Source organism: Mycobacterium sp. Soil_C_30, assembly GCF_057656995.1.
The window spans coordinates 113,972-171,642 of record NZ_JBDGJH010000014.1 but is presented as its reverse complement, the minus strand read 5'-3'; the positions used below and the strand labels follow the sequence as shown (position 1 = coordinate 171,642).

General features: G+C 66.7%; 51 protein-coding genes and 1 pseudogene (2 of these 52 running past the window's edge). 12 read left to right on the top strand and 40 right to left on the bottom strand.

Annotated elements, in window-relative coordinates; genetic code table 11:
• On the bottom strand, positions 1–121 hold the start of the coding sequence (locus AC3A6P_RS23980; protein WP_487694365.1) for a flavin-containing monooxygenase. The gene continues 1,481 nt to the left of window position 1, outside the view; the window shows 121 of its 1,602 coding nt (coding positions 1–121); its start codon is at positions 119–121; its stop codon lies off the left edge, out of view.
• Positions 118–561: a nuclear transport factor 2 family protein gene (locus tag AC3A6P_RS23975; protein ID WP_487694364.1), complete on the bottom strand. Its 444-nt coding sequence runs from the start codon at positions 559–561 to the stop codon at positions 118–120. The genes AC3A6P_RS23980 and AC3A6P_RS23975 overlap by 4 nt, the downstream gene beginning before the upstream one ends.
• A gap of 89 nt (positions 562–650) precedes the next feature.
• On the opposite strand from AC3A6P_RS23975, the gene AC3A6P_RS23970 reads away from it, so the two are divergent.
• Together AC3A6P_RS23970 and AC3A6P_RS23965 are read left to right on the top strand one after the other, a co-directional pair.
• Entirely contained in the window at positions 651–1,649 is a 999-nt protein-coding gene (locus tag AC3A6P_RS23970) for an aromatic ring-hydroxylating oxygenase subunit alpha (RefSeq protein ID WP_487694390.1), read from the top strand.
• Positions 1,646–2,242, top strand: a pseudogene (locus AC3A6P_RS23965) (cysteine hydrolase family protein). Before AC3A6P_RS23970 ends, AC3A6P_RS23965 begins: the two are co-directional and overlap by 4 nt.
• Here AC3A6P_RS23965 and malQ read toward each other — a convergent pair.
• The 3 genes from malQ to AC3A6P_RS23950 form a co-directional block, all read right to left on the bottom strand.
• On the bottom strand, positions 2,189–4,219 hold the full coding sequence (malQ, locus tag AC3A6P_RS23960) for a 4-alpha-glucanotransferase (RefSeq protein WP_487694363.1): 2,031 nt from the start codon (positions 4,217–4,219) through the stop codon (positions 2,189–2,191). The pseudogene AC3A6P_RS23965 and the gene malQ sit on opposite strands and share 54 nt — an antisense overlap.
• A gap of 93 nt (positions 4,220–4,312) precedes the next feature.
• Entirely contained in the window at positions 4,313–5,518 is a 1,206-nt protein-coding gene (locus AC3A6P_RS23955; RefSeq protein ID WP_487694361.1) for a cytochrome P450, read from the bottom strand.
• Positions 5,515–6,996, bottom strand: coding sequence for an aldehyde dehydrogenase family protein (locus tag AC3A6P_RS23950; RefSeq protein ID WP_487694360.1), 1,482 nt, complete (start codon positions 6,994–6,996; stop codon positions 5,515–5,517). Before AC3A6P_RS23950 ends, AC3A6P_RS23955 begins: the two co-directional genes overlap by 4 nt.
• A 316-nt stretch (positions 6,997–7,312) precedes the next feature.
• On the opposite strand from AC3A6P_RS23950, the gene AC3A6P_RS23945 reads away from it, so the two are divergent.
• Positions 7,313–9,952: a DUF8189 domain-containing protein gene (locus AC3A6P_RS23945; protein WP_487694359.1), complete on the top strand. Its 2,640-nt coding sequence runs from the start codon at positions 7,313–7,315 to the stop codon at positions 9,950–9,952.
• Positions 9,953–10,015: 63 nt separating this feature from the next.
• Here the strand turns inward: AC3A6P_RS23945 and AC3A6P_RS23940 are convergent, their stop codons facing one another.
• The 14 genes from AC3A6P_RS23940 to AC3A6P_RS23875 all read right to left on the bottom strand — a co-directional run bounded on the left by AC3A6P_RS23940 (position 10,016) and on the right by AC3A6P_RS23875 (position 25,856).
• Positions 10,016–12,220 carry a molybdopterin-containing oxidoreductase family protein gene (locus AC3A6P_RS23940; protein WP_487694358.1) on the bottom strand — a complete coding sequence of 735 codons (2,205 nt, stop codon included), beginning with the start codon at positions 12,218–12,220 and terminating at the stop codon, positions 10,016–10,018.
• A 73-nt stretch (positions 12,221–12,293) separates the two neighbouring features.
• Positions 12,294–13,463, bottom strand: a complete 1,170-nt coding sequence (locus tag AC3A6P_RS23935; RefSeq protein ID WP_487694357.1) for a dihydrodipicolinate synthase family protein — start codon at positions 13,461–13,463, stop codon at positions 12,294–12,296.
• On the bottom strand, positions 13,463–14,185 hold the full coding sequence (locus AC3A6P_RS23930) for an SDR family NAD(P)-dependent oxidoreductase (RefSeq protein WP_487694356.1): 723 nt from the start codon (positions 14,183–14,185) through the stop codon (positions 13,463–13,465). The genes AC3A6P_RS23935 and AC3A6P_RS23930 overlap by 1 nt, the downstream gene beginning before the upstream one ends.
• Positions 14,182–14,925: an enoyl-CoA hydratase/isomerase family protein gene (locus tag AC3A6P_RS23925; RefSeq protein ID WP_487694355.1), complete on the bottom strand. Its 744-nt coding sequence runs from the start codon at positions 14,923–14,925 to the stop codon at positions 14,182–14,184. Before AC3A6P_RS23925 ends, AC3A6P_RS23930 begins: the two co-directional genes overlap by 4 nt.
• On the bottom strand, positions 14,922–16,364 hold the full coding sequence (locus AC3A6P_RS23920; RefSeq protein WP_487694354.1) for an aldehyde dehydrogenase family protein: 1,443 nt from the start codon (positions 16,362–16,364) through the stop codon (positions 14,922–14,924). Before AC3A6P_RS23920 ends, AC3A6P_RS23925 begins: the two co-directional genes overlap by 4 nt.
• Before the next feature lie 14 nt (positions 16,365–16,378).
• Entirely contained in the window at positions 16,379–17,533 is a 1,155-nt protein-coding gene (locus AC3A6P_RS23915; protein ID WP_487694352.1) for an acyl-CoA dehydrogenase family protein, read from the bottom strand.
• Positions 17,530–18,663, bottom strand: coding sequence for a Zn-dependent alcohol dehydrogenase (locus AC3A6P_RS23910; RefSeq protein WP_487694351.1), 1,134 nt, complete (start codon positions 18,661–18,663; stop codon positions 17,530–17,532). Before AC3A6P_RS23910 ends, AC3A6P_RS23915 begins: the two co-directional genes overlap by 4 nt.
• Before the next feature lies 1 nt (position 18,664).
• Positions 18,665–20,239: an acyl CoA:acetate/3-ketoacid CoA transferase gene (locus tag AC3A6P_RS23905; protein WP_487694350.1), complete on the bottom strand. Its 1,575-nt coding sequence runs from the start codon at positions 20,237–20,239 to the stop codon at positions 18,665–18,667.
• On the bottom strand, positions 20,236–20,946 hold the full coding sequence (locus AC3A6P_RS23900) for an SDR family NAD(P)-dependent oxidoreductase (RefSeq protein ID WP_487694349.1): 711 nt from the start codon (positions 20,944–20,946) through the stop codon (positions 20,236–20,238). Before AC3A6P_RS23900 ends, AC3A6P_RS23905 begins: the two co-directional genes overlap by 4 nt.
• On the bottom strand, positions 20,939–22,471 hold the full coding sequence (locus AC3A6P_RS23895) for a sugar ABC transporter ATP-binding protein (protein ID WP_487694348.1): 1,533 nt from the start codon (positions 22,469–22,471) through the stop codon (positions 20,939–20,941). The genes AC3A6P_RS23900 and AC3A6P_RS23895 overlap by 8 nt, the downstream gene beginning before the upstream one ends.
• A complete protein-coding gene (locus AC3A6P_RS23890) occupies positions 22,468–23,499 on the bottom strand; it encodes an ABC transporter permease (RefSeq protein WP_487694347.1) in 1,032 nt (343 codons plus the stop codon). The genes AC3A6P_RS23895 and AC3A6P_RS23890 overlap by 4 nt, the downstream gene beginning before the upstream one ends.
• 13 nt (positions 23,500–23,512) lie before the next feature.
• Entirely contained in the window at positions 23,513–24,631 is a 1,119-nt protein-coding gene (locus AC3A6P_RS23885) for a substrate-binding domain-containing protein (protein ID WP_487694346.1), read from the bottom strand.
• Entirely contained in the window at positions 24,628–25,062 is a 435-nt protein-coding gene (locus AC3A6P_RS23880) for a MaoC/PaaZ C-terminal domain-containing protein (protein ID WP_487694345.1), read from the bottom strand. The genes AC3A6P_RS23885 and AC3A6P_RS23880 overlap by 4 nt, the downstream gene beginning before the upstream one ends.
• Positions 25,059–25,856: an IclR family transcriptional regulator gene (locus AC3A6P_RS23875; protein ID WP_487694344.1), complete on the bottom strand. Its 798-nt coding sequence runs from the start codon at positions 25,854–25,856 to the stop codon at positions 25,059–25,061. The genes AC3A6P_RS23880 and AC3A6P_RS23875 overlap by 4 nt, the downstream gene beginning before the upstream one ends.
• A 134-nt stretch (positions 25,857–25,990) precedes the next feature.
• On the opposite strand from AC3A6P_RS23875, the gene AC3A6P_RS23870 reads away from it, so the two are divergent.
• Positions 25,991–27,136, top strand: coding sequence for a thiolase family protein (locus AC3A6P_RS23870; protein ID WP_487694343.1), 1,146 nt, complete (start codon positions 25,991–25,993; stop codon positions 27,134–27,136).
• 79 nt (positions 27,137–27,215) lie between these two features.
• Here the strand turns inward: AC3A6P_RS23870 and AC3A6P_RS23865 are convergent, their stop codons facing one another.
• Positions 27,216–28,592, bottom strand: coding sequence for an HNH endonuclease signature motif containing protein (locus AC3A6P_RS23865; RefSeq protein ID WP_487694342.1), 1,377 nt, complete (start codon positions 28,590–28,592; stop codon positions 27,216–27,218).
• A gap of 166 nt (positions 28,593–28,758) precedes the next feature.
• On the opposite strand from AC3A6P_RS23865, the gene AC3A6P_RS23860 reads away from it, so the two are divergent.
• The gene (locus AC3A6P_RS23860) at positions 28,759–29,340 is read left to right on the top strand and encodes a TetR/AcrR family transcriptional regulator (protein ID WP_487694341.1); all 582 of its coding nucleotides are present in this window, start codon (positions 28,759–28,761) and stop codon (positions 29,338–29,340) included.
• A 15-nt stretch (positions 29,341–29,355) separates the two neighbouring features.
• Positions 29,356–29,916 (top strand): DUF308 domain-containing protein, encoded by a 561-nt coding sequence (locus tag AC3A6P_RS23855; RefSeq protein WP_487694340.1) that lies wholly within the window; start codon positions 29,356–29,358, stop codon positions 29,914–29,916.
• Here the strand turns inward: AC3A6P_RS23855 and AC3A6P_RS23850 are convergent.
• From AC3A6P_RS23850 to AC3A6P_RS23820, 7 genes are all read right to left on the bottom strand, one after another.
• Positions 29,882–31,066, bottom strand: coding sequence for an acyl-CoA dehydrogenase family protein (locus AC3A6P_RS23850; protein WP_487694339.1), 1,185 nt, complete (start codon positions 31,064–31,066; stop codon positions 29,882–29,884). The two genes, AC3A6P_RS23855 and AC3A6P_RS23850, sit on opposite strands and share 35 nt — an antisense overlap.
• A 1-nt stretch (position 31,067) precedes the next feature.
• Positions 31,068–32,108, bottom strand: coding sequence for an acyl-CoA dehydrogenase family protein (locus AC3A6P_RS23845; protein ID WP_487694338.1), 1,041 nt, complete (start codon positions 32,106–32,108; stop codon positions 31,068–31,070).
• Positions 32,108–32,938 (bottom strand): amidohydrolase family protein, encoded by an 831-nt coding sequence (locus tag AC3A6P_RS23840; RefSeq protein ID WP_487694336.1) that lies wholly within the window; start codon positions 32,936–32,938, stop codon positions 32,108–32,110. Before AC3A6P_RS23840 ends, AC3A6P_RS23845 begins: the two co-directional genes overlap by 1 nt.
• On the bottom strand, positions 32,935–34,536 hold the full coding sequence (locus AC3A6P_RS23835) for an acyl-CoA synthetase (protein ID WP_487694335.1): 1,602 nt from the start codon (positions 34,534–34,536) through the stop codon (positions 32,935–32,937). The genes AC3A6P_RS23840 and AC3A6P_RS23835 overlap by 4 nt, the downstream gene beginning before the upstream one ends.
• Positions 34,533–35,759, bottom strand: coding sequence for an amidohydrolase family protein (locus AC3A6P_RS23830; RefSeq protein WP_487694333.1), 1,227 nt, complete (start codon positions 35,757–35,759; stop codon positions 34,533–34,535). The genes AC3A6P_RS23835 and AC3A6P_RS23830 overlap by 4 nt, the downstream gene beginning before the upstream one ends.
• A complete protein-coding gene (locus tag AC3A6P_RS23825; RefSeq protein WP_487694389.1) occupies positions 35,756–36,616 on the bottom strand; it encodes an enoyl-CoA hydratase in 861 nt (286 codons plus the stop codon). The genes AC3A6P_RS23830 and AC3A6P_RS23825 overlap by 4 nt, the downstream gene beginning before the upstream one ends.
• A gap of 117 nt (positions 36,617–36,733) precedes the next feature.
• On the bottom strand, positions 36,734–37,531 hold the full coding sequence (locus AC3A6P_RS23820) for an SDR family NAD(P)-dependent oxidoreductase (protein WP_487694331.1): 798 nt from the start codon (positions 37,529–37,531) through the stop codon (positions 36,734–36,736).
• Between the two features lie 187 nt (positions 37,532–37,718).
• On the opposite strand from AC3A6P_RS23820, the gene AC3A6P_RS23815 reads away from it, so the two are divergent.
• Positions 37,719–38,468: a TetR/AcrR family transcriptional regulator gene (locus AC3A6P_RS23815; RefSeq protein WP_487694329.1), complete on the top strand. Its 750-nt coding sequence runs from the start codon at positions 37,719–37,721 to the stop codon at positions 38,466–38,468.
• 6 nt (positions 38,469–38,474) lie between these two features.
• Here AC3A6P_RS23815 and AC3A6P_RS23810 read toward each other — a convergent pair whose 3' ends face one another.
• A complete protein-coding gene (locus AC3A6P_RS23810) occupies positions 38,475–39,350 on the bottom strand; it encodes an enoyl-CoA hydratase/isomerase family protein (protein WP_487694328.1) in 876 nt (291 codons plus the stop codon).
• Between the two features lie 107 nt (positions 39,351–39,457).
• On the opposite strand from AC3A6P_RS23810, the gene AC3A6P_RS23805 reads away from it, so the two are divergent.
• From AC3A6P_RS23805 to AC3A6P_RS23790, 4 genes are read left to right on the top strand one after another with little or no spacing between them, the layout of a single operon-like run.
• Positions 39,458–40,267 (top strand): enoyl-CoA hydratase/isomerase family protein, encoded by an 810-nt coding sequence (locus AC3A6P_RS23805; RefSeq protein ID WP_487694327.1) that lies wholly within the window; start codon positions 39,458–39,460, stop codon positions 40,265–40,267.
• A gap of 10 nt (positions 40,268–40,277) precedes the next feature.
• Positions 40,278–41,084, top strand: a complete 807-nt coding sequence (locus tag AC3A6P_RS23800; protein WP_487694325.1) for an enoyl-CoA hydratase/isomerase family protein — start codon at positions 40,278–40,280, stop codon at positions 41,082–41,084.
• Positions 41,081–41,878, top strand: coding sequence for an enoyl-CoA hydratase/isomerase family protein (locus AC3A6P_RS23795; RefSeq protein ID WP_487694324.1), 798 nt, complete (start codon positions 41,081–41,083; stop codon positions 41,876–41,878). Before AC3A6P_RS23800 ends, AC3A6P_RS23795 begins: the two co-directional genes overlap by 4 nt.
• A complete protein-coding gene (locus tag AC3A6P_RS23790) occupies positions 41,878–43,320 on the top strand; it encodes a class I adenylate-forming enzyme family protein (protein ID WP_487694323.1) in 1,443 nt (480 codons plus the stop codon). The genes AC3A6P_RS23795 and AC3A6P_RS23790 overlap by 1 nt, the downstream gene beginning before the upstream one ends.
• Before the next feature lie 196 nt (positions 43,321–43,516).
• Here the strand turns inward: AC3A6P_RS23790 and AC3A6P_RS23785 are convergent, their stop codons facing one another.
• The 6 genes from AC3A6P_RS23785 to AC3A6P_RS23760 form a co-directional block, all read right to left on the bottom strand.
• Complete coding sequence (locus AC3A6P_RS23785; RefSeq protein WP_487694387.1) at positions 43,517–44,698, bottom strand: CaiB/BaiF CoA transferase family protein; 1,182 nt, start codon at positions 44,696–44,698, stop codon at positions 43,517–43,519.
• Positions 44,699–44,768: 70 nt separating this feature from the next.
• Positions 44,769–46,472 (bottom strand): alpha/beta hydrolase, encoded by a 1,704-nt coding sequence (locus tag AC3A6P_RS23780; protein WP_487694322.1) that lies wholly within the window; start codon positions 46,470–46,472, stop codon positions 44,769–44,771.
• A gap of 82 nt (positions 46,473–46,554) precedes the next feature.
• Complete coding sequence (locus AC3A6P_RS23775) at positions 46,555–47,748, bottom strand: acyl-CoA dehydrogenase family protein (RefSeq protein ID WP_487694321.1); 1,194 nt, start codon at positions 47,746–47,748, stop codon at positions 46,555–46,557.
• On the bottom strand, positions 47,745–48,959 hold the full coding sequence (locus AC3A6P_RS23770) for an acetyl-CoA C-acetyltransferase (protein WP_487694386.1): 1,215 nt from the start codon (positions 48,957–48,959) through the stop codon (positions 47,745–47,747). The genes AC3A6P_RS23775 and AC3A6P_RS23770 overlap by 4 nt, the downstream gene beginning before the upstream one ends.
• Before the next feature lie 126 nt (positions 48,960–49,085).
• On the bottom strand, positions 49,086–49,823 hold the full coding sequence (gene fabG, locus AC3A6P_RS23765) for a 3-oxoacyl-ACP reductase FabG (protein WP_487694320.1): 738 nt from the start codon (positions 49,821–49,823) through the stop codon (positions 49,086–49,088).
• Between the two features lie 4 nt (positions 49,824–49,827).
• On the bottom strand, positions 49,828–51,003 hold the full coding sequence (locus tag AC3A6P_RS23760) for an acyl-CoA dehydrogenase family protein (protein WP_487694318.1): 1,176 nt from the start codon (positions 51,001–51,003) through the stop codon (positions 49,828–49,830).
• Between the two features lie 205 nt (positions 51,004–51,208).
• On the opposite strand from AC3A6P_RS23760, the gene AC3A6P_RS23755 reads away from it, so the two are divergent.
• Positions 51,209–52,030, top strand: a complete 822-nt coding sequence (locus AC3A6P_RS23755; protein ID WP_487694317.1) for a mycofactocin-coupled SDR family oxidoreductase — start codon at positions 51,209–51,211, stop codon at positions 52,028–52,030.
• 31 nt (positions 52,031–52,061) lie between these two features.
• Here the strand turns inward: AC3A6P_RS23755 and AC3A6P_RS23750 are convergent, their stop codons facing one another.
• From AC3A6P_RS23750 to AC3A6P_RS23725, 6 genes are all read right to left on the bottom strand, one after another.
• Entirely contained in the window at positions 52,062–52,898 is an 837-nt protein-coding gene (locus tag AC3A6P_RS23750) for a class I SAM-dependent methyltransferase (protein WP_487694315.1), read from the bottom strand.
• Positions 52,899–52,907: 9 nt separating this feature from the next.
• Positions 52,908–53,840, bottom strand: a complete 933-nt coding sequence (locus tag AC3A6P_RS23745) for an alpha/beta hydrolase (RefSeq protein ID WP_487694313.1) — start codon at positions 53,838–53,840, stop codon at positions 52,908–52,910.
• Positions 53,837–54,475 carry a TetR/AcrR family transcriptional regulator gene (locus AC3A6P_RS23740; protein WP_487694312.1) on the bottom strand — a complete coding sequence of 213 codons (639 nt, stop codon included), beginning with the start codon at positions 54,473–54,475 and terminating at the stop codon, positions 53,837–53,839. The genes AC3A6P_RS23745 and AC3A6P_RS23740 overlap by 4 nt, the downstream gene beginning before the upstream one ends.
• Entirely contained in the window at positions 54,472–55,806 is a 1,335-nt protein-coding gene (locus AC3A6P_RS23735; protein ID WP_487694311.1) for a flavin-containing monooxygenase, read from the bottom strand. The genes AC3A6P_RS23740 and AC3A6P_RS23735 overlap by 4 nt, the downstream gene beginning before the upstream one ends.
• Before the next feature lie 76 nt (positions 55,807–55,882).
• Positions 55,883–56,950, bottom strand: coding sequence for a phosphotransferase family protein (locus AC3A6P_RS23730; RefSeq protein ID WP_487694310.1), 1,068 nt, complete (start codon positions 56,948–56,950; stop codon positions 55,883–55,885).
• Positions 56,947–57,671, bottom strand: partial view of an SDR family NAD(P)-dependent oxidoreductase gene (locus AC3A6P_RS23725; RefSeq protein ID WP_487694309.1) — the 3' portion only. Its footprint extends 112 nt past the window's final position; 725 of the gene's 837 nt are visible here — the last part of the coding sequence; the start codon falls outside the window, past its right edge; it ends in the stop codon at positions 56,947–56,949. The genes AC3A6P_RS23730 and AC3A6P_RS23725 overlap by 4 nt, the downstream gene beginning before the upstream one ends.

Below are 57,671 nucleotides of genomic sequence, written 5' to 3'. Positions count from 1 at the left end.
TGCCACCGACACCTTCGGCGGCTTCGACGGCGATGACGCGCAGACCCGCCTCACGCAGTAGGTGCAGTGCGTACAGGCCGGAGAACCCTGCCCCGATCACCAGGACATCGAGTTCGGTCACGTGGGCCCCGTGAATCGGAGCAACGTCCGGGTCAGGTGCAGACTCGTGATCAACCAGGTGTCGGAGCGCTTTTCGTAGGTTTCGTGATAGTGGCCGGCGCCGTGCAGTTGGCTGCCGTTGCCGAAAACCAGCAGGTCCTCCATCGCCCAGATGCCGGTGGCGGTGGTCGGCGAGGTCAGCGCGAGCTCCGGGGTGTGGCAATGGTGCACGGTGGCGGCATCTTTGACGCCACCCCACACGACGGGCTCGAACTGCTCGAGCCCTGTCAGTGGCGGCATGGTCTGTGGGTCCTGTCCGCCGGTCGACACGGCAAGGTCGAGACGCACCACCACATCGGGGGCGAACAACGCCCGCCAGGCCTCGACGTCCTTGGTGTCCAGGTATCGGCAGTACCGGGCTTTGAGCACCCGCAACGCCTCCAACTCGTCTGGTGTTCTCACCCGGGAACCTCCAACCCCGCGTTACTGTCGAAACAGTTACTGTAATGTATTCCGTTGCCATCGGATCGCGGTTCGAGGAGGTCGGGGCGGTGAAGGTGCCATTCACCTGGAAGGTCACCGGGTGGTTCATGATCGGCTGGTCACCGGAGTTCCCGTCCGGCCAGACCCGGCCGCTGAAGTACTTCGGCGAAGACCTGGTCGCCTACCGCGACGAATCTGGAGAGTTGCATGTGATGGGGGCGCACTGCAAACACCTCGGCGCCCACCTGGGCCACGGCGGCACCGTGGTCGACGATTGTGTGGAGTGCCCCTTCCATGGCTGGCGCTGGGGCCCCGACGGCACCAATCGCCACATCCCGTACCAACCGGACCGGCCCAACCGGGGCCTGCATCTTCGGGTGTATCCCGTTGTAGAGCAACATGATTGCGTCTTCCTCTGGCATCAGCCCGACGGCAGGCCACCACAGTGGGAACTACCTGACATCTTCCTGAAGTTTCCGCAGTTCGAGACCGACCCCGACAAGTACTACCGGCCGTATCCTGAGTTTTCCCGGCTCGCGCAGAACGAGCCCGTCCACCCCCAGATCGTCGCCGAGAACGGCCCGGACAGTGCGCATTTCCGCTATGTGCACGGGGCGACCGTCACACCGGTCTGCCTGGACTGGTCAGTGGTGGACGAGGAGTGGCGGTTCCTGACTGGCTGGCCGGATGTGCGCAGCGACGACCCCGACCAGATGGCGCTGCGCATCCACAGTCATTTCTCCGGACTGGGCTTCGCGATGAGCGCGTTCGAGGGGTCGTCGAACCACCGGTTGATCTTCGCCTGCACACCGGTCGACGACCAGGTGTCCAACCTCTTTTACTCGATCTGGTGGCCACGGCAGGGCGGCGACCAGTCCGACGTCCCACCCGAGGAGGTTCGCGCCCGAGTGGAGAAGCAGTACCTGGTGACAGTGTGGGACGACCTGGACATCTGGCGCTACCAGAAGTACATCGAGCACCCGTCGCTGTCGAAGACAGACGCCAAACCGTATATGGCACTCCGGCAATGGGCCACCCAGTTCTACGAGGTTGCGGCGGTCACATGAATGTCGACCCCTCGTGCACCGCCGTCGTCACCCAGGAGTTGCAGGGTGCCGTCGTCGGCCGGGAGGCCGGCCTGCCCGCGCTCGCGGACGAGGCCCGCCGCCGCGCCCTGCCCAATATCGAACGCCTGTTACCCGTGGCGCGGCGGGCCGGCGCTCAAGTGGTCCACTGCCTGGTGCAGCGGCGACCTGATGGCAAAGGATCCAACACCAACGCCAAGCTGTTCGCCGTCGGGCGGCGTGGTGTTGCGATCACCCCGGGCACCTCGGGTGCGGCACTGCTCCCCCAATTTGGCCCGGAGACAGACGATCTGGTGTTACACCGGTGGCACGGCCTGGGGCCGATGGGCGGCACCGACCTGGACGCGATCCTGCGTAACCTCGGCGTGCGCACCATCGTGCCGGTGGGAGTATCACTGAACGTCGCGATCCCCAACCTGGTGATGGACGCGGTGAACGCCGCCTATCGTGTGGTGCTGCCGCGTGATGCCGTGGCCGGCGTGCCCGCCGACTAAGGCGAGGCCGTCATCGACAACACGCTGTCACTGCTGGCCGAGATCACCACCACCGCCGCCCTGGTCGCTGCCTGGCAGTGACGCCCGGAACGCGGCGATGACTTCGGCCACCCGGGAGTCGGCACGCAACTGCTCCAGCGTCTGCGGCAACGGGATCCGCCAGTTCGGATACTCATCGACGGTCCCCGGGAGGTTGGGCTGGCGCGGCTCGCCGATGACATCGTAGGGCGAGATCAGTTTCAGCCTGCTGGGCGTGGCCGCCAGGAACCGGTGCATCGCGGTGATGATCGCCGGATCGTCCGCTTCCGCCGTCAACAGGCCCTCGTCCTGCAGCAGCTGTACCCACTCGGCGCGCTCCTTGTCGGCGTTGGCCTGTTCGGCCGGTACATCGTCGAGCAGGCCCAGATCGGCACGCACCCGCACATGCCCACCCTGGAGAAACCCTGCGGCCGTGGGCAAGTCATGCGTGGACAGGCTGGCGGCAGCTCGCTCCGGCCATTTGGCCGACGCCAGCAGCGGCTCGCCGGGCACGGACTGGTCACGGGTGAACCAGGACACCGCGCAGCCGAGCATCCCGTTGTCGGCAAGCGCCGCGGTGACCTCCGGCTCGACGGTGCCCAGATCCTCCCCCACCACCGTGGCTTCGGCCCGGTGCGCTTCCAGCGCCAGGACCGCCAACATGGTGTCGGCGTCGTAGTACACGTAGGTGCCGCGCTCGGGGCCGTCGCCCGGGGGGACCCACCACAGCCGCCACAGTCCGGCGACATGATCGATCCGCAGGCCATCGGCATGTGCCAGCACGGCGCGCAACATGTCCCGCAGCGCGGCATACCCGGTGGTGGCCAGGCGGTCCGGGCGCCATGGCGGCAACCCCCAGTCCTGTCCTCGAGGGGTGAAGTTGTCCGGCGGCGCCCCGATGCTCACACCGGTGGCCAGCACGTCGGCCAGCGCCCACGCGTCGGCGCCGTCGGCATCCACGCCCACCGCGAGGTCGTGCAACACCCCCAGCGCCATGCCGGCATCGCGCGCGCTCTTGCGTACAGCCAGGAGCTGTTCGGCGCACTGCCGCTGCACCCACGCGTGGAATCCGACCCGGGGTGCCAGCTCACGGCGGGCGGCGGCCACGGCCGCCCCCGACACGTCACGCAGTTCCTCGGGCCAGCGACTCCACCGCCCACCGTGCCGCTCGGCCAGAGCGCAGTAGGTGGCCCAGTCCCGCAGGCCCGCCGAGGCGTTCGAGTCCGCGAGCACCGCGGGGCGGCCTTCTGCCCGCCACAGCAGTTCCAGCGCAGCGCGTTTGGCCGCCCACACCAGGTCGTGTTGGATGCGGTGGGTGCTCGCCGACACGCGCAGGGCGTCGACTTCCGCGCGGGTGTCCGGATCCGCACGACGGTAGGCGTCCAGGTCTTCGATACGCAGCGCCAGCGGATTGGCGAAGCGCCGGCTGGACGGGGTGTACGGGGACGGCTGCACGGGGTGGGTCGGTCCGGGCGCGTGCAGCGGGTTGAGCAGCACCGCGCCTGCGCCGTGCTCGGCAGCGGTCCAGTTGACGAATTCACGAAGATCACCGAGGTCACCGTGACCCCAGGAGCGCGCCGACCGCAACGCGTAGAGCTGCAGCATCCAGCCCCATGTCGGCGGCGAGGCCGGCACCTTCGGTGGGGCGACCACCAGGGTGGCCTCCTGGTCGTCGTGGGTCTGCAGGCGATACCAGCCCAGTGGGAGGTCCGCGGGTATCTCGTCGAGCACCTCGAGTTCGGTGCCGTCCTCATGGATCAGGACCCGCGCTCCCGGCACCCGCCTCGGTCGCCCGTCCGCCCGCACCGCGATCGTGGGAGGCACTGCGCCGACGCTCTTGCGCTGCGCCACCTCGGCAAGCTCACGGCGGCGGTCGCTGTCGGTGCCCGCCTCCACGTCCAGCAAACCGAGCACCCGGATCACGACGTCGGCGTCGACGTCCACCGGCTCCCGCCGCTCGTTCTGATAGGACGTGGCCACCCCGTGCGCGGCGGCAAGCCGGCGAAGATCGTCCGGGGCCGGTGTGGGTGCGGCTGTCACCGTGACCGCACAGCAGGAACGGTGGGCATACGTCGGTGCGAAGGAGCGAACACCTCGCTTCTATACCCGGGTGACACCGTCTCACACGGGTTGTCAGCGCAGCACGCGCACCGGCACGTTGCTCCAGCCGGCCACGTTCTGCATGTTCACCCTCCGGCAGCCCGCCCAGTCCACCTCGTAGCGCGGCATGAAGTCCAGCAACTTGTCCAGTGCGATGGCACTTTCCATCCGTGCCAGCGCTGCGCCCAGGCAACTGTGGATGCCGTAGCCCAGCCCGAGATTCTGCGCCTGGGTGCGGTCCCGGTCGATATCGAAGCGATCGGGATCGGTCCACGCCTCGGGATCGCGGTTGGCCGAACCGCCCACCAGGAACACCGGCTTGCCCGCCGGAATCGTCACACCGTGCAGTGTGGCCTCCCGCAGCGAGCAGCGCACGTTGTACTGCGCGGGGGCCTCGTAGCGCAACAGTTCCTCGACGGCCAGCGGGATCTTGGTGCGGTCGTCGCGCAGTTTCTGCCACTGGTCGGGGAACTGCGCGAACACCACCGCGGCATTGCCCAGCAGTTTGGTCACCGTCTCGGCGCCCGCCCCACCGAGCAGCGTCGCGAACTCGGTGATCTCGACATTGCTCAACGGCTCCATCTCACCGTTGTCCCGTTCGATCTCGGCGGTGATCAGCTTGCTCAGCAGATCGTCGCCGAGTTCACCCCGACGCTGTTTCGTCAGTTTGTAGTAATAGACGGCCATCTCGACGGCGGACTGCAGGCCTGCCTCGGACATCTCCACCTGTCCGGAGTCGCGGTGCAGCAGGTCGTCGATCCACAGCCGGATCCGCTGACTGTCCCCGTCGGGCACGCCTTGCATGGTGGTGATCACCTCGACCGGGAACAGCGCCGAGAAGTCCTGAACCACGTCGAATCCGTCCGGGTCGACGGCCGCGAGGTACTTGTCGATCAGCGCGGCCACCATCGGCCGTTGCGCCTGGATGGCGCGCGGGGTGAACACCTTGTTCAGCAGGCTGCGCATGTGCCGATGACGGGGCGGGTCCATCGCGATGATCGAACCATGCTCTGTCACATGACCTTTGCGCACCTGCGCCAGGTCAACGCCGCGGGCCGACGAGTAGGTGCTGAAGTCTTTGAAGGCGGCAGCGACATCCCGGTGCCGGGTCAGGGCGTAGAAGTCGTACTGCCGGCTGTAATAGACCGGCGCCTCGGCGCGCATCCGGCGGTACGTCTCGTAGGGTCCGTTGAAGAAGTCCTCCGAGAACGGATCGAACACCACTGTCGAGACTGTCATCGCCGCCCTTTCAGGCGGCGGTGGGTCCTCGCCCGCGCCAGCCGCAGCGTCATATCGGCATACAGTTTCACCGGCCTGCCGAACGGTGGCGCGGCGTGGGCCGTGAGGCTGAAGGGCAGATCCGATCCCACCACCGAGCGGTGATGACTGAACGCGTCGAAGCCCGCCTTGCCGTGGTAGGCCCCCATGCCGCTGCGTCCGACACCACCGAACGGCGCCGCCGACGGGATCATCTGCGCGGCAAAGTCATTGCGCGCTACACCGCCGCTTCGCGAGTTCTGGACGAACCGGCGGAACTCCTGGCCGTCGGGTCCGAACCAGTAGGCCACCAGCGGCGAGGGCCGGTCGTTGACGTACTCGATCACCTCGGTCAGCGCGGAGTAGGTCTTCACCTCCAGTACCGGGCCGAAGATCTCCTCCTCGGCGATGCGCATCGACGGGTCGACACCCCGAACCAGGGTGGGTGCGATCTTGCGGCCGGCCCGGTCCGGCAGCAGTTCACCGTCGGGTTCCACGGCGTCGACGGTGGCGCCTTGGGCGCGCGCGTCGTCGAGGAGGCCGAGCACCCGGTCGTAGTTGGCGTCGTCGACGCTCGAGCAGTAGTCGGTATTGGTCACGACCGTCGGGAACATCGCCGCCCACGTCTGCTTCACCACGTCGACGAACACCTCGGCCCGGTCGGCGGGGACGAACACGTAATCCGGGCAGACGCAGACCTGTCCGCCGTTGACCATCCGGGCCGCCGCGATGCGTGCCGCCGCCGTCGCAACATCGGCGTCGGGCGCCACCACCACCGGGTTCTTGCCGCCCAGCTCCAGGGTGACGGGCACCAGGTTCTGTGCGGCAGCCCGCTGGACCAGTGCACCGATGGACGGGGAACCGGTGAAGAAGAGGTGGTCGAACGCGGTCGTGGCGAAGGCCGCTGCCACCTCACGTCCGCCGGTGGTGACGTGCAGCTCCGCCGGGTCGAAGTACGTCGGCGCCAGCTCACTCATCAGCCGCCCGGTATGCCCGGTGATCTCCGACATCTTGATCATCACCCGGTTTCCGGCCGCGAACGCCGCCGCGGCGGGCAGCACCACGAGGTTCAGCGGGAAGTTCCACGGCCCGATGATGCCCACCACGCCCAGCGGAGTGGGTTCGACGTCCGCGCGCAGCCCGGCCAGACGCGCGGCACGCAGCAGCTTCTGTGGCCGCATCCACTGCGCCACATGTGATCTGGTGTATTCGATCACCGGGATCATTCCCACCACTTCGGTGAACAACGACGCCGCGCGCGAGCGGGTGCCGAAGTCGGTGGCCATGGCATCGGCGAAGGCGTCGGTGTTGTCCAGGACTAGCGCCAGCAGACGGTCGATGCGGTGGCGCCGGGTGGCGGCCTCGGGTGGGCCGTCGGTGAGGAAAGCCCGCCGCTGCAACTCGAGGACCCGCCGCAGCGCGGCGCCAGGATCGACCAGGGTGGCCTCCCCGACACTCATGGCCGACTCCCCAAGTTCACACGGCAACTCCACAGCCATACTGTAACGCTAACAGTAGCGTGGACGGCAGCGTTGGCCAAACGCGGCGTGGTCAGCAGGCCCACCTCGAGATCGAGTAGGGAACTACGCGAGTCGACGCGCTCCTGGATCGGGACACTCGGTGTGTCACGACCGCCGGCGTGATCAGGCGCAAGAGATTTCGCGGTGTTCAGCCGCGTCAGCGATGAGTGTCAGTGGCTGCGGCGCAGCAACGAAAGCGCACTCGCGCCTTGCGCGTGAACAACCAGAACACCGAATCGCCAAGGAGGCGATTGCCATGACGAAGCGCGACAGCACGCCAGATTCCGAAGCTCCCGCATCGGAGATGCCGTTGCCCGGTTCGTTCGACAGCCATGTAGATACAGGCGACATGCCCACTCCGTCCATGATGGACGCGACGCAGGACGATGACATGCCCCGGCCCGGCCGCGGGCAGCGGTCGATGAAAACGACCGGTGAGCCCGGTGATTCCGCCGTCCCGTCCATGGCGCCTCCGACGACCATGGCGGGCAACGGGCAAAGACCCGGGCAGCCCCGATTCGGTCCGCCAGGTGGCACGGCCGCCGCGCACCCGTCCTATCGGCCAGGTGTCATCGAGGTGCAATTCCGGGAAGGAGTGAGTCCGCAGATCGGTCCCGCCGACGCCGAGACCCCCTCGATCCGGAGCGCTGACGAGGGCCGGCTCGACGAGATGAACCAGATCCTGCGCCGGCACGGTCTCCTGCAGGCCGAACCGACGTTCTTGACTTCGCCCGATGAAGCGTCGGCGGCACAGGCCGTGGCACGGCAACAGGGTATCGACGCACCCCATCTCGGCCATTTCATGACGTTGCACTTCCCGGACCACACGGACACCCGTGCGATCGCCGCCCAGCTCGCCGCCTTGCCCGAGGTGGAGCGGGCAGTGCCGGTACCCGTCGCTCTGCCCCCGACGGTCACCGCCGAGACGTCCATGACGGGAGCGCTGACCGCACCGCCGGTCGCCACTCCGTTGACCGAACCCTTGATCGGCAACAGCGGTCAGGTGGTCGTCGATCCCAACACCGGTCTGGAGAATCAGTGGTATCTGTTCCGGTGTGGCGTGAACAATGCCTGGGCACGATCCACCGCCAAGGACGTCGTGGTTGCCGACATCGACTGGGGTTACCGCACATCCCATCAGGACCTAGCAGGCAAGGTGGAACGCACCTACAACGCATTCGACGGCACCACCGATGTCACACACGGCCCCAGCATCTTTCACGGAACAGGTGTGCTCGGGCACACCGGCGCCGCGGTGAATGACGCCGGCATGGCGGGGGTGGGTTTCGAGGCTCCGCTGTGGGCCATCCAATCCGACTCCGGCACGGGCGCCAGCCTCGGAGGCGAACCGTGGGCACGGGGTATCGACTGGGTACGCACCACCGACAGCGGAGGTCGCCGCAAGGTCGTCATACTCGAAGTCCAGACCGGAGCATTCGGGAACTACGAACAGGTTCCCTCGGTCAACGCGGCAATCAGGACCGCCATCGCTGCCGGCGTCGTGGTCTGTGTCGCGGCAGGAAACGGCGACCGCGACGCGGGCGTGGACGACTCCGGAAACGCGATCCCGGAGACGGGCTCGATTCTGGTGGGTGCGACCGCCTATCACGACACCGAGAACAAACGCGCGTGGTTCAGCAACTACGGCCCGCGGATCGTCGTCGCCGCACCCGGCGACGGTGATCATGATCTGACCTGCGACTCTGCTTCAGATCAGGCTTATTCCAACAGTTTCGGCGGTACCTCGGGCGCAACTCCCAAGGTGGCCGGTGTGGCAGCGTTGATGCTGGCGGCCAACCCCGGTCTGAGTCCCGCCGAAATCCGGCGGATCCTGAATGTCACCGGGACACCGCTCACCGAGGATCCCGGTAAACCGGTCGGCACATTTCTCGACGCCGGCGCGGCGGTGCGGCAGGCGGCTGCCGGAGCGGTCAGCCGGCTGGAAGTATTTGCCCGCGGCGCGGACAAAGCGCTGTGGCACAGGTGGCAGACCGCGCCGAACAACGGCTGGTCCGGCTGGGAATCCCTCGGCGGCTGGATCGACCGACTCGCCGTGGGCCGCAACGGGGACGGCAGAATCGAAGCGTTCGCCCGCGGCGCCGACAGTGCCGTCTGGCACACCTGGCAGACCTCCCCAGGCGGAAGCTGGTCCGGCTGGGAATCCCTCGGCGGCTGGATCGACCTGATCGACATCGGCCACAACGCCGACGGCCGGCTCGAGATCTTCGCGCGTGGAGCGGACAAAGCACTCTGGCACAACTGGCAGACCACCGCAGGCGGCTGGTCGGGGTGGCAATCCCTCGGCGGCTGGATCGACCGACTCACCGTGGAACGCAATGAGGACGGCCGGCTGGAAGTCTTCGCCCGCGGCGCCGACGGTGCCGTCTGGCACAACTGGCAGACCTCCCCAGGCGGAAGCTGGTCCGGCTGGCAGTCCCTCGGGGGCTGGATCGACCTGATCGACATCGGCCACAACGCCGACGGCCGGCTCGAAATCTTCGCGCGTGGAGCGGACAAAGCACTCTGGCACAACTGGCAGACCACCGCAGGCGGCTGGTCGGGGTGGCAATCCCTCGGCGGCTGGATCGACCGACTCGCCGTGGGCCGCAACGAGGACGGCCGAATCGAAGCGTTCGCCCGCGGCGCCGACGGCGCCGTCTGGCACACCTGGCAAGCCTCCGCAAACGGAAGCTGGTCCGGCTGGCAATCCCGCGGTGGCTGGATCGATCAGCTGAAGGTCAGCCAGAACAACGACGGACGGATCGAGGTGTTCGGCCGCGGTGCCGACGGCGCGGTATGGCACACCTGGCAGACCGCGCCCAACAACGGCTGGTCCGGTTGGGCATCCCTGGGGGGCTGGATCGACTTGATGGACATCGGACAGAACGCGCTCTGAGATGTGTTGCGGCACGTAGGGGCAGGGCGTCCAGGCCCCTACGTTGCCGCGCTACCGTGGTGCTTACAGCCGCGTTTCACAATCAACGGGGTGCACCCGCACCGGCACACCGGTCAGCCACGCCATGCCCGCCAGCGCCTCGACGTCTTCGGGCTCCGTCGACATCAGTGCATTGACATTCGCGCCACCGGCGCGGTTGGCGACTTTCCATCCGCCGGTGCCGTCGTGCCCCCAGCCGTGCGGCACGGCGATGACGCCCGGCACAATGTCTTTCGTCAGACCCACCGCCACAGTGATCTTTCCCCACGGCGAACTGATCTGGATCTTGTCACCGTCGGCAATCGCGAGTTCGGCGGCGTCGTCGACATGCATCAACGCCCGGTGGCCCCGGTCACCACGCATCAGCAGCGGTGAGTTGTGCATCCAGGAGTTCTCCGAGCGCGGCTCGCGCATCCCGATGAGCCGTAGTGGGTACTGCGCCGGCTCTTTCCGACGACGCAGCTTCTCGATCTCGCCGGCGATACCGTCGTGGGCCAACCTGACCCGCCCACCCTGGTATGGCACTGTCTTCGGCAGGATTTTCTCGCGCAAGTGCGGTTCGATGATCACCCCGTGTGGGCGGTCGGCCGCCAGCTTGGAGAAGTTCAACCCGCCGCGGCGCAGGCCGAACCGGTCGCCGCCGTCGGCCAGCCGGATCACGGCGTCCATGAGGAGCCGGGGACCGAACTCGATCCCCATGAGGCTCAGCACCTTTCGCATCACGGCCACCACGGCGAAGCCCGGGGTCTGTCGTGCCATCCGCCGCATCAGGCCGTCGACGATCTGCCATTCGGGTTTCGCCTGACCCGCCGGAGCCACCACCGCCTCGCCGGCTTGCCGGAACGGGGTCAGCTGCTGCCCTTGAGCCAGGACGGGAAAGTCGTCACGCTCGTACATGGTGGTGGTCGGCAGCACGTAGTCGCAGAGCGACGTGGTCTCGGTGAGATAGAAGTCCAACCCCACCATCAGATCCAACTGCGCGGCCGCCGAAACCAGCTCGGCACCGTTGGGCACCGACAGCACCGGATTACCCGCACTGACGAAGAGGGCTTTGATCTGACCCGGGCCCGGTGTGGCGATCTCCTTGGCCATCATGGTGGCCGGTTCTGAACCGAACACCTGAGGAAAGCCGCCCACCCGTGAGCGATTTCGTCGGTAGGCCCGTTGCATGGCGGGGGCCAGCAGCTTCAGAGCCAGCCGCTGGCCGGGAATCCCCAGCGAGCCGAACATGGCACCACCGGCCCGGTCGAGATTCCCCGAAACCAGATTGACCGCATCCAGCAGATACGACGTCAACGTGCCGCTGCGGCCGGTGCTGGTGCCGAAGCGGCCGTACACGCTGGCACCGGCCGAGCGGGCCAGATCCCGCGCCAGACCACGAACGGTGTCGGGGTCGATGCCGGTCACCTCGGCGGTGACCTCCGGGGTGAACGGCAGGCAGTGCGCGCGAAGCCAGTCGACGCCGGTGGCTTGGCGCTGGATGGCGTCGATGTCGGCGAGGCCTTCGTCGAACATGACGTGGAGCAAGGCGAGCAGGAGAAACGCGTCACTGTCGGGCCGGATGCCCAGCCAATCGAACTGTGCGGCGGTCTCGGTCCTGCGCGGATCGATGACGACGACGCGGCCGCCGCGCTTCACGATGTCGTGCAACCGGTCCTTGATGCGCGGGGCGGTGATCATGCTGCCGTGGGAAACCACGGGGTTCGCGCCGACCACGACGCACAGTTCAGCGCGAGTCAGGTCGGGAACCGGAATGGCGGCGGGCGAGCCGTACAGCAGTTGGCTGGCCAGGATTCGATTGCTGACGTCCTGCGACGATGCCGTGAAATAGTGCGACCGCCGGCCCAGGCCCTTGGTGAACAGGCCGGACCACATCGCGTGACCGAAGCTGAACGCGCCGGGGTTGCCCATGTACCAGCCGACGGCACCCGAACCGTGCTGTCGCACAATCGTGGTGAGCCGCGCGGCGATGTCGTCGAGCGCCTGGTCCCAGCTGACTTCCTCGAACTGCCCATCGGGCCGCCGGCGCAGTGGAACGGTGATTCGATCGGGGTCGTTGTTGATCTCGGTGAATGCGATGCCCTTCTGGCAGGCGAATCCCCGGGAGAGCGGATGATCCTTGTCCGGCCGAAGGGCGGTCAGCCGACCGTCTTCGACGGTGGCGATCATCCCGCACAGCGGTTCGCAGATCCGGCAGAAGGTCGGCCGGTGCTCGACGAGGGGTGCCATGGGGCTGAGGATACGACGCGCGCGTCAGCCGAACTGCACTTTTGGACACACCCGTCCTCAGATCTCGCCGCGATCAGAAGCGGGACCCGACACCCTGCACGGCGAAGTAGGCCGACGCCCGCTGCGCGGCCAGACCCGGATCGGTGAACAGCCCCAGCCCGCCGGCCACCCGCACGAGTTCGGCAAGGTGCAGCAGATTGCGGCCGGTCTCGAAGCCCTTCAGCATCCGGAAATGATGCTGGCCGCCGTCGAGATACGTCAGCCACGCCACGCCCACCTTGTAGTACTGGGTGGGGGCGCTGAACACCAAGCGGCTCAGCGGCAGCGTCGGCTCCAGGATGTCCCGGAAACCGGCGGTGTCACCGGCGTCCAGACGCGCGAAGGCCGCCGAGGCGAACCGCGGCACAGCCGCGAAGGCACCGAGCAGGGCCTCGCTGTGCCGGGTGCCGTCACCGGCGATCAGGTCCACGTAGTTGAAGTCGTCGCCGGTGAACACCCGTGCGGGCGCCGGAATGAGCTCGCGCAGCAGGGTTTCCAGCGCCGCATCCAGTAGCGAGACCTTGATCCCGCGCACCTTGTCGACGTGGGCGCCGATGATGTCGACGACGCATCCCATGGCGGCTTTGGGTTCGTCGTGCCCCCAGTAGCCCGCCAGCGCGGGGTCGAACATCGCACCGAGCCAGTGCAAGATCACCGGCCGGGTGACCTGCGCCAGCACCTCGCCGTAGACCTTGGCGTAGTCCTCGGGGCTCTGCGCCGCCCGGGCCAGGTGCCTGCTGGCCATCATCACCACGGAGCCGCCGGCACTTTCGATATCGGCGATCTGCTCCAGGTAGGCATCACGAATCTGACCGAGATCGGCTGTCGGACTGTCGATCTGATCGGTGGCGATACCCACCACCACGTCCCCGCCGCGCTCGTCGGCATCGGCGAGGGTCCGCAGGGCCAGCTCGCGGGCCCCGGCCCAGTCCAGGCCCATCCCGCGTTGGGCGGTATCCATGGACTCCGCGACGCCCAGGCCGAGCGACCACAGGCGCCGGCGCAGCTCCAGCGTGGCATCCCAGTCGATCTGTTCGACACCGGGAACCGCATCGCAGGCCCGCAGCGGGTCGGCGACCACATGCGCGGCGGCGTACACGGCGCGGCTGGTGGGTGGAGCCGAGGACGTGATCAGCGCCGCCGGTGCGGCCAGCTCCACCTGGGTGAGTTTGCCGTCGGAGTCCGGCAGAACCAGATGTGTCATCAGCGGGCGTCCAATCCGCCGTCGGCGAGCACGGTCTGGCCGGTGATGAAGCTGGCACCGTCGCCGGCCAGGAAGCACAGCAGCGCGGCGATCTCCTCGGGCTGGGCTGCGCGGCCCAACAGATTGGTGGCCACCTCTTTGCGCACCTCCTCCGACCAGGATTCGGACATATCCGTCAGCACGAAGCCGGGGGCCACCGCATTGACGGTGATGGACGGAGCCAGCGCCTTGGCGAAGGACACCGTGACGTTCTCCAGGGCGGCCTTGGCCGCCGAATACCCCGTCACCTCCGGGCTGGCCAGGTTGTCCCGGCCGCGGATCGAGGACACCGTGACGATCCGGCCACCGCCGTTGGCCAGCATGGACGGGGCCACCGCCCTGATGAAGTTCACCGGGCCCAGGACATTCGACCGGTACTCGTCGATCCAGTCGTCGGTGGAGCCGGACAGCGCGTCGGTGGCCAGCACACTGCCCAGCGTGCAGATCAGTGCGTCGATACGGCCGTGTGTCCCCAGCGCGGCATCCACCAATTCCTGCACGGCGGCGGCATCCTGGCCGTCGCAGTGGTAGGCGGTCGCATCGAGTTCGGCCGAAAGCTCTTTCAGCGCAGCAGAATCGCTGCGCCCGTGCAGGATCACCCGAGATCCTCGGGCGGCCTCCTGGCGGGCGGCGGCGGCTCCGATACCGCGGGATGAGCCGGCGATGAGCACGGTTCTGGTCACGAGTTCCTCCTGGAGTTGGTCTCACCGGAGGCGGCGAGATAGCCACCGGCGAGGGAATCGATGAGGGTGGCGGCGTCCGCGGGCGCACTGGACGCCAGGACCCGCTTGAGAATCGACTGTGCACCCGGGGTGGTGTCCAACAGGCTCTGAATCAGGGTTTCCGCCGCGGTACGCACGTCGGCGTCCACGATGTCCACGATGCCCAGCCGGAACGCCTCGGCCGCGCTGATGGGCACGCCGGTGAGCGCCAGCCGCCGGGCCGCGGCAAGCCCCGCGATCTCGCTGATCTTGCCCAGCCCGGACCACCCCGGTGTGGTGCCCAGCGTGGCCTCCGGCAGCGCCAGCACCGCGGACTCGGCGGCCACCCGGAAGTCGCAGTGCATCGCCAGCTCGAGTCCCCCACCGAAGGCACTGCCCGCCAGCACCGCGACGGTGGTCTGTGGTAGTTCGGCCAACGCCCGGAACACCTGCTGGCCCAGCCGGGTCCACCGGCCACGCACCAGTTCGGCTGACATGTCGGCGAATTCGACGGTATCCGCGCCGGCGCAGAACACCGGGCCTTCACCGACCAGCAGCACCACCCGGGCATCTGAGGCAGCAACCTCCTCGAGCCGGGCCCGCAGTTCGGTGATCAGATGGGTGCTCAGTGCGTTGCGCTTGCGCGGCCGGTCCAGCACGATGCTCGCGACCCGGCCCGAAACCTCCAGCCGGACCGTGCCCTTCTCGAACCCATCGGTCACAGTGCATTCCGCTGCAGGCTTGTCCACCGACGCTCGGTCAGCAGGTCGATGTTGGCGCGGCCACCGAGGTCGTCACCGAGGCCCGACGCGGCGGTCCCACCGAACGGCACCTGCGATTCGTGCATGGCGGTGCCGTCGTTGACGTGCACCATGCCCGAACGCACCTGATCGGCCACACTCCACGCCTTGTCGAGGTCGCGGCTGAACACGGACGTGGACAGGCCGAACCGGGTGCCGTTGACGATCTTGAGCGCCTCATCCACCGAGTCGACGACGGTGACCGGCGCGATGGGCGCGAACACCTCCTCGTCGTGCAGCACCATTCCGGGGCGCACCTGGTCGACGACCGTGGGACGCAGGAACACTCCCTCGGCGGTACCACCTTCCACCACCCGGGCACCGAGTTCGACGCTGCTGGTCACCATCGCCAGCGCCTTCTCCACTTGACGCTCCGACACCATGGGTCCCAGATCGACCTCGGACGTGTACGGGTCGCCGACAGTCAGTTTCGCGGCTTCGGCCGACAGCGCCGCGATGTAATCAACAGCCACATCGGCCAGCACGATGTGGCGGCCCGTGGCGATACACACCTGGCCCTGGTGACCGAACGACGAGCCGGCGCCGCACCGCGCGGCGAGTTCCACATCGGCATCGGCGAGCACGATGCTGGCGTTGTTGCCGCCGAGTTCCAGCGCCACCCGCTTGAGCAGGGGTGCGGCGGCGACGTTGATGCGACGGCCGGTCTCTTCCGAGCCGGTGAAGTGGATCATGTCGACCTGCTGGTGATTGACCAACCCGGCGCCGGCAGGACCGCCGGTGAGCACCTGCACCACACCGGCCGGCACCCCGGCTTCGGCGAGCACTTCGGCCAGCATCAGTCCGCCGGTGAACGGCGTCTCCGGTGCGGGTTTGAGCACCACCGCGTTACCCAGCGCGATGGCCGGCGCCAGCACCCGCATCGCGATGTGCACCGGCGCGTTCCAGGCGGTGATCAGTCCGACGACGCCGACGGGGCGGCGCTCGATGATGTTGACACGGCCGCGCTGCCCGGACGGGATGATCTCCCCCAGCGGGGTGGTGGCCAGTTCAGCGGCCTGGAAGAACTCGATGACGCTGGCGCCGATCTCACCCTCGGCCTTGGGACCTACGGCCCCGCCCTCGCGGATCAGGATGTCCTTGAACCGGGCCGTTTCCCGCTCCAGGATCGCGCCGCCGCGGCGCAGGATGGCCGCTCGCTCGGTGGCCGGGGTGGCCGCCCATTCCCGCTGCGCGGCAACAGCACCGGCGACCGCACGCTGGACGTCCGACTCGGTGGCGGTGACGGACTCGCCGATCACCGCCCCGGTGGCCTTGTCGGTGACCGGGAGGACGTCACCGTCGGAGCCGACGAACTCGCCGTCGATGAACACGGAACGTTGCAGGGCTGCGTTGACAGTCATGTCTTCCTTCAGTTTCAGGACCAGTCGGCGCGCGCCGCGGCCCGGCCGAGCATCAGGGCGTGGATCTCACTGGTGCCGTCGATGATCTGGGTGATCTTCGCGTCCCGCATCAATCGTTGCACCGGATAGTGCAGATGAACGCCGTAGCCGCCATGCAGTTGCACCGCCTCGACGGTGTTGCGCATCGCGGCGTCGGTGGCGAACATCTTGGCGGCGGAGATCAAATGGGAGTCGCCGCCACCGCCGGCGGCGTAACTGGCGACGCCTTCGCGCAACAGCCCGCGGGCGGCAAGATAGTCGGCGTGCATCCGGCCGAGCTTCTCCTGCACGATCTGCAGGTCGGCCAGCGACTTGCCGAACGCCTGCCGGTCGCGGACATAGGCCGCACTCTCGCGCAGCGCGGCCCGCATGAAACCCACCCCGTAACACCCGGCGTCGAGCCGGGCCAGGTTCAGGCCTTCCAGCATGCCGCGGAAACCGTCCACCTGCAGCCGCCAGGCCGACGGGATCCGGCAGTTGTCGAAATGCACGTTCGCCATGGGCATTCCGCGGAACCCCGACATGGGTTCGTCTTTGCCGACAGTCACCCCGTCGGCGTCCAGCGGTACCACGAACGCCGCCGTGGGGGCGTCCCGGTCGGCCGAGTTCAGCTTGGTCAGAACGATGCAGAAGTGCGCGGCCGGCGACTGGGTGATCCACGCCTTCTCGCCGGTGATGCTGACGGTGTGGTCGTCGAGTTCCACCGCGACCGTGCGGCCGGCCCGGATGTCGGTGCCGGAGTGCGGTTCGCTGAGTGCGAAGCTGCCCCGCACCGAACCGTCGATGAGCCCGGGCAGCCACCGGTCCCTGACGTCGACGGGCGCGTAGGCCGCCAGCAGGTAGCCGTGCAGCCGGGCGATCGAGATGCCCAGCGCCACCGCTCCCGAGTACGACGCCACCAGTTCGGTGGTCTCGTGGGCGAGCGCGAACATGGTCGGGTCGATGGTGCCGTCGTCTCCGAAGATCAAGCCCTGCAACCCGAGATCGGCCGCATCGGCCAGCAGGTCGGGGAAGAATTCACCGGTGAGGTCGATGTCCTGGGCGCGGGGGCCCACCCGCGTGGTGCAGAAGTCAGCCACCACACCGAGGAACTGTTCGGCGTCGGCGTCGAGTGAATACGCAAGTGTCATGACGGCACTCCGTTGTCGGCCCACTCGTAGCGGATCACGCCGCGCAGGTTCTTGCCCGCCAGCAGGTCGTCGTAGGCGTCGTTGATCTGCTCGATGCGGTACTCCTTGGTGACCAGGCCGTCGAGGTTGATCTGGCCGGAGTCCCACAGCTTCAACATCTTCGGGATGTCATTGCGCGGGTTGCAGCCGCCGTTGAGCGATCCGGTGAGCGTCTTCTGCCACAGCACGAAATCCGACGGGTTCACCGGGATGCTGGGCTGGTCGTGCCGGGTGAGGCCCACCACCGCGACGGTGCCGCTCTTGCGTACCGACCGGACGGCCTGGCCGATGGTCTCGGCGGTAGCGATGGCCTCGAACGCCTTGTCCACGCCGACACCCCAGGTGAGTTCGGTGGCGAACTCCACCGGGTCGGTCGTGTTCGGGTTGACGGTGTGGGTGGCGCCGAACAGCTTGGCCTGCTCCAGCTTCCAGTCATTGGTATCGCAGGCGATGATGCGTTTGGCACCGGCGATCTTGGCGCCCTGCACGATGTTCATCCCGATGCCGCCGACCCCGTAGACCATCACATCCTCACCGGGCTCGACGCCGCCGCGGTAGATCGCCGTGCCCACGCCGGTGGTGACACCGCAGGCCACCAGGCAGGCCCGCTCCAAGCGGTAGTGCTTGTCGACCTTGACCACGGACTGCCCGGGTACGACGGTCCACTCGCTGAAGGTCGACACCAGGCAGAACTGACCGAGTTCCACGCCGTCATCGTCGCGGAACCGGTAGGTCCCGTCGATCTGCGGTCCCTCCACGGTGTGCGCGCCGAGATCGCAGAGGTTGGTCTGGCCGTCGGTGCACCAGCGGCAGGTGCCGCACGACGGCAGATACGACATCACCACGTGATCACCGGGAACGACGTGTGTCACGTTGGCGCCCACCTGTTCCACGACGCCGGCACCTTCGTGGCCGAAGATCATCGGCAGGGCGGCGATCTGGTCACCGGTGACGTGGTGCATGTCGGAATGGCAGACACCGGAAGCGACCAGATGCACCAGCACCTCGTTGGGTCCGGGTTCGTCGAGTTCGACTTCCTTGACCTCGAAGCGGGTGTTCAGTCGGTAGGTGACGGCGGCTCGTGTGCGCATGTCAGTTCTCCTGTTGTTCGTTGGGGATTCGGCGATCGGGGCTGAAGAGCGAGCTGGACATGGTTGTCACGACGTCGGCGAGTTTGGGCCGGAAATCCATCAGCGCGATCACCTGTTCGGCGGTCCAGCCCGGCGCCACCTCCATGAGCACCGGTCCGTCGTCGCCGAGGGCGAACACCGCGCGTTCGGTGACGTAGATGACCTCCTGGCCGCGTTCGCGGGCCAGGTGTGCATTGAACGTGACTTGGCGTACCTTGTCGATGAACTTGCGGTGCTTACCTTCTGAGGTCACCTTGGGGTGCCCCTCGGACAGGTCGATGCGCAGACCTCCCGCGGTGAGTGTCCCGCAGAACACCACTTTCTTGGCGGCTTGCGAGATGTTGATGAACCCGCCGGCACCGAAGATCCGACCGTCGACCAGGGACGAGTTCACGTTGCCTTCCTTGTCGACCTCGGCGAAGCCCAGGCACGCCACATCCAGGCCGCCACCGTCGTAGAAGTCGAACTGTGAGGCGTGCTCGATCACGGCCTCGGGATTCCAGGACACCCCGAAGATGACCCCGCGCTCGGGCACCCCGCCGACCATGCCCTGCTCGACGGTCAAGGTGATCTCCTTGAGCCGGTCCTCTTCCAGCGCCGCGGTGGCCACACCGTCGGCCATCCCGACCCCGAGGTTGACCACCGAGGCCGGTTTGATCTCATCGAGTGCCCTGCGCGCCACCACTTTCCGTTCCGACAGTGGCATCGCCGGGGAACGGCCGAACGGGACGTACACCTCACCGGAGAAGGCCGGGTTGTATTCGTTGATCGCGGTCTGCCACTGGTCTTCCTGCACCACCACGATATCGATCAGATGGCCCGGCACCACCACACTCTTGGGATTCAGTGTGTGCACGGCGGCCACGCGCTTCACCTGGGCGATCACCAGCCCGCCGCTGTTGCGCGCGGCGGTCGCGGCGGCCAGCACCCCGAGTTTGGCAGTCTCGTGTTCGAGGGTGAGGTTGCCGTGTTCGTCGGCGGTGGTGCCGCGGATGAAGGCGACGTCGAAGGACGGGCTGGGATAGAACAAGTACTCCTCGCCCTTGATCTCCATCACCTCGACCAGGTCGGTGGTGGTGGCGTTGTTGAGCCGGCCGCCGCCCTGGCGTGGGTCGCAGAACGTGCCCAGACCTACCTTGGTGATCAGCCCCGGCCGTTTGGCCGCGCTTTCGCGCAACAGCTGGGCGAGCACACCTTGTGGCAGGTTGTAGGCCTCGATGTCACCGTCGTGGGCCATCTTCGACAGGGTGGGTGTCATGGCCCAGTGTCCAGCGATGGCACTGCGCAGCAGGCCCGGCAGGGCCAGCACGTCCATGCCGGAGCCGTTGCGGTCGCCGACCCCGCTGCAGAAGTACGCCGACAGTTGGCCGGGGCCGCCGGTGCGGCGGTAGCGGTCGGCCAACGCGTTCAGCAATCCCGATGGTTCGATGACTCCGCCGCCGGAGGCCTCGACCAGCAGTCGCGCCCGATCGGGGATCCGTTCGATGGCGTCCCGCGCGGACAGGAATTCGGGTGTGATCGTCTGACTGATCCTCATGGCATCGCTCCTCCCCCATTGACGTTGATGGTCTGCCCGGTGACGAAGCTCGCTTCGTCACCCACCAGCCAGGCGACCGCCGTGGCCACCTCGTCCGGTGTCCCGAATCGACCCATGACCAGCGATCTCGTTTTCTGTTCCACCCACTCGGGCGTCGCGTGTGCCGCGGTCATCGGGGTCTCGATCGGTCCCGGCGCAACACAATTCACCCGTACCGCGGGGCCGAGCTCGCGGGCCAGCGCCCGGGTCAGTCCACCCACCCCGGCTTTGGAGGCCGTGTAGGCGGCGCAGTTGATACCGCCCACGTAGCCGATCTGGCTGCCGATGGTGACGACGGTGCCCCCGGTCTTGGTCAGTTCGCCCGCCGCGGCCTTGACACACAGGAACGTGCCGGTGAGGTTGACCGCCAGTGTCTGGTTCCAGGTCGCCAGATCCAGGTCGGGCAGAAACTTCTGTTCCATCACGCCCGCCAGCGTCACCAGGGCGTCGATGCGGCCGTATTCGGCAACCGCCGTGGAAATGAGTTGCGCCACATCACTTTCGGAGGTGACGTCGGCCGGCACCGTCAGCGCGTCGCTGATCGAGGGCGCGGCACTGCCCGGGTGATACCCCAGTACCAGGGTGAAACCGTCTTTGGCCAGCCGTTGCGCGACGGCACGGCCCAGCCCGCCGTCGGCGCCGGTGAGCACCGCTACCTTGTCAGTCATCGGACACCGCTCCCTGGAACGCGAGCTTCATGACGGCTTCCTCCGACGCGTCGGCACGGCTGATCTCACCGACGGTCCGCCCGGCGCGCATCACGACGATCCGGTCGGAGGCGCCCAGCAGCTCGGGCAGCACCGACGACACCATGATGATCGCCAGACCTTCGTCGGCCAGGCTCCGGATCAGCCGGTGCACTTCGGCTTTGGCGCCGACATCGATCCCGCGGGTGGGTTCGTCGAGCAGCAGGACCCGGGGTTGGGTGGCCAGCACCTTGGCCAGCGCCACCTTCTGCTGGTTGCCGCCGGACAGTGATCCGACGGGCATCGAGGTGCTCGCGGCCTTGATCCGCAGTTCCTTGAAGAACCGGTCGACGATCTTGGCGCCCTTGCGGCGTCGCAACCAGGGGCCGGTACTCATCGCGGCCAGGCTGGCCAGCTCGATGTTGGTGCTGATGGGCAGTCCGAGGTGCAGGCCCTGGTTCTTGCGGTCTTCGGGCACCAGCGCGATACCGGCGTCCAGCGCGTTACGGGGGTGCGCCGGGCGGTACGGCTTCCCGTCGAGACTCATCGTTCCGCCGGCGATCTTGCTGGCTCCGAAGATCGCGGCCAGCACCTCGGTGCGGCCGCTGCCGACCAGGCCGCCGATACCGAGGATCTCCCCCGGGCTGACGTGCAGCGACGCCGAGACCACGCCGGGAGCACTGATGTCACGCACGGTCAGTACGGGGGCGTGCTTGTCCGCCGTCTCGTCGTGCCCGTGATACACCGACTCGAGGTTGCGCCCGATCATGTGCCTGATCAGCGAGTCCTCGGTGAACTCGGCGGCGGGCGCGGTGATGATGTGTCGCCCGTCGCGCAGCACGCTCACGGTATCGGCATACTCCAGCACCTCCGGCAGGTCGTGGCTGATCAACACCACCGCGGCACCATCGTCGCGCAGTTCCCGCAACAACCCCAGCAGCCGTACCGAATCATCGTGTGGCAGCGACGATGTGGGTTCATCGAAGAACACCACCCGGACATTCTGCGCCAGGATCCTCGCGATCTCGATGAGCTGCTGCTCGGCGATGGACAGCTCGCCGGCCTGCCTGCGGGGGTCGATGTCCAGGCCGACCCTCTGCAGATGCGCCTTGGCCTGGTGCGCCAGGGCGCGCCGGTCGATCACACCCCACCGTGACGGTTCGGCATTGACGAGCACGTTCTCCGCCACCGAGATCGAGCCGATGACCGAGAGTTCCTGGTGCACGATCCCGATACCGAGCGCTGCGGCCTGGGTGGGATTCTTGGGGTTGATCGGCTGTCCGTCGAGGGTGACGGTGCCGGCATCCGCCGTCTCGAACCCGGCCAGGATCTTCGACAGCGTGGACTTGCCTGCACCGTTCTCGCCGACCAGCGCGTGAATCTTGCCCGGCTCCAACGTGACTGATACGTCTTCGAGCGCCGCGACACCCGCGTAGTGCTTGGAGATGCCGGACGCCTGCACCAGCCCGGTGCGCACAGGAGCTACCGTGCCTGCTGGGGAACTCATTCGCCCGGCTCCCCACCGCGGGTCACCCGGTCCAGCACCACCGCGGCCACCACCACCGCACCGGTGACGATCTGCTGCCAGTAGAACGGGACGTTCATCAGTGTCAGGCCGTTGCCCAGGACAGCGATCACCAGCGCTCCGAGGAAGGTGCCCGCCAACCGCCCGCGACCACCGAACAGGCTGGTACCGCCGACCACCACCGCGGCGATGACGTCGAGTTCGAAGCCCACCGCCCCGGCCGGCTGCCCCGACGAGAGCTTGGCGGTCAGGATCACCGAGGCGACACCGGCGCACAGCCCGGCAAAAGTGAAGGCGAACAACAGCACTCGGGATACCCGGATCCCGGACAGCCGAGCCGCTTCCCGGTTGCCGCCGACGGCGTAGATCCGGCGCCCGATCTTGAGCCGGTGCAGGATCACGTACCCCACGGCGAACGTCACCGCCATGATGATCACCGGGATCGGCACCGGGCCCACCTTGCCGACGCCGATCTGGGTGAAGGCGCTGTTGTTGATCGAGATCGGGTAGCTGTTGGTGACCAGCAGGGCGATACCCCGCAGGGCCGTCAGGGTCGCCAGCGTCGCGATGAACGCAGGTACCCGGCACAGCGTGATCAGGACCCCGTTGAGGAACCCGCACGCCGTGCCGACCACCAGGCTGAGCAGTACCGCCACCACCGCCGACGCTCCCGTCGACAGGATCGCGTGCTGCAGATACAGCGCCGCGATGCTGCCGGTGAGGGCCACCACCGAACCGACCGACAGGTCGATACCGGCAACCAGGATCACCACCGTGGCCCCGACCGCGGCGATGGCCGTGATCGACACCTGCTGAAGGACATTGGTGAGGTTGGCGCTACTGGTGAAGTTGGGCGCGCTGACGGCGAAGACCGCGGCCAGCAGTACCAGTGCGACCACCGGCCCGAGTTGGGCGAGCTGGCGCAGGCTGGGTCCGCCGAACCCCTTGCCCTTGGGCTCCTTTGTCTCGGGCGGGCCTGGAGGACGCAGTGGTGCCGAGGTTGTGGTCATGACTGCTCCGTTGTCAGAATGCCGGCTGGGCGCCGGACTCGATGGTTTCCTTGGTCACCAGGTCCTCGTCGAGGACGCGGTATGCGGGCACCGGGTTACCACGCAGGTAGTCGACGATCTCTTCGACGACGATGCCCGCGGTGGGCTTGTGGATCACCGTGGCCAATGCCTGGCCGGACTGGATGGCGGCGAACATGTCGGTCTGGCCGTCCAGGCCCACCACGTCGACGCCCTGGCGCCCACTGGAATTCAGCGCCGCGATGCCACCGAGTGCGGCTTCGTCGTTGGCGCCGAACAGCAGGTCGACGTTCGTGTTGGCGGCGAGCATGTTCTGTGCGGCCTTCTCGGAGTCGCCGCGGCGGTAGTTGCCCGGCTGGTTGGCCACGATGTTGAAGTTGCAGGACCGCAGCAGCGGCAACAGGAAGGAGTTCACCCGGGCATCGCTGGACTGGTCGCCGGGGATGCCGGAGATGATCGCGACGTTGACGTCTTCCTGCCCCTTGTAGTGCTCCACCACCCACTCACCGAGCTGCTGTCCCTCGTTGGAGTAGGGCGCCAACACCTGCGACACCGGGTCGACGCCGAGCATGCCCTTCTGGGAGAAGAAGTACGGGATCTGCGCGGCCTCAGCCTGTTTGAGCACCGCGTCGAGACCCTGGGTCGTGGCCGGCATCATCATCAGCGCGTCGGTGCCCTGAGCGATCGCGGTTTGGATGTCGTTGAACTGCTGGTTCACATCGTCGTTGGCGCTGATGACGTTGATCTCCGCGCCCAGCTTGGTCGCGGCTTCCTCGGCCAGCTGCTTCTGCTTCACCAGGAAGGGGTGGCTCAGGCCTTCGACCGAGAAGGTGATCTTGATGGGGTCGCCTTCAGGGATGGGGTTGGGGTTGGTGCGCTCATCCTTGCCCGATTCGGCCGCTGCAATGCCGTAGAGGTTCTTGCTGAGATCTGCCTGTAATTGTGCGATCTGGTCGTGGTTCTCGGCGCACCCGCCGTCGTCGATCTCGACGTTGGTTGCCGGCGCGGCCGTGTCGGACGGGTCGGCGTTGTTGTTGACACTCGAACTGCACGCCGTCATGGCGACCACCGAAGCGGCGCAGACGACTGCAGGCAGGATCTTGCGGATCTTCATTTCTCTCCTTTGGGAAACGCGACGACTGCGGACCCGCTGATCAACTGCTTCCGAGTGGTGTCGTCGACAACTGTGATGGTGAAGGTGGCCCGATGGGTCACGGGATCGAGATGCGCGCACACTGCCTGCGCGGTGACGGAGGCACCTTCGAAGGCGGGTGCCAGGAGGTCGAACTGGTAACTGGTGGACACCCCGCCGGGCGCGACGAGTTCGGTGAGGGCGGTCTGGACGTAACCGGCGACGAGCATGCCGTGGGCGACGGGACGCTCGAACCGGGTGTTGGCGGCGTACTCGGCGTCTTCGTGGATCGGATTGTGGTCACCGCAGATCTGCGCGTACGCCCGGATGGTGCCGGCGTCGATGATCGCGGTGTGCTCAGCGCTGGCGCCGAGCTCCATATTGTGGAACGTCTTGACCGTCTCGATACTCACTGAGCCGACCGCTCTTCTGTTTCTTCGATCGGCTTGAACCTCCGCAGGAGTTCGGCGCTGATCGCTTCCGCGGTCTCACACACCAGGTCGGCGAACTTGCCACGGAGGTCTTCTTCGGAGAACCGGAAGATGGGGCCGCCGACGCACACCGAGGCCACCACATTGCCGGACGGGTCCAGCACCGGGGCCGCGATGGAGCGCACGCCGAGTTCGCGTTCCTCCAAGTTGAGGGCGTAGCCGTCGCGCCGGATCTCGTACATCGCCTCGTGCAGTTCCACCGCGGTCGTGATGGTGGACGGGGTGTAGCGCGCCAGCTCCAACTGGTCGATGATGCGCTCTCCGACACCGGGCGGCAGGAACGCCAGGATCACCTTGCCCTGGCTGGTCGCATGCAGGGGAATCTGCTGTCCCACCTCGCCATACATCTGCACGGAATGCGAGGAGGTCATCACCACGAGGTAGGTCAGCTGTAGCCCTTCCCGGACCGCGAGGAACACCGTCTCGGTGGACTTGTCCCGCAGCTGCGCCAGCAGCGGCCGGCCGATCTCCTCCAGCGTCGCGCGGTCCACGCGGTCTCCGACCAGCACCCGCATCTGCGGGCCCGGGACATACTTGCCCGCGTCGTTCTGAATCGCGAAGCCGCGATCGCACAGCACCCGCAGCAACCGGTGCGCGGTCGGGGCTGTCAGATTCGTGGCTTTTGCAACTTCGCCCGCGGTGGCGCCTGGATTGAGCGACACTTCCGTCAGGACGTCGAGGACCCGGTACGCACTCTGGGCTCCCGCGATTTCCATAATGTGGTCTCCATATCCATATTGTGGATGTGAGCTAGACCATAGGCCGGTGTCCTGGGTGCCGTCAAGCACTCCACAATGTGGAGGCATCGCTGCGCATTGGAACCGCCTACCGTAAGCGTTACAGTTGGCGCATGAATGACGTTGCGATCATCGGTGTCGGGCTGCATCCCTTTGGCCGCTTCGAGGGCAAATCCGCCATGCAGATGGGCGTGGACGCCATCCGCGCCGCTGTCGCCGACGCAGGCGTGTCCTGGAGCGATGTTCAGGCAGCCGCCGGAGGCAGCTGGACGGTGGCCAACCCGGATGCGATCGTCGGCATGGTGGGCCTCTCCGGCATTCCGTTCACCAATGTGTTCAACGCCTGCGCCACCGCCGCCAGCGCCGCCAAGGCATGCGCCGACGGAATCCGGTTGGGCGACTACGACATCGGTATTGCCATCGGCTTGGACAAACATCCGCGCGGTGCGTTCACCGAAGATCCCGCCCTGGTGGGGATGCCGTCCTGGTACGCCGAGAACGGGCAGTACCTCACCACGCAGTTCTTCGGCATGAAGGCCAACCGGTACCTGCACCAGCACAACATCTCGCAACGCACACTCGCCCGCGTGGCCGCGAAGAACTTCCGCAACGGCGCCCTGAATCCGAACGCGTTCCGCCGCAAGCCGATCAGCGAGGACGCCATCCTGGGTTCGGCGATGCTGAATTACCCGCTGACGCAGTACATGTTCTGCGCACCCGATGAGGGCGCGGCCGCCGTGGTGATGTGCAATGCGGCGATTGCGCATCGTTATACCGACAAGCCGGTGTACCTGCGTGCGGTGGAGGTGCGCACCCGTCGCTACGGTGCCTACGAGGTCAATACGACGTTCGCTCCGGTCGACGAGGACGTCTCGCCGACGGTGTATGCCGCCCGCGCCGCGTTCGAACGCGCCGGGATCGGCCCCGAGGATGTCGACGTGGTCCAGCTGCAGGACACCGACGCCGGCGCCGAGATCATCCACATGGCCGAGGCCGGCTTCTGCGCGGACGGCGATCAGGAGAAGCTGCTGGCCGACGGCGCCACCGAGATCGGCGGGGCCCTGCCCATCAACACCGATGGCGGACTCATTGCCAACGGCGAACCGATCGGCGCCTCCGGCTTACGCCAGATCCACGAGCTGGTGCGGCAATTGCGTGGCGAGGCCGGGGATCGTCAGGTACCCGGGTCACCCCGAGTCGGATTCGCCCAGTTGTACGGCGCGCCCGGTACCGCTGGCGCGACCATCCTGAGCACCTAGTCGCCCCCCCCCCATTCACGCGCGCACTTCAAGCCGGTGAACCACTCGGTCCGCCGGCTGTCCACGCCGCCCGCCTCACTCACGGATCGTCGGGGGCGAGGATCCGGTCGGGGTGGTGATAGACATTGACGCGGGTTTGGCCGCAGTCCAGTTCCGGGGGCGGAATCCACTCGGTGATGCCGTCCTCGGGTCGGTTTCGGGTGGTCCAGCCGGTGGTTTCCACCATCCGGTTGTCCGGCCCACACGCCAGGGTGAGGTCTTCGATGTTGGTCTGGCCGCCGTCTTTCCAGTCTTTGGTGGCGTGATGGACCTGGCAGCGGTATCCGCAGGCGGTGCATCCGGGCATGGTGCAGCCACCGTGTTGGGCCAGCAGCATGATCCGCTGCCCCCGGGAAGCGGTCCTGCGGGCCCGACCCAGGTGCAACGGCACCCCTTTGCCGTCGAACAACGCCAGGTAATGAAACGCGTGAGAAGCCATCCGGATGACCTCGGGCATCGGGATCAACGTCCCGTCGGCAGTCAGGCCGTGGCCCACCCCTTTCTCCAGGTCGGTCAGAGTCGCTTTGACGATGACGGTGACGGGCAGCCCGTTGTGCTGGCCGAGCTCACCGGAGGCCAACAACGCCCGACCCATCGCCAGCAACGCATCATGATTGCGTTGCCCTTGAGTGCGGGCATCAGTGCGGGCGCGCTCCGGATCCGGTTCCCCGTCCACCTGCGGGGCCTCATCGGCCGGGTTGCACATACCCGGGGCCGCCAGTTTCGCCTGCGCTGCGTGCAGGGTGGCCGCGCATTCCGGGGTCAGCCTGCCGTGCACCGGAACGTTACCGTCGGCGTCCTGCTTGCCGATAGAGAAGTACCGGCCGGCCTGACGATCGACATCGGAGAATTCGCCGTCTTGGTTGAGGAGGTATTTCAGTCGGTCGGCGACTTCGGTGAAGCCGTCGACATCCAGGGTCGAGGCGTGGCGGGCCAGGTCGGCTTCGGCGGCTTCACGGGCCGAGAAGTCCACCGATGCCGGGAGTTTCTTGAAGAACGCCTTGACCTTCGCCACATGCTCCGGACCGATCAGGCCGTGGGCCTGGGCGGCGGCGATGTTCGGCAACGCCGGCTCCAACGGTTCCCCGGTCAGCGCGGTCCGCGGACCCAAAAGTGAGGCCGACGTGAGGCGGCGGGCGGCCTCGGCCTCACTGATCCGCAACCGGGCGGCCAGCACCTTGTTGAAGCTGCTCGCCCCCCACTGTTTCGGCGCGCATTCCGACCTCAGCCGTTGATACACCTTGTGATCCAGGGCCGGCTGCGCCCAGGTGACGGTTTCGCGGCGCTGCATCAGCGCCAACAACTCCAGCGGAGTGAACGCATCGATCGACAACGAGTTCATCTGCGCGGTCAAGGCTTCGATCTGCGCCTGGGCAGCCAGCATCGCCTCCTTGTCGGCGATGGCGGATGAACTCATGCTTCGAACACTAGTTCGACGCACCGACAAAACGGCACGCCGTGTGACTACTGATACCGAAGCGACACAGGGGAATTGCGCCCGGTTCGAACCGGCGCATTCCCGATACCTCGGCGGCAGTGATCTCAATTCGACTCCCTACCTACTAGAAGGTAGGCTACGTTTCATGGCCGAACCCACCACCGCAGATGCCATCGTCCGCTGCGCGCAGACCTCGATCATCGCCGGCGGCTACCACGGCTTCAGTTTCGCGACCATCGCCGACGTCGTGGGTATTCGCAAGGCAAGCATCCACCACCACTTCCCCACCAAAGCCGACTTGGTACTGACCCTCGTTCGGCAGTACCGACGTGAGGCCGAGGAAGGCTTCGCCGCGATCGAACACAATGTCTCGGACCCGGCCGATCAGCTGCGCGCCTACACCGGCTACTGGGAATCCTGCATCGGCGAAGCAGAGAGCAGCTATTGCGTGTGCGCCCTCTTGGCCACACAGATTTCTGTTCTGCCCGAGGATATTTCGCTGGAACTCCGAGCCTATTTCCGCACCCTGTCCGGATGGCTGGAAGCAGTTCTGAACCGCGGCGCCGAGCAGGGCAGCTTCATACTCGCCAACGACGCCCACTCCGAAGCCGAGACCTTGATGGCTACCGTCCACGGCGCCATGCTGTCGGCCCGCGCCTACGGCGATCCGAACACTTTCGCAGCCATCACCCGGCCTGCGATCGACCGACTACTCACCCCCCGCTGAACCAAGGAGAAGAACATGGCAGATCAAACGAACAACCAGTGGCTCAAGACCTATTACCTTCTGCGCGGCACCGTTTCGGTGGTATGGGTGGGTGCGGCACTGCTCGTCATGGGACAGGCACCGGTCGTCGCGGGCGCGCTGTTGCTCGTCTATCCCGCCTGGGACGCCGCGGCCAATGTACTGGACGCCGTCAAGAACGGCGGGTTACGCCGCAATCCCACCCAGAGTTTCAACGCCGCAGTCAGTGTCATCACCACCGCCGCCGTGGCCGTCGCGCTCACCATGAGCATGAATGCGGTGCTCGCCGTCTTCGGTGTGTGGGCGGCGCTGTCCGGCCTGTTACAACTGGCGACCGCAGTGCGTCGATGGAAAAGCCATGGCGCACAATGGCTGATGATTCTCAGCGGCGCCCAGTCCGCGTTCGCGGGCACCATGTTCCTCGGCAAGGCTGCCGGACCCGATATGCCGAGCGTCGCCGATCTCGCCCCGTACGCCGCGTTCGGCGCGTTCTACTTCCTCGCATCGGGCGTGTGGCTGATCGTCACGGACGCGCGCCGACGCCGACTTTCGGCGTAGCACCGTAATTCGGCTTGCCCAGTCCCAGCACGTGCTGGGCGATCATGTTCCGGAACACCTCGAGGGTGCCACCGTAGATCCCCGCCAGCGGCGCGAACCGGTACACGTACTCAGCACTGCCTCCATCGGTGGCTCCCTCGGCACCCACCGGCAGCACCGAAACACCACCGAGCACGTCCATCAGATCCGGGGCGATGTCCCGCATCGTCTGTGCGATGGCCACCCGGCCGAAGATGCTCGGCGTGGACAGTGCTGCCTCCAACCGAGCAGCGCTGCGGCCCAGCCGATATGCCACTGATTCGTCGCCGATCATGGCGGCGGCCCGAGCGGCGGTAGCATCCACCGCCGAGGACATGAATCCCGCCTGGTGCATCATGATCGACACATCGGCCAGGCCGTCCTGCGCGGCGGCCACCGCACCGTGCTCGGCGTTGAGTGGCTCCCGCAACACGGTCCAGCCGCCGTTGGCGTCACCCAGCCGGTACTTGTCGTCGACGCGCACATCGCTGTAGTAGACGATGTTTGTGCGGTCACCGTCGACAGTCCGGACACCTTGGATCTCGATGCCGTCCGAGTCCAACGGCACCAGGAACATCGTCAGGCTCTTGTGCTTCGGCGCCGAAGGATCGGTGTTGGTGAGCAGAAAGACGTACTGGCAGTTGTGCGCGCCGGTGGTGAACATCTTGGAGCCGTTGATAATCCAACCATCACCGTCCCGCACCGCCCGGGTCTTGCAAGTGGCGATATCGGAACCCCCTTCGGGCTCGGTGTAGCCCAGACACATCCGGACCTCACCGGAGAACACCTTCGGGAGCACCTCCTGAACCAGTTCAGGCGAGCCGAAGGCCGCCACCGAACGCGCCACCATCGCCGTCGTCCCCCACGTCACCCACGGCACGTGGGCGCGACGCTTCTCCAGCTCCCAGATGCGACGACGGATCCGGGTGAAACCGCCGTCCGCTTCCGGTTTCCACTCACCCTCCAGGTAACCGGCGGCGCCCTGTGCGAGGTGCACGGCTTCGTGGAAGTTGTCGCCGGTCTCCCGGTCGTGCTGGATCACCTCGTCGGTGACATGGGCGCGCAAGAAGCTGCGGGCCCCGTCGAAGAAGGCCTGATCGTCCTCCGACAGCGCTACTCGGGTGAAATCCACGTCAGTTCCCGCTCTCCCGCGCCGCGACCAGCCTTCCGATGTGCTTGGCCGTGGCTCCCGGATCACCGGCGGCAAGCGGCCAGCCACGCGCCCGGACGAGATACGCCGACGACGCCGCCTCCGCCGACACACCGAGCCCACCCTGGATGTGCACCGCCATGGTGGCGGCTTTGGCGGCCTCTTCTGTCATGAAGACGAACGCCGACCCGGCCAGCTCCGGCCGCTCGTCGGGCTCGTTGTCCAGAAACCACGCGGCGCGCCGCGTCAGGTTGCGGCCACCCTGCACGGCTATCGCCATATTGGCCAAGGGATGCGAGATCGCCTGCAGCGTCGAGATCGGCACGCCCAGTGTGTATCTGGACTTGGCAAATTCCACGGCGATGGTCATGGTCTCCTCGACCAGGCCGGTCAACGCAGCAGCGGTCAGTAGCCGCCACTCATCGAGCGCACCTTGATATGCCAGCACCGCGTCGGACCCACTGGCCAGCACCTCAGTGGTGTCCGCGGCCGCCGGTTCCACCCAGGCCATCGGCAGCCGGCCCAGGTTGTCGACCTTGACCGGGCGGGTGGCAAAGCCCAGCCGGACGATGTCGTCGCCCTCACGTACCACGATCTGGTCGGCGATCGAGCCGGCCGAGATCAAACGCGGTCCTCCGGACGGTTCCAGCCGCAGGTCCAGCGCCACGATCTGCTGACCCGACACCACGTCATCGGTGGCAGCGCCCAGACGAGCCAGCAGCCGGGCCGCGCACACGTGGTCGATCCAGGGCACCGGCGCCAGCATGCGCCCCAGTTCTTCGGCCACCAGCGTCAGATCGACCAGCGTCGCCCCGTCACCGCCGGCGGACTCGGGAACAGCCATGGAGGTGGCCCCCATGGCGCACAGCCGTTCCCACAGACTCTTGTCGAAACCGGTGGCTTCCGCCGCCCGCACCACGTCGATCGAGCAGTGCGCCTTGAAGAACTGGCGGTAAGCCGCCTGCAGGTCCACGTGGTCGTCGTTGAGGCTGTAATCCTGCCGTCGCAGTTCGTAGCGGTCCATCACGGCTCCTGGTCTCCGAAGAAGAACGACTGTGCGTTGTCGAACAGGTAGTTGTCGAGCACCTCGGGCGGCAGGTCGAGCGCCCTGGCCTCCGGGACCACCCGGTGCTGGGTGAGCACCGGCCAGTCGGAGCCGAAGATCACCTTGTCGCGGCCACGCGTCCGCATGTAGTGCACAAGGCTCTCCGGCAGGCGTTTCGGCGACCACGCCGACGTCATCAGTCGCAGGTTCTGGTACTTGATCAGCAACCGGATGGCGACGTCCCACCACGGGTCGGCGCCGTGGATCATGCACAGTTTCAGCTCAGGGAACCGGACGCACACCCGGTCCAGATGAATCGGGTTCTGCACCTCACCGGGGATCGGTGGACCCGGAATCCCCGTGTTGACGCACAGCGGCAGACCCAGCTCAGCACACTTGGTGTACAGCGGGTAGTACACCGCATCGCTGGGCGGGTACTGCCCATCTCCCCAGAAGCTCGGGCCCACAACGGCATACACCACCGGGAGGTCCGCGACCACCGCGCTGAGATCGCGGAGCGCGGGAATGGGGCGCAGTAGGTTCACCCCACCCATGGCGAGGGCGAACCGGTCCGGCCGCGCCTCGACGAACTTACGCGCGGTGACCGAGGGCTTGACCAGGTTGTCCATCAGGATCGCCTTGGCGACACCCTGGGAGTCCATCTCGTCGAGCAGTTCGGTCAGGTCCACGGGTGCGAACATCGACCGCGGGCCCTTGAAATAGTCGTCGCGCACCTTCAGCATCCATCCCGGCTGCTGCTCCGTCTCCCCGAAGTGGACGTTGACCAGACAGTCGATGACCGGGTTCACAGCGGCTGCACCGCTCGTTGCACCGCTTGGGTTTTCGCCCACCGATAGTCAGCCTTTCCGTTGCCGAGCCGCCGGACCCGGTCGACGACGATGTACTCCTTCGGAGCCTTGAATTTCGCCAGTTGAGCGGCGCACAATTCCGCCAGGCCGTCGGCCGCGCCACCGCGCAACGCGACGAGCGCCACCACCTCTTCACCCCAACGCTCGCTGGGGCGCCCGACCACCAGGGCGTCCGCCACATCGGGGTGCGCGCGCAGCACTTCCTCGACCTCTTCGACGAAGACTTTCTCCCCGCCGGTGTTGATCACCAACGAGTCCCGGCCAAAGAGCCGCAGTGTGCCATCGGGTTCCACCGAGGCCCGATCCCCGGAGATCACCACCCGCCGCCCGTCCACTTCGGGAAACGTCTTCTGAGTGGCGACAGCATCGTCGAAGTAGCCCAACGGGATCCGGCCGTTGCGTGCCACCCAGCCCACCTCGGGCTCGCCTGGCGAGACGAATCTGGTGTAGTCCTCGGAGAGCACCAGACCACCGGGCCGCAGCTCGAAGGTGTCCTTCTGCTCACCGCGCCGGCTTCGACCGAAGCCCATGTTTCCGGTCTCCGACGAGCCGTAGCCGTTGATCAAGGTGATCTGGGGCAGGTGATCCAGCAGTGCCCGTTGATGTTCAGGGTTGGTGGCGGCACCGCCCGTGCCGATGGCGAACAACGACGAGAGATCATAGGAACGACGGCCGAGTTCCTCCAGCAGAGGCACCGCATACGCGTCGCCGACCATGGTCATCAATCCCACCCGGTGCCGTTCGGCGGTTTCTAGCACGGTGCGGGCGTCGAAACCGGTGCTGGTCTGGTACAGAATGGTCGGCTGCCCGCTGAGTACCGCGGAGAACGCCGTCCACAGCCCTGCCGCGTGCATCAACGGCGATACCGCGAACCACGGCGGCCCGGCGTGGCGCACCTTGTCGTGGATCTCGTCGACGGATTCGTGATCGGCGCCGTTCATCGACGACACGTAGATGTCGGACTGGCGCCACATCACCCCTTTGGGCCGCCCGGTGGTACCGCCGGTGCAGATCATCAGCAGGTCATCGGCACAACCTGGAGGTGGGGTCACCGAATCCCCCTGCGCCAGCGCATCGTCCAACATCACACTGCCGGGCAGTATGGGAGCGTCGTCGCCGTCGTCGACACAGATGAGCAGCCGCGCTGCGCCGGTCGGTACGACATCACGCAGGGACCGGTGATACATGATCGCCGTCGGCCGCACGTACGCCAGGAGTTCGGAGACTTCGCGCGGGGTGTAGTAGTGGTTGACGTTCACCGGCACGGTGCGGGCCTTGAGGCAGCCGAGCACGGCGTCGACGTAGAGATCGTTGTGCATCACCAGCGCCACCCGGTCCTGGCCGCACTCCCAGTTGCGCAACGAATCTCGCTCCTCGTGCGCGCCGAGCCCGTGGGCTGTCAGGAAACCGGCAAGCCGACGGGTCCGCTGCGCGGTCTGGGCGAAGGTACTCACCCGGTCACCACACACCGTCATGGTGCGGTCACCGATCACCTCGGCGATGGCGTCGACGACGCCGCCGATGGTCCACTCGCTCATGGCCGGCTGGACGCCGTGACGTCGGCACCGAGCAGCGTCAGTGCGTTGTCGCGCATCACCTTTCGGGTGTCTTCGGCGCTGAACTCCGGGAACTGGGGAATGTCTGCGGTGAACGTCATGGGGTCGGCGAGGCCCTCACCATGAGGCCAGTCCGAACCGAACAGGATCTTGTCCACACCGATGGTGTCGGCCAGCACCTTCACGTCGTCTTCGTAGTACGGCGCGATCCAGACGTTGGCGCGAAGCTGCTCCACCGGATCTTCCTTGAAGTGATACGGCGCGGTGTTGGCCGCCTTCTTCAACCGCTTGATCAGCCGGTAGACGAAGTACGAACCGTTCTCGATGCTCGCCACTTTCAGCGTCGGGTGCCGGGTGAACACCTGGTGCACGATCATCGAGGCCATGGTGTCGTGAATGGCTCGGTCATCGAGGAGGAGTTGATCAAGCGGGTCCTTCTTGCCGAAACCCTCGAAGGTGGCCTTGCCGCCCCACAGCGCGGCGATCGCCAGATAGCCGCTGTCGGACAGGTGGAAGCCGACCGGCACGCCGGCCTCGGCGAGCCGCGCCCACACCGGGTCGTGCAGCGGGTCACCGAGCGAGCGCGGTTTCACCACGCCCGGTACCGGCGCGGGGCGTACCAGCACCATCTTGGCGCCGCGGGCGAGTACGAACTCCACCTCCTCGACGGCCTTGTCCGGGTCGGCCAGGGAGATGATGGGTGCCGACAGGATCCGGTGGTCGGGCCGGTCGAATCCCCAGTCCTCGTCGAGCCAGAGGTTGAACGCATGCACCGAGGCCATGGTGGCCTCGATGTCGTGCTTGAGCGCTTCTTCGACCCCGCAGGCGAAAGTCGGCAGCATGAACACCGTTTCGAGGTTCTGCCGATCCAGCACCTTCACGCGGGCATCACGGTTCTGGTACTCCGGGTGATCCGGCAGCCGGTCGACCTTCATCAGGGAGGCGGGATCCACCCCCTCGGGGATCTCACCACGGAAGAGCAGATCGAGGCAGCCCGGTTCGATGATCGGATCGAAGGTGGGGTTGGGGATGAAGTGGTTGACCTTCTCACCCATCACGGCCAGCGTGCGCTTGCCGTCTTGAACCATCTGCACCCCACGGCGTTTGAACTCCCTGGGCAGATGCCGGGTGAAGGCGTCCAGCGGTTCGTAATAGTGATTGTCGACGTCGATCGCCTGATAGTCCAAGGGCTTTGGAGCGCTCATGACCTCTCCCTCATCGAGTCTGCCAGCGGTGGAAAGTCGGGGCTGCGCTTCTCGAGGAAGCTCATGATGCCTTCGACGACATCGGGGCGCAGCAGCGACTCGTGCATCAGCTTCTCGGCGCGTTCACTGGCCTCGGCGACGCCGCGTTCGGCATCGCCGTAAACCTGCTGCTTGATCACCGCCATGGACGCCGGCGAGCAGTTGCGGGCCAGGTCCCCGGCATATTCCAGAGCCCGGTTGAGCAGCGCCTCACCCGGCACCACCTCGTTGACCAGCCCCAGCGCCGAGGCTTCTTCCGCGGCGAAGGTGCGCCCGCTCAGCAGCAGATCGGTGGCCACTCCCCAACCCGCCAAGCGCGGGAGGATCCAGGAAATTCCGTACTCGGCGACCAGTCCCCGCCGGGGAAACGTGGTGGCGAACTTCGCGCCCGCGGCTGCGAAGCGGACGTCGCACATCAGGGCGTGGGTGAGGCCGATCCCGACGCACGATCCGTTGATCGCCGCGATCACGGGTTTGGCCAGCGCGGTGAGGAAGTGGGGATGACGTTCCCCGACGAGTGCACTGACGTCACGTTGCTGATCGCCGGAGCCGGCCAGCGATTCGCCGATGGTGGCCATCGACCCCAGATGCGCGCCGGCGCAGAAGGCCGTGCCGTTGCCGGTCAGCACCATCGCCCGCACCGAGGGATCAGCTTCGGCGCGGTCGATGCCGGCGTAGAAACCGGCCGCGATATCGCGGCCCCAGGTGTTGAGTCGGTCGGGCCGGTTCAGCGTGATCACCGCGACGCCGCTGTCGGTGACGTCGTAGAGCACGGCTTCGGTTGGGAGGGAATCATTTTCGCGGGCCGCACTACCCATCTCCCGCGGCACCTCCCCCGGATTCACCGACCGGCCACCCTGTCCGAATCACTCATACTGTATACCTTTCAGTAGCTGGTTCCGCAAGGCCGGATCACCGGGTGCGAGCTGCGGCGATCAGGTGAAATCGGAACCTCCGTCGACGTTGATGTTCGCGCCGGTCATGTAGGAGTTGCGCCGGGACGCCAGGAAGGCCACCACAGGGCCGATCTCCTCCGGCAGGCCCGCCCTGGGCAGCTGCGCCGGATGGCCGAAATGCTCGCCGATGGCGTCCATCAGCCGGTAGGGATCATCGCCATCCACCCCCACCGTCTGCGCCCACGCCTTGAGCGACTCCGAGGCCACGCTGCCCGGTGAGATGACGTTGACCAGGATCTCGTCGGGCGCCAAAGACAGCGACAGGTTCTTCGAGATGCTGGTGACCATCGCCTTGGCCGCGGTGTATGCGGGCAGCCGGGCGCTCTGCCGTTGCGTCGAGGTGGCCGAGAAGTTGACGATGCGTGCCCATTCCGCGCGGCGCAGCAGTGGTAGCGCTGACCGCACACTGTGCACCATCGACATCACCCCGGTGTCGACCGCCTGCCGCCACTGCTCGTCGGTCAGATCCTCGAACGCTCCTTGCACATTGGGCCCGACAGCGTTGATCAGGATGTTCAGCTGGTCGTCCCAGCGATCCGCCGTCTCGGCGAACGCTTTCTCGATCTGGGCCTGGTCGGCCGCATCGGCAACCAGACCGACCGTCTCGGAACTGCCGGCGGAGTCCAGTTCGGCCACCGCGGCATCCAACGCCGCACGGGAGCGGCCGATGACCGTTACCTTCGCACCGTCTTCGGCCAGGCATCGCGCCGCGGCCAACCCCATACCGCGGCTACCACCCACCACGACAGCCGTGGCGCCGCCCAGACCCAGATCCACCGTTACCAGCACTCCCCAGCTACGGAAATAGTTACCATTCGTCTTACCGTAGACACATCACGGCAGCTGCCGTGACCGATGCGACATTGTGGGACGAGTCTCAGCCACCCGCAGCGAAGGGCTCGACCGGATGCCTACCGGTAAGGTTGTCGACATCGCAGGACCCGGATCGTGATGGAGGTGCCCCGTGGCAAAGCAGGTAACCGCGGAGAAGCGGCAACGGCGTGAACGCGGCTCCATCAACCCCGACGACATCATCAAGGGCGCTTTCGAACTCGCCGAACAAGTGGGTATCGACAACCTGTCCATGCCGCTGCTGGGTAAGCATCTCGGCGTCGGCGTCACCAGCATCTACTGGTACTTCCGCAAGAAGGACGACCTTCTCAACGCCATGACAGATCGGGCGTTACGCGAATACGTTTTCGCCACCCCGTATGTCGAGGCGGTCGACTGGCGCGAGTCGTTGCGCAATCACGCGCACACCATGCGCAAGACGTTCATGGGCAACCCCATCCTGTGCGATCTGATCCTGATCCGGTCGGCGCTGAGCCCGAAGGCGGCGCAACTGGGCGTGCTGGAAGTGGAGAAGTCCATCGCGAGCCTCGTCGAGGCCGGCCTGTCGCCGGAGGATGCCTTCGAGACCTACTCCGCGGTGTCCGTCCATGTCCGCGGATCCGTTGTGCTGCAGCGTCTTTACGAGAAGAACCTCACCGGCGAGGATGGCCCGGGAGCACAGTTGGACGACCGCATGAAGATCGACCCGGAAAGCACGCCCCTGCTGGCCGCGGTGACCGCCGACGGCAAGCACCGCATCGCCTCCACCGACGACACCAATTTCGAGTACGCGCTCAACTGCATCCTCGATCACGCCGAGCGCCTGATCGGAGAGGGCCCGGCGCGCAAACCGAGAACCCGCGCACGCAGCCGCGCGAAGTAACCCTCGTCACCCGAGATCGGGTTCGGGCACGTGAAAGTGCTCGTCGCGCAATCGGAAAGCCTCCTTGGTGCCGTGTTCGGCACGGGTCTTGACGAAGTTGAACTCCCCGGGGGAGAACTGCAGGTTCGTCCCGTAAGCGTGGAAAAGGTAGCTGGCTACCTCTTCGCCCTGGTAGGCCTGGCTCTGCTCAACGAGCCGGAATGCCTCTTTGGCGATGACGACACCGTCAGCCGGCATCTTGGCCGCCTTCTGCGCCCAGTACCGCGCCCGCGGCGCCACCGCCTCAGGCGCGCAGGTCTCGGTGAACACCCCGAGGTGTGCGACGGTGCCCGCCTCCACGATGTCGCCGGTCAGCAACAGCCGTCTCGCCAGGACCGGGCCGAGCCGGTGGAAGAACATGTGCAGACTCCCCAGCGCCGGACCCAGAAAACGCGTGGCGGGCATACCGATTCGGGTGTCGGCGCCGATCACCGCGATGTCCATCATCAACGCCATCTCGAAGCCCCCGCCCAGGGCGTAGCCGCTGATCTCGCCGACGGTGATCTTCGGGAACCCCATCAGATTGTGGTAGAAGCCGAATGACTTGCGGTCCACGGTGAGTCGCCGGCGCTGGCTGGGGCGTCTGGTGGCCCCGGACTTCTCGCCGTACCAGCCGTAGGCGTTGTTCATGTCGGCGCCGGTGCTGAACACCCCGTCGGCGCCCCGCAACAACACCACCGTCACGTCGTCGTCCTCGGCGACGATGTCCAGGCAGCGGGCCACCGCATCGCGCATCGCCGCATCGTAGGAGTTGCGCTGCCGGGGATTGTTCAGCGTGACGGTGGCGACCCGGATGTCCCGGTCGATCTCGAACAGCACCCGGTCATCGTCTGGAGCACCCATACCCGCATCCCGTTCCGCCGGACGTCATCGCTTGCTAACTTGTACAAGATAGTAAATGGTGATCCCTACTGTAGGGCTATCCGTATAGCAGCGGAAGGGTGCATCCCGTGGTCGAGAACGTGGCTGACGAGGGCCGGGTGCTCACGTCACACGCCGACGGGATCCTGCGCATCACCCTGGACCGCCCGCAGCGGCGCAATGCGTTGAGCCACTCGATGATCGACGAACTGGTCACCGTGCTGACCGGGGCGGCCACTGACGACTCGCTGCGCGCCGTCGCCCTCGGCGGTGCGGGATCCGACTTCTGCTCGGGCGCCGACTGGGTGGCCACCAACGCCGAGGCGCAGCGCCCCCGCACCGGGCATCTGTTACGCAAGATCCCGTTGACCGCCAACCGGGTGGTCGAACTCGTGGCCACCATTGCGCTGCCCGTGGTGTGCGCGGTGCGGGGCTGGGCCGTGGGGCTGGGCTGCAACCTCGCACTGGCCGCCGACTTCACCGTCGCCGAGTCCGATGCGACACTCTGGGAGCCGTTCGTGTCCCGGGGATTCACCCCCGACTCGGGCGCCACCTGGTTACTGCCCAGGCTCGCCGGTCTGGCCCGGGCCAAACGCATGCTGCTGCTGGGTGAGCAGATCACCGGCGAACAAGCCGCGGAGTGGGGTCTCATTCACGAGGTCGCACCCGCCGAAGACCTGGACACCACGGTCGAGGCGCTCCTGGCCCGGGTGGCATCCGGGCCCACCGTGGCCATCGGGCTGGCCAAACAAGCGATCGCCTACGGCCAGCAGGCCACCCTCGGACAATCGATGCAGCGTGAGCTCTCTGATCTCGAACTCTCATGCCGCACCTCTGATTTCAAAGAGGGTCTGGCCGCCTTCAGTCAGCGGCGCACACCCGATTACCGAGGCCGATGAAGGGAGGCGCATGCCGGACTACACAACCATCACCTACTCGGTGCGTGACCGTACTGCCACCATCACGCTGAACCGTCCGGAAGCGCTCAATGCACTGAGCCCGCACATGATCAGCGAGTTACGCGCCGCCTACGACGACGCCGAGAACGACGACGACGTGTGGTTGCTGCTCGTGACCGCCGTCGGCCGGGCCTTCTGCACCGGCGCCGACGTCAAGGAGATCCCCGCCGACGGCCGGGTGATCTACGAGCGGCCCTACCTGTCGACCTACGACCAGTGGGAGGCACCGCAGGAAGGCACGCCACCCTTTCGGCGAATGACCAAACCGGTGCTGGTCGCCGTCAACGGGATCTGTTGTGGCGCAGGGCTGGACTGGGTGACCACAGGCGATATCGTCATCGCTTCGGACCAGGCCACCTTCTTCGACCCGCACGTCAGTATCGGACTGGTCGCCGGGCGGGAAGTGGTGCGCCTGGCACGCTCCCTACCCCGTTCGGTTGCGCTACGGATAGCACTGATGGGCAAACATGAACGTCTGAGCGCGCAGCGAGCCTACGAGCTCGGCATGATCACCGAGATCGTTCCGCACGACCGTCTGCTGGACCGGGCACACGAGATCGCCGACACGGTGAATTCCAACGCACCGCTGGCGGTCCGCGGTACCCGTCTGGCCATTCACAAGACCCTGGACCTACCGCTGAACGAGGCCGAGATCTTGGCCGAGACCTTCCGTGAGCGCGTGGTGCGCACCGAGGACGCCGCGGAAGGCCCGCGAGCCTTCGCCGAGAAGCGGGCACCGAACTGGTTGTGCCGGTGACCCAATCCGCCGCGGCCCCATTCGAGACGATTCTCCTGGAGTTCGATCGTGAACTCCGGGTAGCTACCATCACGTTGAACCGGCCGGACAGGTTGAACGCCTTCAACCGCACGATGTGTGAGGAGATGCAGGCCGCCTGGCGCATCGTCAAGCTCGATGAGGGCACCAACGCGGTGGTGTTGCGGGCCGCCGGCACCCGGGCCTTCAGCGCCGGCCTGGACATGAAATCGAGCTACGGGCAGCCCGACAACGTGTGGAACCACGAAGACCCCGGCGAGTTGCTCAGCCCCAAGTGGCAGAAGATGTGGAAGCCGGTGGTGTGCGCCGTGCAAGGCATGTGCACGGCCGGCGCCCTGTACTTCGTCAACGAATCCGATGTGGTGATCTGCTCCGACGATGCCACCTTCTTCGACTCTCATGTGACCGCGGGGCTGGTGTCAGCGCTCGAGCCGATCGGGTTGATGCGGCGTATCGGGCTGGGCGAGACACTGCGAATGGCGTTGATGGGCAACGACGAACGGGTGTCGGCAGCGACGGCGCTACGCATCGGGCTGGTCAGCGAGGTGGTGAGCGCCGACAGCCTGTGGACCCGGGCCCACGAGATCGCCGCCACCATCGCCGCCAAACCACCCTCGGCCACCCAGGGCACGGTCAAGGCCATCTGGGAGTCGTTGGACAAGCCGTACCGCGCCGCGCTCGACCAGGGTCTCATCTACACCCGGCTGGGCAATCCGTTGGGGACCGCCGAGCTCGCAGGTCAGGCACGCCGACCCGGGTCTCCCCGAGTCCGCTGATGCGGCATCCCCTTTCGCAGCGCATCACCGACGTTCTGGACCTGGATCCCAACGCCAACGCCATACAGTTCGACGACCAGTGGACGACCTGGCAGCGGCTCGCCACCGCCGTAGCCGTCATCAGCGCGCTGATCGACCGCTACGGCGGCAGTGCGCAGCCCCCGATCGGGATCCTGCTGCGCAATCAGCCCGCCCACGTCGCGGCCCTGCTCGGGGTGCTCGCGTGTGGAGGCACCGTCGTCGTGCTCAACCCGTCGCGCGGCGGCACCCGCACCCGCACCGACATCGCCGATCTCGACCTGCCCGTGGTGATCGGGCTGCCCGATGACCTGGCCGATGCCGTAACCCCCTCCCCCACCACCACACTGGTGGCACTCACCGACCGAACACCCACCGTGGTGTCCGCGGCATCGGCCCCGGCGCCGGGCGCCGACCGGCCCGGGGTGGCGGTGTGGATGCTCACCAGCGGAACCACCGGACCGCCCAAGCGTGTCGACCTGACCTACGACATGCTGGCGCGCAGTGTGATGAGCCAGAAGAAACCGGAGGGGATCCGCGCCGGGGTGGCGATCGTCAATTCACCACTGGTGCACATCGGTGGGGTGTTCCGGGTACTGCTGTGCGTGGCCGAGGCCCGGCCGTTCGTCCTGCTGCCGAAGTTCGACCTGGACCGCTGGGCCGCGGCGGTACGAGAACACCGCCCCCGCGCGGTGTCGCTGGTACCTGCCGCGCTGCGGATGGTCCTGCAGTCCGATCTCACCGCCGCCGACCTCGCCGGTGTGCAGGTGGTCACCTCCGGCACCGCGCCGTTGTCCGCCGACGACGCCGACGCCTTCACCGCCAAGTTCGGCATTCCGGTGCTGACCTCCTACGCGGCAACGGAATTCGGCGGCGGTGTGGCCGGCTGGACACTGGCCGACCACCGCGAGTTCTGGCACCGCAAACGCGGCAGCGTCGGCCGGGCGAACCCAGGTGCGCAACTTCGTGTCGTCGGTGAAACGGGCACGCCGCTGACTCCGGGCCAGGTGGGACTACTCGAAGTGAAGCCTGCGCAACTGGGCGCGAACACCGACTGGATCCGCACCACCGATCTGGCCCGGCTCGACGCCGACGGATTCCTCTGGATTCTCGGACGCGCCGATCAGGCCATCATCCGCGGCGGATTCAAGGTGATGCCCGACGAAGTTCGCGCCGCTCTGGAAACCCACCCCGCCGTCCGTGGCGCCGCCGTAGTGGGTAAGACCGATGCCCGGCTGGGAGCGGTGCCGGTCGCGATGGTGGAGCTACGGGCCGCCTCGCGCGCCGAGGAACTCGCCGGTTTCCTGGCCCAGCGACTGGCCCGATACGAGATACCCGTGGAGATCGAGATCGTCGAGACCATTCCGCGGACTCCGTCCGGAAAGCCCGACTTGTCCGCTGTGCGCGAGCATTTCGGTGAGTGAGGGGATCACTGGCTTCTCAGGCGTAGCCGAACGGCCACCGCGGCACAGGAGATGACCGCCAGGCCACCCAGAACTGTTGTCCACGAGAGTTCGACTTCGCCGTCATCGTCCCGTTCACGGCGCTCACCTGGCTGTGGACTGTTGTGGTGGCCGCGGTGTTGTTGCGCCGTAGGCCGTTCTGAGTGCGTGAGCGCGATCAGACGATCGCGCGCTCGCGGAGTTCGGCGATGTGTGCAGCGTCGTAGCCGATCTCGGTCAGCACTTCCTCGGTGTGCTCACCGAGCAGTGGAGCACGCCGGCGGATGGTTCCCGGTGTCGCCGACATCCGGAAGGGCGTCTCGATCACCGGCACGTCACGAGGCGTACCGGGGAACGGTACCCGCTGCAGATAGCCCATCGCCCGAACATGCGGGTCGTCCAGCACATCCTTTGTCGAATGCATGGGTGCGGCAGGAAGTTTCGCCTGCTCCAGCAGGGTGAGGATCTCCGCTTTGGTTTTGTCGGCGCACCACTGCGACATGATGTCGTTGAGCTCGTCGCCGTGCTCCCACCGCCGGTCGTCGTCGGCGAAGCGGGGATCGTCGAACAACTCGTCGCGCCCCACCAGTTGGCACCAGCGCCGGAACATCGGTTGGCCGGCCACCTGAAGCAGCACCCAGCCGCCGTCCGCCGACCGGTAGAGGTCACACGGCGCGACGGACGTGCCGCGGTTGCCCATCCGCGGCTTGTCGATTCCCAGCAGATCCCGTTCGATCAGGAACGCGTTCGACAGCATCATCGCCGTCGGCAACAGCGCCCCCTCCACATGCTGGCCCTGTCCGGTCCGGTCGCGGTGGTACAGCGCCATCATCACCCCGATCGTCAGTGTCAACGCCGTCCCGAAGTCGGCGTACGGCACCACGGTTCGGATGGGTTGGTCGGGCAGACCCTGGCGATGGGTGGCACCGGACATCACCTGTCCGGCCCCGTCGAATCCGATGCGCCCGCTGTACGGTCCGCCTTCGCCGTATGCGGTGGCGCTGGCCAGGATGATGTCGGGCTTCACCGCTCTCAAGGTCTCGTAGTCCAGTCCGCTGGCCCGCATACCTGCGGCCGGCATGTTGGCCACCACGATGTCAGCGCGCGCCACCAGTTTCCGGGTGATCTCGGCGCCCTCCGGCGTGGTGGAGTCCAGGGTCAAGGACCGCTTGTTGCGGTTGCACTGCAGGAAGGTGCCACCCTCGCCGGTGTCGGTCACCGACTGCACCCAACGGTCCTCTCCCCCTTCGCGTTTTTCCACCCGCAGCACATCGGCACCCATATCCGCCAGCAGCGCGCTGCACCACGGGGCCGCGATGAACCGGCCATAGTCGAGCACCCGGATACCGTCCAGCACCATCACGTCTCCACCCCCTTACCGTCGCCATTACTGTACTAGCGTCGGTACACCGTTGCGGTGAGGCGGGTGATCACAGCCGCAGAAGTGGCCCGGTGGCGACCGGCCGGCTCGGTGCCACCACGGCGGTGGCAGACCACGGCCGGAACTCGGCTGACCGCGCGGGCAGGAGCACCCCGATCACGGTCCCACTGGTGGGACCCACCGGCGTTTCGAGAGGCAGAGTCTGACCGGGCGTGCCGTAGATGCCCGCGCAGTCGTCACCGTCACACCTCCCCGTCGCCGGATCGATGCGGCCGTCGAGGATGTCGGCGACCCACCCGTCGATGAGCGTCTGCGCGGCCGCCTGATTCTGCGCCGTCGGAAAGCCTTGGTAGAGATGCGATATCAACTGGATGAGCCAGGTGCCCCCCTCCATGGCATCGAGGTGTTTGCCGTTCTCGAGCACCACACCGTTGAACTTGCCCGGCCGGTGTTCATTCAGGGCCGCATCCACCCTGCGGGATTCTTTGGGAGCGCCGAGTTCCAGCACCGGGATGTAGGTACCGAGCCCGTCGAGCTTGTCCAGCGCCTCGGGCAGCACGTTCTGCTGGGGCGCAGCATCGAGCAGAACCACGCCCGCCAGCTGATTGGCTTCACCACCGGCGATCACCGCATCCGCGTAGTACCCCGCCGCCCCAGCCACCAGATTGCCGCCGAGCGAGTGCCCGACAAGTGCGAACCTGCCCGGCAGAGCAACCCCCGCACCGTATCGCTGCGCGTAACCGGCGGCGATCGCACTGGCTGTCAAGGCGTCTCGGTTGCCGAGGAACAACGCGGCGGTGGCGCGCAGCGCCTGATCGTCACCCAGCCAGAATCCGTCCGCGACGTAGCGGTTCGAGGACAGCGTCGGGACCACGACGATGCTGTTGGTGGTCTCGGCCAGATTGGCCGCGGTGTAGCTGTACATCGCACCGACGCCCAGGAAACCGTGTTGCAGCAGGATGATTCGCTGCGGCGGTTCGTCACCCTCGGGGTAATACCAATGGGCCGGGACGTTGCGCCCTTCGGTGATCTCCAAAGACGATGTGCGAACGGTGACCGTGCTGCCCGGCGGTACCACCGGGGGCCCGGCGATGAAGGTGACGGCCACCCCGACGAAGTCGAAGATGAACGACTGGACCAGTTCCTGCAGGGTGCGCTGCGGCGCAGCAGCCAGAGCCGGAGTCTCCGTGGGGGTCAGCGCCGTGCGGACCGCACGTTCCTCGGGCGACGCGCCGTACCGGCCGACCAGTGCGACGGCGGGTTCCACATCCGGGGTGACGGGTGCCGGATCGGCGGACTCGATCTCTGCCGGCGCCTGATCCGGCTCGTCCGCCGACGGGATGTCGTCGTCGACGATCACGACTTCGGCGGGGGTTTCCTCCGCTTCCTCGGCACCTTGCTGCGTCTTGTCGTCGGTGTCGGTGTCGGTGTCGGTGTCGGCGGCCTCGTCGGCATCTTCGGCGTCTTCGCTATCGGCGTCGTCCGTATCGTCGGCGTCCTCCGTGTCGGTGTCGTCCGTGTCGGTGTCGTCGGCACGGGTGGTCGAGTACGCACCTCGTCTCTCAGATGCCTCCCGGGCCTGCCGGCGGGGACCTGTCGTTTCGTCCTTGTCCGACGAGTCGGCGCTGGTGTCGGCAGATGTCGAGGTGTCCGCCCCCGTGTCCGCGCTCGCCAGGTCAGCTCCGGCGATGAGTGCGGCCGAAACACCCGCAGCAACCGCACCCGCTCCCACCAACGCCGACAACCGTGCCACGAGACCTCCCAAAGACTACTTCCGTTGACAAGCGTCAAGTTAGAGGATTTTGACGCTCGCGTAGACAGATTTGGGAAACTGCTCAGATCCGGTAGTCCTCGAGCAGTCGCTTGCTGATGATGTTCTTCTGGATCTCGCTGGTGCCCTCGCCGATCAACAGGAACGGGGCGTCGCGCATCAGTCGTTCGATCTCGTACTCCTTGGAGTAGCCGTACCCACCGTGGATGCGAAAGCTCTGCTGGGTGACCTCGGAGCAGAACTCGCTGGCCAGATACTTCGCCATTCCGGCTGCGACGTCGTTGCGTTCGCCGGAGTCCTTCAACCGGGCGGCGTTGACCATCATCAGGTGTGCGGCTTCGACTTTGGTGGCCATCTCGGCGAGCTGGAAGGCGATGGCCTGGTGTTCGGCGATGGGTTTACCGAACGTTTGACGCTGCTGCGCGTACCGCGCGGCGAGTTCGAAGGCGCGGATGCCGACGCCGCAGGCCCGGGCTGAGACGTTGACCCGCCCGACCTCGACACCGTCCATCATCTGGAAGAAACCGTGCCCGGGTTTCTCTCCCAGCACGTCGGTTGCTGACGCGGTGTACCCGTCGAAGATCAACTCGGTGGTGTCGATGCCCTTGTAGCCGAGCTTGTCGAGCTTGCCCGGGATGACCAGGCCCGGCAGCACTTCGCCGAACCCCGAGGGTTTCTCGATCAGGAACGCCGTCAGGTTCCGGTGCGGTTTGTCGGCACCTTCGTCGGTGCGCACCAGGGCGGCCACCAGAGTGGAGCTGCCGCCGTTGGTCAGCCACATCTTCTGGCCGTTGATGGTGTAAGTGCCGTCGTCGTTTCTGGCGCCGCGGGTCCGGATGGCTGCGACATCCGATCCGAGTTCGGGTTCGGACATCGAGAAGGCACCTCGCGTCTCGCCGGTGGCCATCTTCGGCAGGAAGTGCTGTTTCTGGGCATCGGTACCGTGTTGACGGATCATGTAGGCGACGATGAAGTGTGTGTTGATGACGCCCGAGACGCTCATCCAGCCGCGGGCGAGTTCCTCGACACACAGCGCATAGGTCAGCAGCGACTCGCCCAGGCCGCCGTACTCTTCGGGAATCATCAACCCGAACAGGCCCATCTCCTTCATGGCATCGACGATGGCCTGAGGATAGGTGTCGGTACGCTCCAGGTCCGAGGCGTTCGGGATGATCTCCTTGTCCACAAATTGCCGGACCGTGGCGAGGATCTCCGCTTGGAATTCGGAAAGCCCCAGTGTCTGAGCGAGTTTCGTCATGAGTCATACCTCTCGAAAACCGCAGCCAGGCCTTGTCCGCCGCCGATGCACATGGTCTCCAGGCCGTAACGCGCCTGCCGCCGGTTCAACTCCCGGGCCAGCGTCGCCAGCATCCGGCCGCCGGTGGCTCCCACCGGGTGGCCGAGCGAGATACCCGAGCCGTGCACGTTGATGCGCGCCAGATCGTCTTCACCGGCGTTCCATTCCCGCAGCACTGCCAGCGCCTGGGCCGCGAACGCCTCGTTGAGTTCGATCAGGTCGATGTCGGCCAGCGTCAGCCCCGCCTTGCCGAGAGCGGCCTCGGTCGCGGGCACCGGTCCGATGCCCATGATGTCCGGCGCCACCCCGGCCACCGCCCACGACACCAGACTCACCAGTGGGGTCAGGCCGAGTTCACGCGCCTTCTCCGGGGTGGTGACCACACACATCGACGCCGCGTCATTCTGGCCACTGGAGTTTCCGGCGGTGACGGTGGCCTCCGGATCCTGTTTGCCGAGAATCGGTTTCAGCTTGGCCAGCGACTCGACCGACGTGTCGGCGCGGGGATGCTCGTCGGTGTCGATCAGCTCGTCACCACCGCGGGTCGGCACACTGACCGGGATGATCTCCTCGGCGAGGATGCCTTCTTTCTGCGCCGCCACTGCCCGCGAATGCGAGGTCACCGCCAACCGGTCCTGCTCGTCGCGGCCGATGCCGTACTGCCGTCGCAGGTTCTCCGCGGTCTCCAGCATGCCGCCGGGCACCGGGTGGCTACTGCCGCCCGCCGTGGTCCGCCCGCGGGCCAGCGCGTCGTGGATCTGCACCCCGGTGCGTGCGCCGCCCCACCGCATATCGGTGGAGTAGAACACCACGTTGCTCATGCTCTCGGCCCCGCCGGCGATCACCAGGTCGTTGTTCCCGCTGCCCACCTGTAGCGCCGCCTGGATCACCGCTTGCAGGCCGGAGCCACACCGCCGGTCGATCTGCATGCCGGGCACCGTGACGGGCAGACCGGCGTCGAGCGCGACCACCCGGCCGATGGCCGGCGCCTCGCTGTTCGGATAGCAGTGCCCCAGGATGACGTCCTCCACCGCATCGGGTGCGATCCCGGTGCGCTGCAACAGCCCTCGCAGCGCAGCCACCCCGAGGTCGACGGCCGTCAGCGCCTTGAACATGCCACCGTAGCGGCCGATCGGTGTGCGCACCGGCTCACAGATCACCACCTCTTTCACAGGTGCCGGATTCGTTCGCCTCGTTCCCGTCACTCGCTGGCGCTCCTTCCGCTCACTCGCCTCACAGGTGCCGGATTCGTTCGCCTCGTTCCCGTCACTCGCTGGCGCTCCTTCCGCTCACTCGCCTCACAGGTGCCGCCCGCCGGTGACCTCCAGCACGGTGCCCGTCATATAGGACGACAGGTCCGACGCCAGGAACAGCGCGACGTTGGCGACCTCACCGGGTTCACCGGCTCGCCCCATGGGCACCTCCGCGACCTTGGAGTCCCAAATCCGTTGCGGCATGGCCTCGGTCATGGCGGACCGGATCAGGCCCGGCTGAATCGCGTTGACCCTCACGCCCAGGTGGGCGAGTTCCTTCGAGGCCGCCTTCGTCATCCCGACGATGCCGGCTTTGGCTGCCGAATAATTCGTCTGACCCACCATGCCGACCTTTCCCGAGATCGAGGACATGTTGACGATCGCCCCAGTTTTGTTCTCCCGCATGATCGCCGCAGCATGCCGGATCCCGTTCCAGGTTCCTTTCAGATGCACCGAGATCACCTGGTCGAACTGGTCCTCGGTCATCTTGCGGATGGTCGCATCGCGGGTGATGCCGGCGTTGTTGACCATGATGTCCAGGCTCCCGAATGTGCTCACCGCGGCACCGACCAACGTCGCCACCTCCTCGCCGCTGGTGACGTCGCAGCGCACCGCCGCGGCCACATCGTCCCCGAGGCGTGCGGCCGCAGCCTGGGTGGCCACCAGATCGAGATCCCCGAGCACCACCCGCGCGCCTTCGGCGACAAACCGCTCGGCGATCGCATACCCGAGCCCCTGGGCACCACCGGTGATCACCGCGGTACGTCCGGACAACAACGCCATCAACTCACCCCATCTTCTTCTTGGCGGCTTTGACCAAGCCGCCGCCGATGATCAACCGCTGGATCTCGCTGGTGCCCTCGTACAGTCTGAGCAGGCGGACCTCGCGATAGATCCGCTCCACCGGCACTCCACGCATGTAGCCGGTCCCACCGTGGATCTGCACTCCCAGATCGGCGACCTGGCCGGCCATTTCGGTGCAGAACAGTTTGGCCGCCGACGGCGCGATGCGGCGGTCCTCCTCGGTCACCCACTGGCGGGCCGCCTCACGCACCAGCGCTCGACCGGCCAGCACGCCGGTCTGCTGATCGGCGATCATGGCCTGCACCAGCTGGAAGTCACCGATCGGGGTGCCGCCTTGGGTGGCCGTCGCCGCGTAGGCCACCGATTCGTCGAGCACCCGCTGCGCGGCCCCCACCGCCAGCGCGGCGATGTGAACCCGTCCGCGCGCCAGTGAGGTCATGGCAGCGCGGTAGCCGTGGTCCTCACTGCCACCGACCAGCGCCGTCTCCGGCACCCGCACATCGGCGAGGCGGACATCGGAGGTCCAGGCACCCTCCTGGCCCATCTTGGCATCCTTGACACCCACCTCGACTCCCGCTGCGTCCGCGGGAACCAGGAAGACCGCGATTCCGGCGCCGGCGGCGTCCGCAGGCCGGGTGCGGGCGAACACCACAAAAAGATCGGCCGTCGGGGCGTTGGTGATGAAGCGCTTCTCCCCCGAGATCACCCAGTGGGCGCCGTCACGGACCGCTTTGGTGCGCAGACCCGACGGATTGGAACCCGCGCCGGCTTCGGTCAACGCGAAGGAGGCCACCACCTCACCACTGGCGATCCCCTCCAGCCAGGTGGTCTTCTGCTCCTCGGTGCCGAACCCGACCAGCACCTGACCGGCGATCCCGTTGTTGGTGCCGAACATCGAGCGCAGCGCCAGCGACGTGTAGCCGAATTCCATTGCCAGCTCGACATCCTGCATGAGGTTGAGCCCCAGCCCGCCCCACTGTTGCGGAATCGCGTAGCCGAACAACCCCATCTTCTTGGCCTGCTCGCGCAGGTCATCGGGCACCCGGTCGTCAGCCAGGATCTCCGCTTCGCGAGGCACCACGGCGGTCCGGATGAAGTGCCGGGTTTGCGCCAGGATCTCGCGGAAGTCATCATCACCGACTTCGGTCGTAACAGTCATCCTCGGCATGCTCCTCGCGTCTGGGACCGGCCATCGGCATACTTTACAAATACCCGCCACAATGTCACGCTACGTCGGAGTGGCACAACCCCGGTTCGACAGGTGTCAGGCCGCATGGGCCGAGCCTAGCCGCCCCCGCTGGCCACAATCGGTTAGCCTGGCTAAGTTAGTCGTGAACCCAGGGTCAACCCAGTGAGAGGACTTGATGAGCGGAAAACTCACCGACAGAGTGGCTTTCATCACCGGAGCCGCACGCGGCCAAGGCCGGGCGCACGCCGTGCGACTGGCACAGGAGGGGGCCGACATCGTCGCCGTCGATCTGGCCGGGCCGCTGCCGCGCAGTGTCCCGTACGACTCGGCGACGCCGGAGGACCTGGCAGAGACCGTGCGACTGGTCGAGAAGACCGGCCGCCGGATCCTGGCCTCGGTGGTGGACACCCGAGATCTCGCCGGGCTGACCGCCGCCGTGGACAAGGGCGTCACCGAATTCGGCAGACTCGATGTCATCGTCGCCAATGCCGGCATCACGGTGCCCGAAGCATGGAACGAGACCAGTCCCGAGTCCTTCAAAGACGTGATGGACATCAACGTCACCGGCACCTGGAACACCGTCATGGCAGGCGCACAGAAGATCATCGACGGAGGCCGCGGCGGTTCGATCATCCTCATCAGCTCAGCGGCGGGTCTCAAGATGCAGCCATTCATGGTGCACTACACGGCGAGCAAACACGCCGTCACCGGAATGGCCCGTGCCTTCGCCGCAGAACTGGGCAAGCATTCGGTACGCGTCAACAGTCTGCACCCTGGCGCGGTCAACACCCCGATGGGCACCGGCGACATGATGGCGGCGCTCAACCGCGCCAACGAGACCAATCCCGGTCTGATGAACATGGTGACGCCGTTCCTGCCGGAGTACATCGCCCAACCAGAGGACATCTCCGATGCGGTGGCCTGGCTGGCGTCCGACGAATCCAGGATGGTCACCGCGGCACGGATCGCCGTGGATCTGGGTGCGACGGTGTTCTAGAGAGCATGCGTTCGCCGGCTGGGTCCTGGTCCTACGCCACCGCCGAAACCACCCAGACCCGGCCCACGAACTTGACCACCCCGTCGACGAGGTGGCGGCGCAGTTCAGCGCGGACGTCCTCGACCAGCGCCGCCCAGCCCGCGGCGCCGAGTCCGGGTTCCAGTTCCGCACGCGCGGCGCGGCCCGTGGAACTGGTCAGCACCACGGCCAACCGCTCCTCCACCCCGTCACTGCCGTCGATCCCGTAGTCACAGATACCGTCGAAGGGCTCGACGGTGATGTCATGCCAGCCGGCCTCGGTGAGTATCTGACGCGGCCGGCGCCGGTCGCCGAAGGCCAGGGGCCCCACCGGGTCGGACGCCGATGCCAGAGCGGGATTCTGGAGGCGGGCGGCCAGCACGCTGTTGCCCAGGGTGAACATCGGATTGTCGGCATCACGCCAGCAGACGAAGGCGAGGGTGGCACCGGCAGCGGTGGCGGCACGGATGTTGGTGAAGGCCGCCACCGGATCCTCGAAGAACATCACCCCGAACCGCGACACCACCCGGTCGAAGGGGCCCAGCGCGCGGAGGTCGGCGGTCTGAGCGTCGGCCAACAGCACCGTGGCCTCTGCGGCCCGCCGGCGCGCTGCTTCCACCATCACATCAGAGATGTCGACGCCGACGGCGGAGGCGCCGGCCGAAATGGCACGTTGCAGCAAAGTCCCTGAACCGCAACCGATATCGAGTAACCGGTCCCCCGGGCGAACTCCGGCGGCGCGGAGGATCGGTTCGGTGAAGGGGGCGAGTACGGCTTCGAAGATGCGCTCGTTCGTCACCCAACTGGTGCCACGTTCGGACCAGTTGTCCCGCATCTCCTCGTTCGCCACCGCCCCACCCTAGATGGCCGGCACCTCAGACCGTGTGGTGGCGGCCAGCACCCGCTGAAGGAACCGGACCTGATCGGTGGAGGCCTTGTCGAACCAGTCGTGGCCTGGCCACACGTCGAAGTGATCGCACGGGTAACGGTGCACCTGGCCCTGGCCGTGCACCGCCGTTCTGGCCACCGCGTCGGCGGGGACATACCTGTCGAAATCGGCGATCTGCACCAACAGTTTCCCGCGCAGAGCCTTGGCGTGCGCCTTGGTCTTGATGGTCGCGAGTTCCAAGCCCACCGCGGCGTCGACCTCGTTGCGCCAGGTGGGTCCGGACATCCCCACGTAGCTGTCGTAGGCCCCGTCGAGCGCCAGCGCTCCGGCACCGCCGGGGGTGGACACCAGCGGCATCATGACCGGCGCCCGCCCCCGCGCGACGGCGATCCGCGAACGCACGCCGTTGGCGGTGGCGCGCAAAGCACTCCACACGCTGTACTGGGCCAGAATCGCACGGGCTGTTGCCAGGGAGTTGGTCAGCGGCGTCATCGCTATCACCGCCGCGACATCACCACGGCCGGCGCCGGCGCGGATGACGTGGCCGCCGGACAACGACGACCCCCACAGCACGATCCGGTCCGGATCCACACCGTCGAGCTTCTTGGCCGCAGCCATCGCGGCCTGGTAGTCTCGCACCTGGCCCTCGATCGAGATCTGCTGTCGCGGGTCACCTTCCGAAGAACCGAAACCCCGGTAGTCGAAGGCCAGAACGTCCAGGCCCGCGGCGCTGAAGTTCTCGGCGAACGGTTGCAGCCCGGAGTCCTTGGTACCACCGAAACCGTGGCCCATGACCACCACCGGTCTGCCCCGCGCACCCGACAGCGCGTCACAGGCACCCACGAAATGCCATCCGGTGCAGCGTGTTCCTTCAGAGGGGAAGTCGATATCGGTGTATGTCACGCCGTCTCCTGGGACCGCTGCGGCATCCACGCGATGCCGTAGATCGTACTGAGCCATATCGCCGCGATGCCGTCGATGAGCTGCGCCCGCGTCAACACCCCGCCAAGGGTGAGCCGCTCGAGCATCCGGCCGTTGACGTCCAGCAGAACCGACGCCAGCACCGAGGCGTCCAGACCTTCCGGTGCGCGGCCCGCCGCACGGTCAGCACGGATCATCGCCGCCACGGAGTCGACGAAGGAGGCGGTGGCGTCATCCCAGATCTCCCGGATGGTGCCACCGGAACCACGCGCTTCCAGCATCGCCTTGAAGAGGTGCCGATGCCGGGTCCACATGAGGATCAACCCATCGAGCATGGTCTGTATCCGGGCCTGCGGAGGGCCTGTCGAACCGGTGAACTCGTCACTGACGCGAAGCGTCTCGTCGACCATCTGCTCCATCAGCGCCGCCACCGCAGCGGCCTTGTTCTCGAAGTAGAAGTAGAACGCCGACCGGGTCACCCCCGCCTCACCCGCGATGTCGGCGACGTTGATGGTCTCCAGATCCGAGTCCTGCAACCAACGATCCAGTGCCTCCAGGATCGCCGCGCGCCGCACGTCACTGCGCGGTGGCGGGCGCCGGTCGGTGCGCGACCTCATGCCCGGGCCAGATGTGCGGCGGCGCGGCGCATTCCGGCCGGGATCTCACGCACCCGGATGTCGTGCTCGTAGTAGAAGTAATCAACCTGCTGGGTGTGCCGCGGCCGGTCCACGCAGTGCCCGGCATGCACCTGCTGGTCGGCATCGATCACCCGCTCCATTTCGTCCACCGGGGGCAGCGCGTACTTCCCCGCCGCATAGGCCGCCAGCAGCCGGGCCTGACATTCGACAAAGGGGAACAGGGTGGGGATGGCCTGCGCGAAGCCGATGAACACCAGATTGTCGAGACCCGGTTTGAACATCCGCTTGTACAGCCGGATCTGATTGTCGGGTGCGCTCAGGAACTCCGGGTCGAAGAACGGGAAGGTGATGTTGTAGCCGGTGGCGTAGATGATGACGTCGAACTCGGCGCTGGACCCGTCCTCGAAATGCACGGTGGCGCCGTCCAGTCGGGAGACATTGGGTTTGGGGGTGACATCGCCGGAACCGAGCCGCAACGGCAGTTCCACCGACTGGGTGGGGTGGGCCTCGAACAGCTTGTGGTTGGCCGGCGGCAATCCGTAGGAGGTCGGATCGGTACCCAGTAGCGGCGCCAGCATCTGGATCGCCTTGCGCTGCCAGGACAACGGCAGGTACGGCGTGGTGCGGAACAGCTTGTCGCCGGGCTGGCCGGCGATGTACTTGGGCACGATCCAGGCACTCGACCGCGTGGACAGTGTCACCTGGTTCTGCAACGACTTCGAGGACAGTTCGACGGTGATGTCCGCCGCGCTGTTGCCGATACCGACGACGAGGATGCGCTTGCCGGTCAAGGCGAGCGGTGTCTGCGGATCGATGTAGTGATGGGAATGGATGACCTCGCCGGTGAAAGTGCCGGGAAAATCCGGCATTCGAGCGTCCCAGTGGTGTCCGTTTCCGACGACGAGAAGATCGAAGTGACGGGTGGCACCGGCCTGGTCCTGGATTTCCCAGCCACCGGCGGTGGGCCTGGCGTGCACCACCCCGTTGTTGAACTCGATGTGGTCGAGGAGCCCGAAGGCGTCGGCGTAGTCGTCGAGATAGGCCTTGATGTCGGAGTGGTGCGGAAAGGCCGGATAGCTCTGCGGCATCGGAAAGTCCTTGAAGGACAGACGATGCCGTGAGGTATCGATGTGCAGCGAGCGGTAGGCGCTACTGCGGCCGTTCGGGTTGCCGAAGGCCCAGTTGCCGCCGATGCGATCCGACATCTCGAAGGTGGTGTACGGAATGCCGTAGTCCTTGAGCATCTTGCCTGCCGTCAGGCCGCTGATGCCGGCACCGATGATCGCGGTGGTGGGTGCAGACTGGACCATCGTTGGCCTCCTGTCCTCGATGCATGGACAGTAACGCCGCATTTGACATAGGTCAATGAATTCTGACGCGCGTCAGTCAGCCGCGGGCCCGCACCAGTTCGGCGGTTCCGAGCTCGCGTACCGCCTGGCAACCGCGGCGCACCATGGTGGCCACCATATCGTCGCCGCGCTCGGTGCCGACGGCGAAGGCGAAGCCCAGCGCGGAGATCAGCGGAGCCTGCAGCATTCCGTACCGGTAGTCATGCCAACATGTTTCGAGGTCGTAGCCGGTGACTCCGTAGCTCAGCAGGGCCTGGTGATACTCGGCGACCAATGTGCGGTCCAGATCGGCGCGCAGTCGCGGCTCGAGGCTGGTTGCGGCGAAGTACGCGAGGTCGCGGGCGGGCAATCCCACCCCCAGGGTCTGCCAGTCGACCACCCACATCCGCGTCCCGTCCGGATGGAACAGCACGTTGTCGAGTCGGTAGTCGCCGTGGATCAGGCTGAAGCGCCCGAGGTCGGCGAGCCAGGGGGTGACCAGGCCCATGACATCGACGAATGTCGCGCGGTCGTCGCCAGCCAGCTTGGCTCCCAGTTTCTCGACGGTGATGTCGGCGCTCATCACCGCGACCTCACCCATCCCCTTCTTGGACGCGTCGTCGAGCATCGACATCGCCAGGCCGGGGAACGTCAGCCACTCCTGCTGATTCCACGTGGGTCCGTGCAAACCGGCGATCGCGCGTACCGCCAACCGTGCCTGCGCCTCGGAGCAGCCGAGAATCTGATCGCCCTGGACAGCCGGCGCCGCGTCGGTCAGCAGCAAGGCGTAATCGGCTGCGTCGTCGGTGATCTCGCAGTGAAAACAGGACGGCACCGGGACCTGCACCCGGTGCGCCACCGACTCGTAGAACGCGCACTCACTGCGGTAACCCAGGACTACACGGTCACGGACGGTGTCGTCGGCGGCCGGCAGCTTGATCACGAACGTCGCCGGCAGCGCGCCTGGATCACCGGCGTAGGTGACCGACACCCGGTAGGTGGCACCGGTCTGACCCGTTCCGACCGCCACCACGTCGGCTCCGGTCACCTCGGCTCGCAGCACCTCGGACAGCCATGCCGGGGTGACGTCGTCGGGATAACGGGGAATGGACACCGGGACCGTCATGGCCGGACCCCTTCCGAGAACTCCCGTTGCGACCGGCGCTGCTGGGCCATGAGCCTGATGGACATGCGTTGCATCAACCCGGGAGCCAAGCGGGCCAGCAGCCAACCGGCATACGCCGTGCGAGGTACCACCAGCAGGGCACGATTGCGGTCGATCGCGCGCAGGGTGTCATGGGCCAGCCGGTCCGGGTCGTAGAACTCCTTGCTGCGCTGACCCATTCGGTAGAACTCACGCCCGTTGATGCCGGTGATCAATCCCTTCTCCAGGATCGGCGTCTCGACCGCGGTCGGGCACAGGGCCAGCACCCCGATGTTGTGGGCGGCAGCTTCGCTGCGCAACGCCAGCGACAGCCCGACGACGGCGTGTTTGGTCATCACGTAGCTGGTGATCTGGCCGGCGGCGGCCAGTCCGGCCATCGACGCGGTGTTGATGATGTGACCGGAGCCCTGCTGCACCATCTGTGGGTACGCGGCTGCCACCCCGTGCACCACACCGCGGATGTTGACGTCGATGATCGAATTCCAGTGCTCCAGCGTGAGCAACTCGGTGTCGGCGGCCCAGGTGATGCCGGCGTTGTTGAACATCAGGTCCAGGCGCCCGGCGCGCAGCACCACGTCGTCGACGGCGGCCTGCACCGAGTCGGCGTTGGTGACGTCGACCCGGATCGAGCGCGCCCGCGGCCCGAGCCCCGCCGCAGTGCGCTCGGCCGCATCGCCGTCGA

What these genes read in the sequence shown, in the direction of transcription:
- AC3A6P_RS23920 (WP_487694354.1), bottom strand. Translation starts at nt 16,364, where the DNA reads ATGACTGTCAACGCAGCCCTGCAACGTTCCGTGTTCATCGACGGCGAG.
- AC3A6P_RS23915 (WP_487694352.1), bottom strand. Translation starts at nt 17,533, where the DNA reads ATGACACTTGCGTATTCACTCGACGCCGACGCCGAACAGTTCCTCGGT.
- AC3A6P_RS23870 (WP_487694343.1), top strand. Translation starts at nt 25,991, where the DNA reads ATGAATGACGTTGCGATCATCGGTGTCGGGCTGCATCCCTTTGGCCGC.
- AC3A6P_RS23905 (WP_487694350.1), bottom strand. Translation starts at nt 20,239, where the DNA reads ATGAGGATCAGTCAGACGATCACACCCGAATTCCTGTCCGCGCGGGAC.
- AC3A6P_RS23735 (WP_487694311.1), bottom strand. Translation starts at nt 55,806, where the DNA reads ATGGTCCAGTCTGCACCCACCACCGCGATCATCGGTGCCGGCATCAGC.
- fabG (WP_487694320.1), bottom strand. Translation starts at nt 49,823, where the DNA reads ATGGCGTTGTTGTCCGGACGTACCGCGGTGATCACCGGTGGTGCCCAG.
- AC3A6P_RS23940 (WP_487694358.1), bottom strand. Translation starts at nt 12,220, where the DNA reads ATGGCACCCCTCGTCGAGCACCGGCCGACCTTCTGCCGGATCTGCGAA.
- AC3A6P_RS23865 (WP_487694342.1), bottom strand. Translation starts at nt 28,592, where the DNA reads ATGAGTTCATCCGCCATCGCCGACAAGGAGGCGATGCTGGCTGCCCAG.
- AC3A6P_RS23835 (WP_487694335.1), bottom strand. Translation starts at nt 34,536, where the DNA reads ATGAGCGAGTGGACCATCGGCGGCGTCGTCGACGCCATCGCCGAGGTG.
- AC3A6P_RS23755 (WP_487694317.1), top strand. Translation starts at nt 51,209, where the DNA reads ATGAGCGGAAAACTCACCGACAGAGTGGCTTTCATCACCGGAGCCGCA.
- AC3A6P_RS23845 (WP_487694338.1), bottom strand. Translation starts at nt 32,108, where the DNA reads ATGGACCGCTACGAACTGCGACGGCAGGATTACAGCCTCAACGACGAC.
- AC3A6P_RS23730 (WP_487694310.1), bottom strand. Translation starts at nt 56,950, where the DNA reads ATGACGGTCCCGGTGTCCATTCCCCGTTATCCCGACGACGTCACCCCG.
- AC3A6P_RS23895 (WP_487694348.1), bottom strand. Translation starts at nt 22,471, where the DNA reads ATGAGTTCCCCAGCAGGCACGGTAGCTCCTGTGCGCACCGGGCTGGTG.
- AC3A6P_RS23775 (WP_487694321.1), bottom strand. Translation starts at nt 47,748, where the DNA reads ATGACGAAACTCGCTCAGACACTGGGGCTTTCCGAATTCCAAGCGGAG.
- AC3A6P_RS23810 (WP_487694328.1), bottom strand. Translation starts at nt 39,350, where the DNA reads ATGGGTGCTCCAGACGATGACCGGGTGCTGTTCGAGATCGACCGGGAC.
- AC3A6P_RS23855 (WP_487694340.1), top strand. Translation starts at nt 29,356, where the DNA reads ATGGCAGATCAAACGAACAACCAGTGGCTCAAGACCTATTACCTTCTG.
- AC3A6P_RS23825 (WP_487694389.1), bottom strand. Translation starts at nt 36,616, where the DNA reads ATGGGTAGTGCGGCCCGCGAAAATGATTCCCTCCCAACCGAAGCCGTG.
- AC3A6P_RS23740 (WP_487694312.1), bottom strand. Translation starts at nt 54,475, where the DNA reads ATGAGGTCGCGCACCGACCGGCGCCCGCCACCGCGCAGTGACGTGCGG.
- AC3A6P_RS23890 (WP_487694347.1), bottom strand. Translation starts at nt 23,499, where the DNA reads ATGACCACAACCTCGGCACCACTGCGTCCTCCAGGCCCGCCCGAGACA.
- AC3A6P_RS23945 (WP_487694359.1), top strand. Translation starts at nt 7,313, where the DNA reads ATGACGAAGCGCGACAGCACGCCAGATTCCGAAGCTCCCGCATCGGAG.
- AC3A6P_RS23910 (WP_487694351.1), bottom strand. Translation starts at nt 18,663, where the DNA reads ATGCGCACACGAGCCGCCGTCACCTACCGACTGAACACCCGCTTCGAG.
- AC3A6P_RS23950 (WP_487694360.1), bottom strand. Translation starts at nt 6,996, where the DNA reads ATGAGTGTCGGGGAGGCCACCCTGGTCGATCCTGGCGCCGCGCTGCGG.
- AC3A6P_RS23935 (WP_487694357.1), bottom strand. Translation starts at nt 13,463, where the DNA reads ATGACACATCTGGTTCTGCCGGACTCCGACGGCAAACTCACCCAGGTG.
- AC3A6P_RS23800 (WP_487694325.1), top strand. Translation starts at nt 40,278, where the DNA reads ATGCCGGACTACACAACCATCACCTACTCGGTGCGTGACCGTACTGCC.
- AC3A6P_RS23955 (WP_487694361.1), bottom strand. Translation starts at nt 5,518, where the DNA reads ATGACAGTCTCGACAGTGGTGTTCGATCCGTTCTCGGAGGACTTCTTC.
- AC3A6P_RS23860 (WP_487694341.1), top strand. Translation starts at nt 28,759, where the DNA reads ATGGCCGAACCCACCACCGCAGATGCCATCGTCCGCTGCGCGCAGACC.
- AC3A6P_RS23760 (WP_487694318.1), bottom strand. Translation starts at nt 51,003, where the DNA reads ATGACTGTTACGACCGAAGTCGGTGATGATGACTTCCGCGAGATCCTG.
- AC3A6P_RS23875 (WP_487694344.1), bottom strand. Translation starts at nt 25,856, where the DNA reads ATGGAAATCGCGGGAGCCCAGAGTGCGTACCGGGTCCTCGACGTCCTG.
- AC3A6P_RS23790 (WP_487694323.1), top strand. Translation starts at nt 41,878, where the DNA reads ATGCGGCATCCCCTTTCGCAGCGCATCACCGACGTTCTGGACCTGGAT.
- AC3A6P_RS23900 (WP_487694349.1), bottom strand. Translation starts at nt 20,946, where the DNA reads ATGACTGACAAGGTAGCGGTGCTCACCGGCGCCGACGGCGGGCTGGGC.
- AC3A6P_RS23830 (WP_487694333.1), bottom strand. Translation starts at nt 35,759, where the DNA reads ATGAGCGCTCCAAAGCCCTTGGACTATCAGGCGATCGACGTCGACAAT.
- AC3A6P_RS23785 (WP_487694387.1), bottom strand. Translation starts at nt 44,698, where the DNA reads ATGGTGCTGGACGGTATCCGGGTGCTCGACTATGGCCGGTTCATCGCG.
- AC3A6P_RS23885 (WP_487694346.1), bottom strand. Translation starts at nt 24,631, where the DNA reads ATGAAGATCCGCAAGATCCTGCCTGCAGTCGTCTGCGCCGCTTCGGTG.